This window comes from Chryseobacterium sp. RLHN22, assembly GCF_051011795.1.
In the GTDB taxonomy this organism is placed as follows: domain Bacteria; phylum Bacteroidota; class Bacteroidia; order Flavobacteriales; family Weeksellaceae; genus Chryseobacterium; species Chryseobacterium zhengzhouense.
Window position 1 is genome coordinate 1 of sequence record NZ_JBPCHW010000014.1, and the last position, 57,671, is coordinate 57,671.

Consider the following 57,671-nt stretch of genomic DNA (forward strand, 5'->3'; position numbering starts at 1 on the left):
ATGAGGTAAAATCCATTTTTCCAGTTTATCTTTGCTTATGAGTTCCAGATTTTAGTTCTTTTTTTTTGCAACTCTAAATTGCTAATTTTCTGGAAACTCTTTTTCTAAAAAAGTTTAAACAGGCTTTAGATAATAAAAATACCCAAAAGAATAAAAATCAAAGATTTTTAATTTATGTGTTCTTATCTGCAGTTTATCTAGCTGCTTAAATATTAATGGTTAAAATCTTTTGTGCCTTTTGTGGTTATATAAAAACTTTAATCAAGTTTATGATTTAAAATAGCCTTCAATCTCATATTTAAAACTTTATTTTTTATATTTTTGTGACCAAATTAGAAAAGCAATGAAAAAAGTATTAGCAATCGTATTCTTAGGAAGTTTAGTAGCAGTAAGCTGTTCAAAAAAAGAAGAAAAATCTTTACAGGATAGTAATATTATGTTGGAAGAACCTGCAACACCAACTGTAACGGATTCTACAGCTGCTAAAACAGATTCTACACCGGCTCCGGCTTCAACTCCTGCACCTGCAGCAACAGATTCTACAGCAACAAAATAATGAAAAGACTGTTTTTGACAGGATTTGTAAGCTTGCTTATTCTTTCCTGCTCTAAAAAAGAAAATTCAGAAGTACAGTCTACAGATTCAGGTGACGTTCCGACTCCTGTTGTTGCGAATGTTTCGGGACAGACTTTGATAGAGACGTCTGACTGTATGGCTTGTCATCATGCTGATGAAAGAATGATAGGACCTTCTTATAAAGAAATTGCCGAGAAATATTCTGAAAAAGATATTGAGATTTTGGCTTCGAAAATCATAGAAGGCGGAAGCGGCAATTGGGGAAGCGTGCCGATGCAGGCTCACCCTCAGTTTTCAAAAGAAGACGCCAAAAAAATGGTGGAATATATTCTAAAGCAGAAGAAATAAATGTCTTCTGAAAAATCAAATCTGCACCCAAGAAATCTGCATCGTAATCTCTATGATTTTGATTTGCTCATTTCTTGTGTGCCGGAATTGAAACATTATGTTTTTAAAAATTCTTACGGAAATTTAACCATTAATTTCAGTATTCCAAAAGCAGTAAAATTGTTGAATAAAGCTTTATTGCAGCATTTTTACAACATCAAAAACTGGGATATTCCGGATTCGAATCTTTGTCCGCCCATTCCCGGAAGAGCCGATTATGTTCATTGCCTCGCAGATTTATTAGCTGAAAGTCATCATGAAATTCCAAAGGGTTCTGTTGTTAAAGGCTTAGACATCGGAACAGGAGCCAATTTGGTTTATCCGTTGATTGCCAACAAATCTTATGGCTGGAAAATGGTCGGAACAGACATCAATAAAGATTCTTTTGAAAATGCACAACAGATTTTAAATCAAAATCCTGATTTGTCAGGTGAAATTGATCTAAGATTTCAGGAAACCTCAAATCATATTTTTAAAGATATTATTTCTTCGGAAGAGCATTTTCAGTTTTCAATGTGCAATCCGCCGTTCCATGATTTTGAAGAATCTGCAATGAAAGGGAATTTGCGTAAGACAAAAAATCTCAACAAATCCAAAATTAAGAAACCAAATCTGAATTTCAGCGGACAACAGTCTGAACTTTGGTGTGAAGGTGGGGAAATTGCTTTTGTGTCGAAGATGATTGAAGAAAGTGCAGAATTTTCATCACAAATCCTTTGGTTTACCTGTCTGATTTCCAAAAAAGAAAATCTTTTCAAGCTAAATTTACTTTTAAAGAAACTAAAAGCAGTAGAAATCAAAACTATTGAAATGTCTCAAGGTCACAAAGTAAGCAGAATTTTAGCATGGACTTTTATTCCGAAAGAATACATAAAAAATTGGTTTTAACATTTTATTTTGGGCAGCTTAATCCGCCTTCCGCTCCCGCTTTTTTGTTCCGCTTTGCTTCACAAAAAGAGCTCCGCTCAAGTCGGGCTGCAATTTGTTGATATATAAAAGTTTATCCAAAGTTTGTCTTTCCGTAGTAATCTCAACATCACTTTTAACATTCTACTTTAGATTCCTGCTGAATGACAAACGGAGTATTAAATTTTATCATAAAAAATTAACTTCCATAAAACCTTAAAATTCACTATTTTTGCATTTCGAAAAAATTGAATTACAATGCAATTATCAGAACAGGAAATTATTAGAAGAGAAAAGCTGAATAAGCTTGTTGAAATGGGAATTAACGCATTCCCGGCGGAAGAATACACAGTTACAGATACAACAGAATCTATAAAACAGGATTTCGCAGAAAGTAAACAGGTGAAGATTGCGGGAAGATTGATGTCTCGCCGTATTCAGGGGAAAGCTTCTTTTGCTGAATTGCAGGATTCCACAGGTAGAATTCAGGTGTATTTCAACAGAGACGAAATCTGCACCGGTGAAGACAAAACTTTATACAACGATGTTTACAAACATCTTTTAGATATTGGTGATATCATCGGTATTGAAGGAGAATTGTTCACTACTCAGGTGGGTGAAAAAACGGTTTTGGTAAAAAACTTTACGCTTTTAACGAAAGCTCTAAGACCTCTTCCTCAGGCAAAAACTGATGAAAACGGAGTTGTTCACGATGCTTTCAATGATCCTGAACTAAGATACAGACAACGTTACGTAGATTTAACGGTAAATCCAAATGTAAAAGAAATTTTCGTGAAAAGAACAAAATTGTTCAATGCGATGAGAACTTTCTTCAATGAAGCAGGATATTTTGAGGTTGAAACTCCGATCTTACAATCGATTCCTGGTGGAGCTGCTGCAAGGCCTTTCATTACGCATCACAATGCTTTAGATATTCCATTATATTTAAGAATTGCTAACGAATTGTATCTGAAAAGATTGATCGTTGGTGGATTTGATGGTGTTTATGAATTCTCCAAAAACTTCAGAAATGAAGGAATGGACAGAACGCATAATCCAGAATTTACGGCAATGGAAATCTACGTTGCCTACAAAGATTACAACTGGATGATGGATTTCACGGAGAAATTATTGGAATTCTGTGCAACTTCCGTAAATGGTTCTGCGGAATCTACTTTTGGAGAGCACAAAATCAGTTGGAAAGCGCCTTATCCGAGAGTTTCTATGACGGAAGCTATTTTGAAATATACAGGTTTTGACATCACCGGAAAATCTGAGCAGGAATTATTTGATTTTGCTAAATCTATCGGAATCGATGTGAACGAAACGATGGGTAAAGGAAAACTGATTGACGAAATTTTTGGTGAGAAATGTGAAGGTAACTTCATTCAGCCAACCTTTATTACCGATTATCCGATTGAAATGTCTCCTTTGACGAAAAAACACAGAAGCAAGGAAGGTTTGACGGAACGTTTTGAATTAATGGTTTGCGGAAAAGAAATTGCGAATGCTTATTCAGAATTAAATGATCCGATTGATCAAAGAGAACGTTTTGAAGAGCAATTGAAATTAGCAGAAAAAGGAGATGATGAAGCGGGACAGTTTATTGACGAAGATTTTCTTAGAGCTCTTGAATACGGAATGCCGCCAACTTCAGGTTTAGGAATCGGAATGGACAGATTGATTATGTTCTTAACCAATAACCCGTCAATCCAGGAAGTATTGTTCTTTCCTCAAATGAAACCGGAAAAAGCAACGCCTCAAATTGAATTGGGAGAAGATGAACATTTGATTCTTGATATTTTGAAATCAGGGGAGCAAATTGCTTTGGCTGAAGTAAAAACATTAAGCAAATTATCCGGTAAAAAATGGGATAAAGCTTCAAAAACTTTAACGAAAGGAGGTTTGGTAAAAGTTGAGAAAATTGATGAGAATGTTTGGATAAAGCTGGTTTAAAACGGCTTATAATAAAATAAATATAAAAAGCGAGCTATTAGTTCGCTTTTTTCATTACCGAATGAATAATTTTTATTAAATTTACTTTGATAAAAACATATATAATGAAAAAAATAATGACCGCAGTTCTTGCGCTGTATTTTGCGTATTTTTACACGCAAATTACTCTTACAAAAGATTTAACTTCGGAAATAATGGGGTGGTAGAAATTGGTACAAGAACCAATTCGATGTTACAATTATCCTATTATAACACGCCTACATTTCAAGGAGACAAATTGTTTTTAAATCAGACTACTTATAATGGCTCTAACAATTTTATCGGACGGAAATTTTATCGGCTTAACAATAACGGAACTTTAGACTCAACGTTTGGAAACAATGGAGAGGTAAGTGTAGTAACTTCAATTCATGAATCGGATAGTTTTTATTCCGATTCAAATAAATTTTATTTAAATTCTGGAGAAAAATATCTTTCTAGCGGACAAGTAGAGACTGGATTTGGAAATATCAATTCGTCATTGACTACATCTTATCATCATTATAAAATAGTTTTACCGGACGGAAAAATAATCTCAAGAAATCAACAAAGTATTAGCAAATATGATCCAACAGGTTTGCCAGATGCCGCTTTTGGAAATAACGGAGTTCAAACCCTTATTTCATCGTTAGAGAACACTAGTACAAGTTTCGGAGATCTTGTTTATTATGATAATGATTTTTTATATGAAGTCGTTATAAATCAAGGGGGACAGCCTCACATAAGAAAGATTAATTTTAGTTCAGGAAATTTAGATTCATCATATGGACAAAGTGGTTATTCACAATTTTCAAGCACATTAAGTAATCCCGTGCTTTATTGTGGAAGTTCGGTGATTTCTCAGAATAATACATCATTTATTCACAATTATAAAAACGGTACAGATGGACAGTTAACAAAGACTAATTCTTCAGGTAATGTAGATAATACTTTTGGAATTAACGGTAAAATCGATTATTCTGATTCATATGTATTTAATGGTGACAATTACAGCAGTGCTGAAAATAAACCACTTCTATATGGTAACTATATTTTCTTGATTTCAGCTTCATACGACCTAAATGGAGCTACTACTTTAACAAAAATAGGACTTAGAGGCTATGATCAATCTGGAAATCAAATTTTTATTAACGGAAATGTTCACGATGTCTTACAAGAAATAAATTTAACTGATACTTTTTACCCAATAATTAAAGATAATTATTTGTATATTTTCTATGATAATAAAATTTCGAGATATATTTTTAATCAGTCTATATTATCAATAAATACAGTTATGAAAAATAAAGATTCAATAAATTTTAGCAATCCCTTCAAAGATGTATTGAATCTAAATAACGATGAAAAAATAAAATCTGTTGAAATTTATGATGAAACAGGAAGATTGGCTTTAAAAACTAATAAAGCGAAAAATATTGATACTTCTTCTTTGAATAAAGGAATTTATTTTATAAAAATAACTACAGAATTAAATCAAATAATTTCAAAAAAAGGAATAAAAAATTAAAACAAAAAATCCTGAACATATTTTCAGGATTTTTTCTTTAGACAAACTATAAAATAATATTTCTTCGTTATAAGGCAAACTAAAATTATGAAACTTGCTTTTTTCTTAATATTCTTATTATTTTTTATTCTTGATGATGCACAAACATTAACCTCAATTTACTTCGCAAACAACAGTTCCGAACTGAGCAATGAATCCAAAATAAAACTCGACAGTTTAGCTCAATTAAAATCAAAATATACTTTCAGAATTTTCGGAAATGCAAATCCTTTAGGAAATGAAAGTTTAAATAAAAAACTATCAGAAAACCGAGCGAAAAGAGTTACAGAATATTTGAAAAATAATATTGAGGAAAATATTCATTTAGCAAGTTCGGTGGGATTGGGAATTTCAAAGCAGATTAATGATAACAGTTCGGAAGATTTATTAGCAAGAAACAGGCGTGTAGATATTTTCATTGAGCGTTTTTTCGACAAGGGAGAGAAGATTTCCAGAAGCGTTTATCCAAGTTTTTTCGATGTGAAAATTGCTTCCATGAAAGTGAAAGATACCTTTTCGTTACCGAATGTCAATTTTATCGGTGGTCGTCACGTCTGGCTTGCAAAAGGGACTTCAAAATTGTATTTGCTTTATGAAATTTTAAAGAAAAATCCGACTCTCGAGGTAGAACTTCAGGGGCATATTTGTTGCGATTATGAAAATTTTGACGGTGAAGATTTAGATTTAAAAACATTTAATCTTTCCTTTACCAGAGCCGATGCAATCCGAAGTTTTTTAATTAAAATGGGAATCGAGCCGCATCGTATTAAAGCTGAAGGTTTAGGACATCTCAATCCTGTTATTTATCCCGAAGAAACTGAAGAAGACCGGACTAAAAACCGACGGGTGGAATTGGTTTTAATAAAAAAGTAATTCTGAGAATTTTAACGCTATGAGCGCAAAGTTATTTTAATTTCACATTTATTTTTCCGCTCGAAAAGGCACTTCGTTCAGCAAATAGGAGCAGAAATTTTGCTTGAATGAAATATTTTTGCGAAAGAAATTTATAAAGAACTTAAATGAAAATCTTTGAGTTTTTATAATTTTAAAGTATTAGTTAGCTTCTTTATTCCTAACTTTTATTTTCTCTGCTTACTAAAAGAGATCATCAGGTAAAACAAAAATGGTAAGATAAATATTGAGCCTAAAATAAGTGCCCATCCTAATGCAGAAATTGTTTTTGCAGCTGCAGAATATTCCAGTAATGAAAGATGATCACCGTTTCCGAATAATATAATATTCGGGTTGTGCTGATAAGTTGCTGCAACCAGAATCATAATGATCTGAAATCCGGCCAAAGCTCTTACTGGGAGTAATTTCCGCGTGTGCATTGCTCTAAGAATTAAAATTAAGCAAACTGAAGCAAAAGAAACAGCCATTATACCTAAAGGTTTTGAAACAACCCAATAAAGGAGAGGAATGTCTGATAAATAAGCTGTTATAAATACTAGAATTCCTGTGATAATCACAAAAATCATGGTCTGATGTGATTTTCTGATCATTAAACCTAGTTCAAAGCGGTCGATCGTTTCCCTTAAAGCAAAAACAGAAGCGAGATAAGCACATAGTGAAACTGTGAAAAGTCCAACTGCAATACCGAACCAGTTTAACCAGCTGAAAATATACAGATCAAGGAAATTTTTCGCATCAGGATTGATGGAGCGTGAAACCGTAGATGCTGCAATTAACCCAAGAAAAAATGGAGTAAGCAAACTTGAAAAATAAAATATCTGTGTATAAACTTTTTGCCAATCGTCTTTTACCGCATCGTAATGCCTGAAAGTAAAGGCGGTTCCTCTTGCAATAATTCCCACAAGCATTAAAACCAAAGGAATGTGAAGATAAGTGGAAAGAGTCGTGTAAATTTGAGGAAAACCGACAAACAGAATGACAATTGCAATGATCAGCCACATATGATTAGCTTCCCAGACCGGTGCAATCGATTCATACATAATTGTTTTTGTCTTCAGGCGGTTTTTCTTTCTGGTAAAAAGCTCAACAATTCCGGCTCCGAAATCAGCACCTCCTAAAATCAGGTATGCACAAATAGAAAGCCATAAAAAACCAATAACTACGTAAATCATGATTTTTTGTTTTTAGAATTAAACTGTTCATCTGTAGGATCATATAGCTTCGGTACCATTTTGATCTGCCTGTTTAAGAGGAAAATAATAATCAATGATAGAGACACAAAAATTGCCGTGAAGAAATAAAAGGAATATTGAATTCCGGGCATCGGAGTTACAGCATCTGCAGTTCGCATGATTCCGTAAATAATCCAGGGTTGTCGCCCAACCTCAGTTACCGTCCAGCCTGCTTCCAGAGCAATATAGCCAAAAGGTGTGGCGTATAAAAATGTTTTTAGCAGCCAGCTTTTAGAAAGCCAATCTTTTTTGAAAAAATAAGCATACAGATAAATCATTCCAATGATGATCATTACGACTCCGAAGAAAATCATAATCTGAAAGGCATAATGAACAACAGCAACAGGAGGCCATTCATCTTTAGGGAAATCTTTCAAGCCTTTTACTTCAGAATTGAAATCATTACTCACGAGAAAACTCAAGACCTTCGGAATTTTCAAAGCATATTTAATTTCTTCTTTTTCCTCATCAGGAATACCGCCGATGACAAATGATGCACCTTTTTCGGTTTCAAAATGAGCTTCCATGGCTGCTAATTTTATCGGTTGTCTTTCAGCAACAGATTTTGCGGCAATATCTCCACTCAAAGGTGCTCCAAATGCTCCGATCAAGGCAAAACCTGCAGCAATTCTGAATGCTTTTGTGTGAAATTCAACATTCTTTTTTCTCATAATTAAATAAGCATGAACTCCTGCAACCGCAAATCCTGTCGCACAAAAAGCTGCAACGGTCATGTGTAAAGCTTGTGGAAACCAGGCTTCGTTAAACATGGCTTTAATAGGATCGATATTTAAATATTGTCCGTCAACATAATCAAATCCGGCGGGAGAATTCATCCATGCATTTGCTGCAACAACCAAAATTCCTGAAGCTAAGCCGCTTAAACCGACTAAAAATCCACAAAACCAATGAAACCATTTATTGAATCTATCCCATCCGTAAAGGAAAAATCCGATAGCAATCGCTTCAATAAAAAAAGCTGTTCCTTCCAAAGAAAATGGCATTCCGAAAATGGGACCTGCATGTTTCATAAATTCAGGCCAAAGAAGTCCAAGCTCAAAAGAAAGCATTGTTCCGGAAACTGCACCTGTTGCAAAAAGTATGGCTACACCTTTACTCCAAGCTTTGGTGAGTCCTTTATAGACTTCATTTTTTGTTTTTAAGTATTTCCAGTGGGCAAAAGCCATCAGAAAAGGCATGACCATACCTACACACGAAAAGATGATATGAAAACCGAGCGACATCGCCATCTGAGCGCGCGCAGCCAGAAAATCGTCCATAATATTTCATTTTTCACCTCTAAGGTACGCATTATATGATGTGCTTTTATATGATTTAAAACATTCTGGTTAATTCATTAATCTGCTGTAACTTTATTGTTTTTTTACCATTAAATATTGACTTTGTTTTAATTACAGTTTCAAAGATTTTACATGTAATTAAACTTTTATAAGTCGAAAAAAATCACGATATTTGTAGGTCTTTGCATTTAGCAGGATTTTTAATATTTTATATGAGTCAAAAACAATATACAGCTAGTAGTATTCAGGCATTGGAAGGAATGGAGCACGTACGTATGCGTCCTTCAATGTACATTGGTGATGTGGGAGTAAGAGGTCTCCATCATTTGGTTTATGAAGTAGTAGATAACTCTATTGATGAAGCTTTGGCAGGTTACTGCGACACCATTTTCGTCAGCATTAAAGAAGGAAACGGAATCGAGGTGAGCGATAACGGTAGAGGTATTCCGGTTGACTTCCACGAAAAAGAACAAAAATCTGCTCTTGAAGTTGTAATGACAAAAATCGGAGCTGGAGGTAAGTTTGATAAAGATTCTTATAAGGTTTCCGGTGGTCTTCACGGAGTTGGGGTGTCTTGTGTGAATGCGCTTTCTAACCAAATGGTGACAACGGTTTACAGAGACGGAAATATCTATCAGCAAATTTATTCTAAAGGTAAAGCTCAGACTGAAGTTGAAGAAATCGGTCACAGTGACCATAGAGGGACCAAGCAGTTTTTCCAACCGGATGATACAATTTTCACTGATTTAGTTTACAACTACGATACATTAGCAAGCCGTTTAAGAGAACTTTCTTACCTTAATAAAGGAATTACAATAACTCTTACTGATGAAAGAGAAAAGTTGGAAGATGACTCTTTCAGAACTGAAGTTTTTCATTCTGAAGGCGGTTTAAAAGAATTTGTTGCATTCATCGACGGAAACCGTGAATCTATCATGGAAAACGTAATCTTCATGGAAGGTGAAAGAGACGATATTCCTGTTGAGGTGGCAATGCGTTACAATACATCATTTAACGAAAACCTACATTCATACGTAAATAATATTAATACTCATGAAGGGGGAACTCACTTGGCTGGTTTCAGACGAGCTTTAACGAGAACTCTGAAGAAATATGCTGATGATTTAGGAATTCCGCAAAAAGAAAAAGTGGAAATTACCGGTGATGACTTCCGTGAAGGTCTTACAGCAGTTGTTTCTGTAAAAGTAATGGAGCCTCAGTTTGAAGGACAAACCAAAACCAAATTGGGTAACTCGGAAGTTTCCGGAGCGGTTGATAAAATCGTGGGCGAGATGCTGACGAATTTCCTTGAAGAAAATCCTAACGAAGCAAAATTAATCGTACAGAAAGTTGTTTTGGCTGCAAAGGCGAGACAGGCTGCGAAAAAAGCCCGTGAAATGGTTCAGAGAAAATCTCCGATGGGAGGTTCTGGTCTTCCGGGAAAATTATCTGACTGTTCATCAAAAAGTCCTGAAGAATCTGAACTGTTCTTAGTGGAGGGAGATTCTGCAGGTGGAACGGCTAAACAAGGTCGTGACCGTCATTTTCAGGCGATTTTACCATTAAGAGGTAAGATTTTGAACGTTGAAAAATCGATGCTTCATAAAGTTTACGAAAATGAAGAGATCAAGAATATTTACACAGCTCTTGGAGTTTCTGTAGGAACAGAAGAAGACAGTAAAGCTTTAAATATGACGAAACTGAGATATCATAAAATCGTTATCATGACCGATGCTGATATCGACGGTTCTCACATCTCAACATTGATTTTGACTTTCTTCTTCAGATACATGAAAGAACTGATTGAGAACGGATATATTTATATCGCCCAACCACCTTTATATCTATTGAAAAAAGGAAACAAGAAAATTTATGCTTACAATGAAAAAGAGCGTGAAGAGTTTACTTTAGAAATGTCTCCGGATGGAAAAGGAGTAGAAGTTCAGCGTTACAAAGGTCTTGGAGAGATGAACCCGGAACAGCTTTGGGAAACTACTCTAAATCCTGAACACAGAATTTTGAAACAAGTAACAATCGATAATGCGGTTGAAGCAGACGGAGTTTTCTCGATGTTGATGGGAGATGAGGTTCCGCCAAGAAGAGAATTTATCGAGAAGAATGCTAAATATGCTAAGATTGATGCTTAATTAGTTATTTTAAAAATATTATATAAAGACTTCATTATTGTAATGGAGTCTTTTTTTGTTAATAAATCTCATGATGATGAAAATATATTAACATTTTATTAAGATTTTTTATATTTTTGAAAAAATTAATAACGATGATGAAATTATGGTGCATTGGTGCTCTCTCATTAACCTCAGTATATTATGCACAAAGTTATCCTGTATCTGAAATCAGTGATGTTTTAAAGAAAAATGCAAGTGCAGTTATAAGAAACGAAAGTACAGTTTTGGAAATTAATAAAATTGATGAAATTGTTTACCGGAATTCTTCTGCAATCACTGTAATCAATAAAGATGCAGTAGGTTTTGCTATTCCCAGAATTTATTATGAAAAAGGAAATACGGCTTCCAATATCAAAGTAACGGTTTATGATGAGAAAGGCGTAAAAATTAAAAGCTATTCAAAAAGTGATTTCACAGATGTAGCTGCCAATTCCCAAGGTGCATTTTATTCGGATAACAGAGTGATGTATCTTTCTTATACTCCGACAACTTATCCTTATACCATAGAATTCAGTTATGATCAAAAAGATCCGAATACGGTTTTTATTCCTGATTTTATGCCTTACCAGGATTTTAATATTTCTCTGCAGAAAAGCAGTTTTAAAATTATCAATAAATCTGGGATCAACCTACGCTCAAAAACTTATGAATCACCATATGGTTTTGCTGCTGTAAAAGTTTCTGATGAAGATGGAGGAAAATTATACACCTACGAGAATATTCCTGCTATTGATCATGAAGATATGACACCAAATCCTCAGAAAATATTGCCAAAAGTAAGCTTCTCTCTCGATCAGTTTAGTCTTGTGGGGAAAAAGGGAAACATTACAACATGGAAAGACTTTGGTTTATGGTATTACAACAATCTTCTGACGCCTGTTTCGGTTTCAACACCTCAGATAAAATCGGAAATTGCCTCACTTAATCTTTCAGGTTCTACAGAAGAAAAAGTAAAGAAAATTTATCAGTACATGCAAAGTAAGACAAGATATGTTTTCGTGGCTTTAGGAATCGGAGGGTGGCAACCGATGTTACCAGATGAAGTTCAGAAGAAGGGGTATGGGGATTGTAAAGGACTTACGAATTATATGAAAACACTCCTTGATGAAGCAGGGATACCTTCTTATTATGCGATTATCAATTCCAATTCTTCGCCGATAAGTTTTGATACCGATTTTCCAAAAATGGGTGGAAATCATGCTATTCTGGTTGTTCCGACGGAGAAAGGTAATATCTGGTTAGAAAATACCTCTCAGGAGATTGCCTATAATCATTTGAGTTACAGCACGACAGATAGAAATGTTTTGGCGGTAAAGCCAACAGGAATCGAGATTATGCAGACTCCGGTCTATTCTTCTGAGCAGAATAAAGAAAAGCAGATTTTAAATATCCAATTGAATCCTGACAAAACAATAAATGGTAAAGGGAAATTTACCTATACAGGAAATCAATACGATTTTAATTTATCTTACTCAGGATTAGCGCAAACTGAAAGAAACAATGCTGTTAAAAACAGTTTTTCAACTTTAAATTTCGAAAAAGTGGAAATGTCCGGTTTTAAAAATAACAGAGACATTGCTGCAGTTGATTTTGATTTGGATTTTAAGGCAGTTAACTATTCCAAAATGGTGGGCTCAAGTTACATTTTCAGAGCTGTACCTATCTATTCAGATGCTACTTATCATCAGGATGAAAATAGAAAACTTCCTTTCGAAAATCGTTTCTCATTTGAAGATGAATACGAGATTATCTATAAACTTCCTGCGGGATATTTTATAGAAGAAATGCCGGAAAATGGCACTATAAATTCGGATTTCGGAACATATAATATTTCATTTGAGAAAAAAGATGATCAATTGATTGTAAAAAGATTTTTACAGATGAAAAAAGGCCTTCACCCGAAAGAAAAGTACAATGATTATATCGGTTTCAGAAAAAAAATCATGAATGCCGATAACTCTAAAATTTTAATTTCTAAAAAATCATAAATGAAGAAAATATTTTTTGCATTATCTTTTACAGTTTCTACTGTTGCTGTCTATGCACAAAAACATGAGTTTCTGAAAATGCCGAAATTCGATATTGAGGATTTGAAAAAAACAAAATCTGAGATCGATGAAAAAGCTCCGGCAGAAACTTTATATCGCTCAATACACTATCATATTGATAACTCTACAGGTAATTTCATTAAAAAAGTTAAATATAGAGTTAAAATTTATGACAAAGATAAATCAGAAGACTGGATGAATCTGGAGATTCCGCTTTACGATAATAACCAAGGGAGCAGAGAAACTCTTAATTCAATGAAAGCCTATGTTTATAATCTTGAAGATGGTAAAATAGCTGAAACAAAGGTAGATAAAAGCTCGAAATTCAGATCTAAAGAAAACAAATATATAACGACCAGCAAATTTGCTTTTCCTAACATCAAGAATGGCTCTGTCATTGAATTTCAATATGAAATCACTTCACCTTTCTCTTATGAAATTCCTCTAACCTATATTGAAACAGATACCCCTTCAGAATATACCGAATATGTTTTTGAATCACCGATAAATATGTCGTATAATATTGATTTCAGAGGCTCTCTGATTCCGAAATACAAAAAAGTAGCAGAAGAAAACAGTTATGGGGCTCAATATAAGACATACAGATTTGCTTATGAGAATTTAAAAAGTTTTAAAAAAGAAAAATTTGTAAAAAACAACGATAATTACAGAACCCAGATCAGGGCAGAATTACATTCTACATTTTTCAATAATGGTTTGAAAAACTACACATCAACCTGGGAAGATATCAGGAAAAAACTCTGGGAAGATGATGAGTTCGGGAATCAGTATAAAAAAGATCGATTGGTAAAAGAAATCATTCCCAAAAATATTTCAGAAGAAAAAGATCTGCATAAGAAGGCGAATCTTTTATTAGATTTCGTTAAAAACAATTACACATGGAATGAGCGTTACGGTTTTAGAACAGACAACGGAATCAAAGATTTGATTAAAAATAAAACAGGTAATGTTGCAGACCTAAACTTACTTTTGTTAAATACCTTGAGAAGCGAAGGCATCAAAGCATATCCTATCCTGATTTCTACAATAGGGCATGGCTTTGTAAATCTTACTTTCCCAAATTTGGGTAATTTCAATTATGTTATTGTATGTACAGAAATTGATAAGAAAATATACCTTTATGATGCAACATCCAAACAGGCAAAAGAAGATCTTCTTCCGGCAAGAGTCTGGAACAATAATGGGCTGCTTCTGAGAGATGATAAAGCCGAACTTATTTCTCTTACCAATATTAAGGAAAGTTATAACAGTCATACGGTTAAAGCAAAGATAAATCCTGATGGTACAGTTTCCGGTGTTTATCAGGATCAGGATGAAGGAATGGGAGCTCTTAATGCGAAAGAACGGTTTGATGAAAATCAGGATAAATATAAAAAAGAATACAAGGAAGTTTTCTCTGTTGATTTTGATAATATCAATTCAAGAGCTTTAGATGGAGGTGAATTCCGTTCTACGATGAGCTTTAGCTCAGGCAATATGATTGATAATTTAGGAAAAAGAAAAATCATCAATCCACTTTTATTTTTGTATCAGACCAAGAATGATTTTGATCAGGAAGAAGAAAGAAAATATATGATTGATTTTATTTCTCCAATGAGCAAAACTAAAGTTGTAGAAATAGAAATTCCAGAAGGTTATGAGGTCGCTGAGCTGCCAAAAAGTAAAAAAATTGTAACTGAAGATAAAGAAATCAGTTATTCTTATACCGTAGAGAAAAAAGATAACAGAATAGTAACAGTTTCGGAATATAAAATTGCCAGCGCAGATTATCCCAAAGAATACTATCCTGCCTTCAAGCAGATTTGGAAGGTAATTTCGGATTCTGAAAGTCAGGTAATGAGTTTAATTAAAAAATAAACAATTATTTTAACAAAATATCCAAAACCATTCATTTTGTGAATGGTTTTTGCATTCTAGTCGGAAATAAATAATTATGAAAAATACATTTGTTCTATTTGTGCTGCTTTCAGCTTTTCTTTTATCTGCCTGTAAAAAGACAGAGGCTAAAAATACAGAAACAAAAAACGAAACTAAAACACCAGAAAAATTTGTGGTAGATTCTATTAAACTGAATGATTCTGTAAAGATTGGAGAAATGCTTTCGGTAGATTATTCAGCAAAGATGCTGGTTTTCCCCACAATAAAAGATAAAGCGCTTCTGGATAGTATTTATTATGATAAAAAAGGGATTACAGATTATTCTAAGCAGGGATTGCAAAACTTTTTAAATAAAGATAAAGCAGAATTCTTTTCTCATGTAAAAGAAGAAAGTAAAGAATGGATTTCTGATATTGACCGAACGCAAACCTGGGAATCGGGATCATTCATGAAGCTGCTTTCACAAACTGATGATTTTTTACAGATTGAATATTTATATACTTCTTATGAAGGCGGTGCGCACGGAAATTATTCTTTTAATACAAGAGTTTTTGATCTTAAAAATAATAGAAAATTTGATTTAAAAGATATTACAACGATTTCAAAAGAAAAATTAGAAGCTCTTTTAATGAAAAATATCAACAAAATCCCAAGCGGAACAACCAATTCTGATGGTGTGGTAAATAATTCCGAAATGCTTTTGGTGGATGTAATACCTCCAAATAAGGACTTTTATTTTGATGACAAAAACCTTTATTTTCATTATAGTCCTTACGAAATTGCAGCTTTTGCAGCAGGAGATATTGTGATTCCCGTTTCGTGGAAAGAATTGGAAGGTACAATTAACCCTGAATTTAAAAAAAGACTCAAAATTAACTAATATTAATGCTTCCGGATCAGGAAGCATTTTTTATTTTTGTAGCAATGGAAAAAGTTGCTTTCATCATCAATCCTTTTTCGGCAAAAAAGAATTACCAGCCATTTCTGAATGAGCTTAAAGCCAAAGTGCAAAATCCTTTGTACTACATCTCTGAATCGATTGCCGGAACAGATGATTTCATTCAACAGCATATCAACAATGTTAGTATTTTTGTAGCAATCGGCGGTGACGGAACAATTTCAACCGTAGCAAAAAATTTAATACATACCAACAAGATTTTGGCCATTTTTCCGGCAGGATCTGGTAATGGATTTTCGAACGAAACACAATTCAGTAAAAATTTAGATGAACTTTTAGAAAAGCTGAAATCAGGAAAATCCCGTAAAATTGATACATTCACGGTTAACGAAAGGCTCTCGATCAACGTTTCTGGAACAGGTTTCGACGGAAAAGTGGTGAAAGAATTTGAAAAAACCAGTCGTGGGTTTAAAAATTACATCAAAGTTTCATTAAAAACCTTTTTTAAATACAAGCCCATTAAGCTGAAGTTTTTTGATGAAAATTATAAGCAGTATAATGGTAAATATTTAATGGTGAATATTGCAAACACGCGTCAATTCGGGAATAATGCTTACATTGCGCCGATGGCAAGTAAAAGTGACGGCTTGGTAGATATGGTTTTGGTAAAAAAGTTTCCACTGACGTATTCGCCGCTTTTTGCATTCAGGATGTTTACCAAAAAACTTAAAGAAGACGATTACATTACGTATCTGCCGGTTTCCGAGATCGAATTTAAAGTCAATACCAAAAATTGGCATCTTGATGGGGAATTCAATAAAATAAAATCTCCGATTCATGTAAAAGTTCATCCTTCAAGTCTGAATATTCTTATTTAAATCATTTAGAATAAAAAAGCCTCCCATAAAGGAAGGCCTAAAAAAACACAAATGATGAAAAAAATTATCATTACGATAATAAATCTGTTACAAAAATAAGTAATACTATCCTAAAACTTTTATGGCTGTAATCATAGAACAGCATTTTATTTAGAATTTTCACTTTTTATCTTTTCGTGAAGTGCAATGCGGTTGCCTTCAGTTTCTTCAAACTCAGCAACTGCAAAACCGTATTTTTCGTTTACCGTTTTCGGATAAAGAATTTTTCCTTTATTTTCCAAAACTTTTTTCAGAGTAGAATTTATATTTTCGGTTTTGAAATAAATAATAATACCGTCTTTAGCAGGTTTATATACATCACCTTTTGCCAAAGCTCCGGAAATCCCTGTGTGTTTCTTCGAAAGGAAAAAGCAACATTTCATAATGATCAATGATTTCTTTTTCAAATTTGAAACCGAAAACGTTTTTATAGAATATTTCTGCTCTGTCAATATCGGTAACAGGGATTTCAAAATAAACAGCAGGATTGTGTCCGCTCATCTTTTTATCTTTATTTTGCTGATCACAAGATATTAAAATTAAAATAATCCCTATTAATTTAAATTTTGTGAAGATCATCATGAGTATAAACTAAATTTCCAGTTTTTTTTCAATTTTATTAGGATTTGCCAAACAATATTTCAGCTGTTCTTTATCAAGTTGTTTTTCCCAATTCGCTACGACCACTGTTGCTACAGAATTCCCGATCACATTGGTTAAGGCACGACATTCACTCATAAATTTATCGATCCCTAAAATCAAAGTCATTCCTGCAATCGGAATTTCAGGAACAACAGCCAGAGTTGCTGCCAATGTCACAAAACCTGCTCCCGTAACTCCTGCTGCACCTTTTGAGCTTAACATCGCAACCAAAAGCAACATAATTTGTTTCTCAATAGAAAGATCAATATTCAGAGCCTGCGCAATGAACAAAGAAGCTAAGGTCATATAGATATTTGTACCGTCAAGATTAAAAGAATATCCTGTGGGAACTACTAAACCAACAATTGCCTTTGAGCAGCCTGCTTTTTCAAGTTTTTCCATAATTCCGGGAAGTGCAGATTCGGAAGAGCTTGTTCCCAAAACCAAAAGAAGTTCTTCTTTCAGATAGTACATCAGTTTAAAAATATTAAAACCATTATACCATGCAACAGCTCCTAAAACCAAAACGACAAATAGGATAGAAGTCATATAGAATGTTCCTACAAGAAAAATTAAGTTTAAAACGGATGCCAAACCATATTTTCCAATCGTAAAAGCCATCGCTCCAAAAGCACCAACCGGAGCTAATTTCATGAGTATATGAACGATTTTGAAAACAGGAGCAGCCAAAACCTGCAAAAATTCTGTGACCTTGCTGCTTTTTTCTTTGGTTAATACCAAAGCAACACCCATTAAAATGGCAACCAAAAGTACCTGAAGAATATTTTCGCCAACCAACGGACTGAACAACGTCTCAGGAATAATATTCATAATAAAACCCGTCAATGTAGTTTCATGAGCTTTTTGCTGATATTGTGAAACGTCACCTGATAAACTTGATGGATCTATATTTAAACCAGCTCCAGGCTGCAACATATTTCCTACAACTAATCCGATAATTAAAGCTAAAGTTGAAAATGTGAAGAAATAGAGCATTGCTTTTACTGCAATTCTTCCTACTTTTTTCAGATCGGTCATATGAGCGATTCCTAAAGTAAGCGTGATGAAAATTACAGGTGCAATGATCATTTTAACAAGTTTGATAAAGCCATCGCCTAAAGGTTTCATTTTTTCACCCAGCTCAGGATAAAAATACCCCAGAAGAATTCCTAAAGTGATTGCGATAATGACCTGAAAATATAATTGTTGGTGGATTTTTTTCTTTTTCAAAAAAATATAAAATTTAAGCAGCGAAAATAGTGAAATTTGCTATAAAAACATGATAAAAGTCATGATGGTTTTCGGCGAGGCTGAAAGCCTCGCCGAAAATGGTTTCTCTATGAATATTGAATTATTCTACAGCAACAGAATCATCGCCACGACCATCCGCAACCGCATGAATATTTCCGTTTTCTTCGATCAGAATTATTTCCGTTCTTCCGATTTGGTTCCATTTTTCGGTTTTGTAACCTAATTTCTCCAAGTCTTTAATAGTAGTTTCAGGAAAGTTTTTTTCAAAAGCAACTGTTTCAGGAAGCCACTGATGATGAAATTTCGGAGCATTTACTGAAATATTGGCATTTAATTTAAAATCAATAACGTTAACAATTGACTGAAAAACAGAAGTTGGAATGGTTGTTCCGCCTGGGGTTCCGACAACCATGTAAGGTTTTCCCTTTTTAAGGATAATCGTTGGGGTCATGGAAGAAAGCATTCTTTTGTTCGGCTGGATAGCATTGGCTTCTCCGCCTACCGCACCGAACATATTGGGAACACCGGGTTTTATGGAAAAATCATCCATTTCATTATTCAGGAAAAATCCTGCTCCCGAAACTACGACTTTGCTTCCGTATAAACCGTTCAAAGTAGTGGTAACAGCGGCTGTGTTTCCTTCTTTGTCAATAACGGAAATATGTGTGGTTTCCGTAGATTCTTTGGTTTGTTTTATGATTTTTCCTACTTCAGAGCTTGACGTTGCTTTATTAAAACTGAAATTTTTCCATCTGTTTTTTAGATATTCATCAGAAATTAAATAAGAGGTTTTATCCTGAATAAAATCAGGATCACCCATATACTCGGCTCTGTCGGCAAAAGCTCTTCTTTCTGCTTCTGTCATGATCTGTACTGTCTGTGTAGAATTTTGCTGATATTTTTCAAGATTTTCGTAACCTGACATTTTCAGCATTTGAGCCAGTAAAATTCCGCCGCTTGAAGGTAACGGCATAGATATGACGGTATTACCTTTATACTCAAACTCCAATGCTTTTCTTTCTGCAACTTTATAATTCTTCAGATCTTCGGCCGTAATTATTCCGTTACCCCTTTTCATTTCAGAAACGAGAAGTTCTGCTGTTTTTCCTTCATAAAATCCTTTTGCCCCGGATTTCTGAATTAGTTTTAAAGTTTCCGCCAATTCTTTTTGCACTAAAAGATCTCCTGCCTTCCAAGGAATATCTTTTACAAAAACTGTAGCTGTCTGATTGTGTTTTTGAAAATTGGCTTTATGAGCATTCAGTAAACTGGCTTCCTGTTCTGTGATGGCAAATCCTTTTTCTGCAAGATCAATGGCAGGCTGAATGATTTTTTCCATCGGAAGCTTTCCGTGCTTTAAAGTAGCAAAAAAACCGGCAACACTTCCGGGAATTCCTACTGCTAATCTCCCATTTTGTGACAGATCCGTATCCGCTTTACCGGTTTTGTCAAGATACATGTCTCTTGATGCCTTTTTAGGAGCTGTTTCCCGATAATCTATCGTGAATTTTTCGCCATTATTCTTTACACCGACCAGAAAACCGCCGCCTCCAATATTTCCGGCTTGGGGATAGACAACAGCTAAAGCATATTGAGTCGCAATGACAGCATCATACGCATTTCCTCCAATTCTAAGGACTTTTGCCCCGGCTTCACTGGCGAGAGGATGAGCAGAGACGACCACTCCTTTATTTTTTACTTTGACTTCTTTTATAATATTAATGTCCGTGTATTGTGCTGAAACAGAGAAAGAAAAAAGGATAAATATGATGGTGATCTTTTTCATTTACAAATTTTATATCCGAATTTACAATTTTGTTTTAAGATAGGGTTGAAAATATTTACTTTTGCTTTCAATCAACTAATAATAAATAAAAATGGAGTCCTATACGGAAAAAATATTGATTACAGGTGCTTTAGGGCAGATTGGAACTGAGCTTACAAACCGATTAGTAGAAATTCATGGAGCTGAAAATGTGGTTGCTTCGGGTCTTGACAGATATCAAAAAGGTCTTACTTCAGCAGGATATTATGAAAGAATGGATGTTACCAATACACAGTTGGTAAGACAAGTGATTAAAGATTACGAAATTACTACAGTATATCACTTAGCTTCACTTTTGTCAGGGACGTCTGAAAAACAGCCGATTTTCGCATGGAAGTTAAATCTTGAACCACTTCTTCATTTTTGTGAACTAGCAAAAGAAGGTCTACTTAAAAAGATTTTCTGGCCTAGTTCAATTGCTGTTTTCGGGAAAGGAATTCCAAAAGAAAATGTTGGTCAGGATGTAGTATTGAATCCTACGACGGTTTACGGAATTTCTAAAATGGCAGGAGAAAAATGGTGCGAATATTATTTTGATAAGCATGGAGTAGACGTAAGAAGTATCAGATATCCGGGACTGATTTCATGGAAAACTCCTGCCGGTGGAGGAACTACCGATTATGCCGTTGAAATTTTCTACGAAGCCATTGAAGAAGGAAAATATACCAGCTTTATTTCCGAAAATACAGGAATGCCTATGCTGTACATGGATGACGCTATCAACGCAACTTTGAAATTAATGGAAGCTCCGAAAGAAAATTTAACGGTTCGTTCATCTTATAATTTAGGTGGAATGTCTTTTACTCCGAAAGAATTATCTGAGGAAATTAAGAAAGAAATTCCTGAATTTACGATCGATTATAAACCGGATTTCAGACAGCAGATTGCAGATTCATGGCCGGCTTCGATTGATGATTCTGTAGCTAAAAAAGATTGGGGACTGACTTATGATTTCGGAATTTCTGAAATGACTAAAGATATGATCAAGAATCTTAGAGTGAAACTGAATAAGAACTAATTACAATTTATTTTAAGTATAAATTTTATCTAAATTATCCTGAATGATATTGCTGACATTTAACATTCTGAATATTGAAGCCGAAACTAAAAACGGTACAATTGTCTCTAATGAAGAGAGACTGAAAATTACAGAAAGCAATATCAAAGCAATTCTCAGAATTTTAGATATTCACGATATAAAAGCAAGTTTTTTTGTGGAAGTTTCTATTGCAGAAAAACTTCAGAATTTACTAAAAGCAATTTCTGCTCAAGGGCATGAAATTGCTTTTTTCAATAAAGATTTCAGCCTTGCAAATGTAGAAGACGTAAAGAGAGCTACTCAGGATTTTCTTGAAAAGCAAATTAAAGGAATCCGTCAAAAAGACCTGCAGTTTTCTTTGGAAGAATTAAAATCAATCGGTTTTAACTATATTTCAAATGTCGACAATGCAGATATTCTTTTTCCTTTTAAAAGATTAAAAAGGAGCTCAGAAATCGTAGAAGATAATGGGATGAGTATTGTTCCGGAAAGTATTTCTCCTTACAGTCAGCTTCCATACAATGATTTCGTTTTTCAGGTTTTGCCGATGGAGTATTATCAGAATATGGTTTTTGAAACTTTGAAGAAAGACGATTTTGTTTTGGTTTATCTTGATTCCTGGCAATTTACCGATATTCAAAAATATCAGTTTAAAATTCCCTTTTACAGAAAGTATAATTTAGGTAAAAAAATGGAAGATAAGCTGGAAGCCTTCCTTTCTTGGATTAATGAGAAAGAACTGGCTACATCAAGAATGAAAGATTATATATTTTGATTATGAAACCAACTTTAGAATTACCAAAAACGATAAGATTTTTATATGAAGACGAAATTCCCAGAAACTCTTCAGTCTTAAAAAGATGGGAAGAAAGCAAAACTGCAAATATTGTGGAAGGTTATACTTTTAGTTTGAATGAAAATAATAGTAAAAACGATTTAATAGGCTTTGATTTTTATTGTGAAATTAATATAAATAATTCCAAGCTTTGGAATTTAATTTTGGCACTATCGCAAACATTGCCTGATGTTGCTGCTGTTTTATTTGGTCATATTGATTTTGATCTTAATTACGGAAATTACGCTGAAAAAGATTCTATATTAGAATTTATTGATCAATACAAAAAAGAACTAACACAAGATTCTTTCATTAATTTTGGGTTGATTTTTAATGATGAAAAAAGCTTAGTTGAAATATTTATTGATGAAGCTAAGTATGTTAGATATTGGGGCGTTGATGAAGTTTTTTTCAGAGAAATAATGAATGAATTTGGGCTTAAAGAAATTAAAAATCTTGAATTTATAGATGAATATCCTAAAGTTCGTGAAGTTTTAACTAGATTTGATAATAATGCGATTGATTCAAAAACACTTATCGAAATATTTAGCGAAAAGTATCTTTAAATCAATGCATAAATATCTAATTTTACGAAAGTTCCAAAAGCGTAATTTCCGGTAAAACACCCACTCTTCCAGGATAACCTAAAACCCCGAAACCACGGTTTACATATAATAACTTCCCTTCGCTTTCATATAAATCTGCCCATTTCGGATATTTGTATTGTACAGGCGACCATTTCACATTTTTTAAATCCAAACCGAACTGCATTCCGTGAGTGTGTCCTGAAAGGGTTAAAGAAATATTGGCCGGATGTTTTTTTACTACATAATCAAAATGAGTAGGGTCGTGGCTCATTAAAATTTTAGCAGCATTCTGCGGAACGTTCTGCAAAGCTTTATCAATTTGTCCAAACTGTGGAAATGGCTTTAATCCCCAGTTTTCAACACCTAAAATGTATAATTTTTCACCATTTTTTTCGATAACTCGGTGCTCATTTCGCATCATATCAAAACCTGCCTGTTTTTGATAATCAATTAAGGTATCGAGATTTTGTTTCTTTTCATCAAGAGATTTCCAGGTTACATAATCGCCGTAATCGTGGTTTCCTAAAACTGAAAACTTACCGTCTTTCGCTGTTATTTTAGAAAATAAAGGAATAAAAGGTTTAAATTCATCAGCGACATTGTTTACCATATCTCCGGTAAATAAAACCAAATCGGGCTTCTGTTTGTTGATTAAATCAATGGCATGAGCCAATTTATTAGGATCATCAAAACTTCCGCTATGCACATCAGAAATCTGAATAATTTTGTAACCTTTAAAGCTCTTAGGAAGATTGGCAATTTTTACCTTTACTTTTCTTACTTTGTGTCTGTATTTTCCGAAAGTGATCCCGTCAATAAATAACCCTGACAGAACTCCGCCTAAACCTAATCCGACAAGACTTAAAAACTTACGCCTTTCCGGGAAAAAGTTTTCTGATGATCTTGTAAATCCTACAGCATAGCTTCCAAGTCTGAAAATATCATCAATTAAAAGAAACAGAACAATAAATATCTTAGGAAGAATAAATACCAGAAGTAAAATACTGATAAGATGAGGTTTGTGCGCATCTCTGTCACCTCTTTGGAAAGTGAGGATTTCGTAAGCGAATAATCCGTAAATACCAAGATAAAGGATGCAGTATCCAAACTTGATCCAAAAATTATCGGTGAGTGTTCTTATTGCCTGGTAAATATAGATTTCCATTAAAAGGAAAATTCCGGCAATAATTAAAAAATTTCTCTGCATAACTGAATTTTATAAAAAAGCACAAAAGAAAATTTCCCTTTGTGCTTCAATATCTTTGTTTAATGACTTAAATCCTAAGGAAATTTATAAACGATAGCATTAATGTTCATTCCGGCTCCAACCGAAGTCATTACAATGTTACCTTTATCTTTAAACGAATGACCACTCATATTTCCTTTAATTATTAAATCAAACATGGTAGGAATTGTTGCCACAGAAGAATTTCCGAAATCCTGAATCGTCATTGGTGAGATTGCATGATCGTAATCTTTGATGTCGTAAAGCTTGTGAAGTCTTTCGATCATGGCATAATCCATTTTAGCATTTGCCTGATGAATTAGAATTTTGTCGATATCTTCAATGGAAAGTCCTGCATCGTCAATCGTTTCCTTGATGGCAACAGGAACATTTTTAAGAGCGTATTCGTAGATTTTTCTTCCCTGCATTCTTACGAAAAGGCGAGTTTGGTCAGAATCTTTATTTATAGATGGTCCGTTTGCTAAATAATCAAGCTCTGGTCCGTTGTCACAAATTGTATTGTGAGCGATAATTCCTACATTTTCTTCGTCGGTTGATTTTACAACAACAGCGCCTGCTCCGTCTGCAAAAATCATTCTGTTTCTGTCGTGCGGATCGGTTACCCTGCTCAATGTTTCTGCACCGATGACCAAAATTGTCTTGGCAACTTTAGCTTTAATTAAATTATCAGCCAAAATCATTGCTTCAACCCATCCCGGACAACCGAAAAGCATATCGTAAGTAATACATTTTCTGTTTTTGATGCCCAGTTTATTTTTTACACGGGCCGCCATAGTAGGCATAAAATCAGCATAACCGTTTACGGTGACTTCACCGAAATTACTTGCATAGATAATATAATCAAGTTCTTCCTGATCTATATTTGCGTCTGCGATGGCAATTTTTGCAGCTTCATAACCGATTTGTGAGTTTGAAAGATCTTCATCTATAAACCTCCTGTTTTCTATTTCTGTGATTTCTACAAATTTCGCAATGGTTTCTTCAGCAGGTTTGTCAATCTTCACTCCGTCCTCTGAATAAAACTCTGAATCTAAGAAAAAATCTCTTCCAATTACTCTGTTCGGAAGGTAAGATCCGGAACCAATAATGATCGTATTCGGCATTCGTTTGTATAATTTTTTAAAGATGCAAAGTTAATAATTAATATTAATAAGAAAGAATTAAAAATATTATTAAATTTGCAAAAATTGTTTCTGTCAATCTATGAAAAACAATCCGTCATTAAAAGGCTTACTGGTTGCAGTTGTGGTATTTGTGGGGGCCTTTGCTGTTTACAACTTCTTGCTTGCCAAAAAAAATTATTACGTAGTAGATAACCCTACTCCCAATACATATTATTATAAAATAAATAATGGCGATGAGGGAATTGTTTCAGCAGGGCAGTTTGTATATGTTGATTTGAAAAAAGGCAAAAACTCAATAAAAGTTTTTGACCAGAATAAAAAAATGCTTTACGATTCTGCATTTGAAGTAAATAAAATCCGTGGTCTTATTAATATCGCACACAAAGATTATTATATCAATGATCAATATTATGGGTACAACCTAAAAAAAGATTCATTACTTTTGGCATTGGATAAAATAAAGATAGACGGAAAAGAATATTACGGAGGAGCAAAACACTTTAATAAACTCTATACAGAAGACTTTTATTATAATGTGGATGAAGATTACGATCAGCTGATTAAGAATATTCAGAAAGTAGAATCTAGATCAAAGATTTTCCGTAAGCAGGATTACCTAAATTATTATAAAGAATATTACAAGTTTTAAGTTTTGACAAAAGATATCAACCAAGTAACACCCTACAATACTGAATCTAGTAAAAAGAGTCAGGTAGAGGATATGTTCGACAATATTGCACCGAAATACGATTTATTAAACCATGTATTGTCTATGAAAATAGACGTTCTTTGGAGAAATAAGCTGGTAAAATGGATGAATAACGATCAGCCTAAAGAAACGCTGGATGTTGCTACAGGAACAGGTGATTTAGCCATTGCTGTTGAAAAAGGAACAGGTGCAAAAGTAGTAGGATTAGATTTATCGCAACAAATGTTAAATGTTGGCGTTATTAAAATAAAAAAACTTAATTTAGACGGCAAAATTTCCATGCAAAAGGGTGATGCAGAAAATTTACCTTTCGAGGACAATAGATTTGATGCAGTTTCCGTTGCTTTTGGAGTGAGAAATTTTGAAAACCTGAATAAAGGTTTATCAGAACTGAGAAGAGTAGTGAAAGAAAACAAGAGTGTTTATATTCTTGAATTTTCAAAAGTAGAAGGTTTTTTAGGGCCATTTTATATGTTTTATTTCAAAAACATTTTGCCGGCAATCGGCAGGCTGGTTTCTAAGGATAACAGGGCGTATACTTATCTTCCCGATTCTGTAAATGCTTTTCCGTTTGGAGAAAAAATGAAACAAATTCTTTTAGATACAGGATTTAAAAAAGTAGAATACAAAAAACTAAGTTTAGGTATAGCCACAATTTATAAAGCAACAAAATAACCTATGAATAAATTTCTATTAAAAGCTCTGGTTTTAGCCTCAGTAAGTATTGCAACAGTTGCAAATGCTCAATTTAGAACTCGTAACAGAATGGACAGGTTGGAAGACTTTGACCAGAAAAAAGTAAGTTGGGGTTTTTACTTGAATGGAAATAGGCTGGATTATAAAATTGTGCTTGACCCACGTTACGGGATGTATGAGAATCACAACCTTGTACATTCTAAAGAAAGCTATAGTTTCGGAGCTGGTCTTATTGCTAAATTCAGATTAAATGATTATTTGGACGTAAGAGTAGAGCCGGGGTTACAATTTGCGCAGAGACAATTGACTTTTAATACAGACACTAATTCAATGTATCAGGATGGCAGTTTAACAAATCCTCCTTTTGCTCCTCTTGTATTAACTGAGAAAGACAGAGTGAGAGATATTAAATCTACTTTAGTGGATGTACCTGTTCTATTGGAATTACATGGTGAAAGATGGTATAATTCAAGACCATATGTTGCTGCAGGGGTAAATTATATAGTTAATTTGCAGTCTAATTCAGATTCAGCGGATGATAACTTACAACAGACTTTCAGATCTACAACACACAACTTTGCATGGTCTGCAGAAATGGGTATTCAGTTTTACTTTAATAAATTTAAGCTGACTCCGGCAATCAGAGGAACTTTCTTTATGAATAATGAAATGGTTTCCGATAATGCTGCAACACCACCTTATTGGTCTGCCGCAGTTTCTACTTTACAGACAAGAGCGATCATGTTTGTACTGAAATTTGAATAATGTTAATATAAAATTAATATAACAGGGAGGTGCTTGGCATCTCCTTTTTCGTTTTTATCAAAATATAAAGATTTTTATTTTTGTTAGTACCAATATTTTCCTATTTTTGCTAATAGTTAGAATATCACAACCTGAAATGCTTCAAGAATTAGAAAATAATTTTTCAGAACTGGAAAAGAAGATTACAAGCTTATACAAAAGCTACCAGAATCTCTCTGAAAAATATTCGGAATTAAGCAAAGAGCATAGTGAGCTGAAGATGAAATATAATGAGGAGAGAAAAAAAAATCAGGTATTAGCAGAAGAACAGAAAAATATAAAACTTTATTCAGCAATATCAGGAAATCCTGAGCACAACAGACTTATGAAAAACCATATCAACAGATTGGTAAAAGAAGTAGACTTTTGTATTGCACAGCTTCAAAACAGTGGATTATAATGGAGGTAAGGAGAATAACCATCAACATTGCAGGAAGAATATATCCGCTGAACGTACCCGCAGCAGAAGAGGAAACTCTGCGTAAGGTGGGGAAGCAAATTGAAAATATGATTAAAGATTTTGAACAGAACTTTGATGTAAGAGACAAACAGGATGCTTTGGCAATGTGTGCCCTCAAGCTGGGAACCAATGCAGAAGTAGTTTCTCTTAATCATGAAAAGAATATAAAATCAGCCAACGAAAGATTAGTAAAAATCAATCAAACGCTGGATGGTATGGAAAAATAAGAATTTTTCCAGAAAATCTGCCCACAGTAATTCTAACACATTAAAGGTAAACTCAACGCTAAACAATTACCGAACAAATGTCTATTGAATGGCGCGCCGGATTTCCGGATTACAGACAGTAGAAATCAGTTCAAATCGTGTTGATTAGGAGTTTACTCTCAATCTCTGAATTACTGTGGGCTTTTTTATTTTATAACAAGACAATTAAAACTCAATATATATGACAACAACCGCTATTATTATAGGCGTTATTTGCTTAGTAATCGGTGCAGTAGCAGGGATGTTTTTCTCTAAAAGCTCTCTCAATACCAAGGCGAAATTTATTATAGATGATGCAAAGAAAAATGCAGATAATTTACTTGAAAAAGCCACAGTACAGGCAGAATCAATAAAAAAGGAAAAAAACCTTCAGGCAAAAGAAAAATTTCTTGAACTAAAATCCCAGCATGATGCAGATATTCAGTCAAGAGAGAAGAAAATGCAGGAGGCTGAAAAAAGAATCAAAGACAAAGAAAATAAGCTGAATGACGAGCTTAGCAAAACAGGAAAATTAGAGAAAGATTTAGACAAGCAAATCGCTGATTACGCCAAGAAAAACGAAATTTTAGAGAAAAAACAACAAGATTTAGACTCAGCAACTGCCAGAAAGGTAGAAATGCTTGAGAAAATCTCAAATTATACAGCAGAAGAAGCGAAAGCAGAGTTGGTAGAAACCATGAGAGCGGAAGCGAAAACAAGAGCTCAGGCACACGTTCAGAGTATCATGGAAGAAGCCCAGCTGAATGCTAAAAGCGAAGCCAGAAAAATTGTTATCCAAACGATCCAGAGAATCGGTACCGAGCAGGCGATCGAAAATTCAGTTTCTGTTTTCAACATTGAATCTGATGAGGTGAAAGGTAGAATTATCGGTAGAGAAGGTAGAAATATTCGTGCCTTAGAAGCGGTTACTGGTGTAGAAATTATCGTTGATGATACTCCTGAAGCTATTCTTCTTTCTTGTTTTGATCCTGTAAGAAGAGAAATCGCAAGACTATCACTTCACAGATTGGTTACCGACGGAAGAATTCACCCGGCAAGAATCGAAGAAGTTGTTGAAAAAACAAGAAAGCAGATCGAGGAAGAAATTATTGAAGTAGGTAAAAGGACCATTATCGATTTAGGAATCCACGGATTACACCCGGAACTGGTGAAGATTGTTGGTAGAATGAAATACCGTTCTTCTTACGGACAAAACCTTTTACAGCACTCAAGAGAAGTGGCAAACATCGCTGCGACAATGGCTGCCGAATTAGGCTTAAATGTGAAACTTGCAAAAAGAGCAGGTCTTCTACACGATATCGGTAAAGTTCCTGAGCAAGAATCTGAACTTCCACACGCTCTTTTAGGAATGCAGTGGGCTGAAAAATATGGTGAAAACGCAGAAGTGATCAATGCTATTGGAGCTCACCACGACGAAGTAGAAATGACGTCATTATTATCTCCAATCATTCAGGTTGCCGATGCGATTTCAGGAGCAAGACCGGGAGCAAGAAGACAGGTTTTGGAATCTTATATCCAGAGACTGAAAGATCTTGAATCTGCAGCATTAAGCTTCGAAGGTGTTTCTTCAGCTTATGCCATTCAGGCAGGAAGAGAATTGAGAGTAATGGTAGAAAGCGGAAAAGTAAATGATGAAGTAGCTTCCCAACTTTCTTATGATATCTCAGAAAAAATCCAAAATGAACTGACTTATCCAGGACAGGTAAAAGTTACCGTAATTAGAGAAACAAGAGCCGTAAATATCGCAAGATAATACGTTTTTAAATAAATATAAAAAAGCCTTTCAAACATTTTGAAAGGTTTTTTCGTTTAATTTAGAGTTGCAATAATTACTTTTTTATTTAAGGCTAAATGCAAATCCGATCAAATTAAATCATAGCATTATTTAAAGAAAAATCCATTCTCTTTAATATATTTTGTACTCATCGAAATACTCTCAAAAATATCTTTATCACTGGAATCCTGCTCCAAAAACCAATGCTTTAAACCTGCTTTTTCTTTGGCCTCAAAAATCTTTTTAAAATCTACAGTACCATTTCCTATTTCTGTGAAATCTTTTGTTTCTGCCTTCATATCTTTCACGTGCCATAAAGGAAATCGGTTAGGATACTTTTCAAAATAAACTAATGGATCCAGACCTGCTTTCGAAATCCAGTACAGATCCAATTCCATCTTTACTAAATCTGAAGACGTATTTTTAAGAATAAAATCATAAAAATTATTCTCATCATTCATTTTCAAAAATTCAAAATCATGATTGTGATAAGCCAATTGAATACCATTTTGTTTTGAAATTTTTCCCTTATTTTCTAATATTTCAGGGAGCTTTTGATAGGCTTCGATCGTTCTTTCTGCTTCCGGAAGATAGGAACAGACAGCATATGTTGCTCCGATAAAATTTAAATCTTCTAAAGTTTGTTCCCAGTTTTGAAGCAGAGTTCCGTCGTGAAGGTCGGTTCTTCCGGTAGTATGATGAGAACTGATCACCTGCAAACCGTTGTTTTTTAAAATTGTCTGAAATTCTGACTTTGTTTTGCCGAAAAATCTTCCGTTGTAACCATAGATTTCGAGATTTTTGAAACCTAAATAAGCAAGTTTCTCTAATGTCTTTTCTAAATCTTTTGAAATTGAATCCCGAACGGTATATAATTGGATAGCCATATTTTTTTGATAAGAATGCCTTCCTGAAATTCCACAGGAAATTCCAAGAAATCCCAATGAAGAAAGTGCTAAAAATTCTTTACGTCTCATAAACTTTAAAGAAAAGGTTTCATTTCGTCTTCAATCTGTGTTCTCAGTTGCATCAGACGTTTTGCATATTGTTCCTGCTGTTTTTCCTCTTCAGTTTCGGGAATCCATTTGGGAACGGGAAGCTTTTTTCCGTTTTCATCAACGGCTACAAAGACAATAATACAATGTGTTTTCTTATCAAATTGAGGCTGTTTTAAATTTCTTGAGAACACATTGATAGAAATATGCATACTCGAAGAACCGGTGTAAATAACCTGTGCTTCAACCTTCACAATCTCACCAATTTTTATTGGTTCATAAAAACGGATTCCGCCTACATAAACCGTTACAGAATAATTTCCGCTCCATGTTGTTGCACATGCATACCCTGCCTGATCGATCCACTTCATTACACTTCCGCCGTGTACATTTCCTCCATAATTAACGTCTGAAGGCTCAGAAATAAACTGAAAAGTAATAGGTTTGTTTTCCATTTTCAAATTTTTACTAAAGGTATTTAATAATTTTTAAAATCCTTCTCCTAAAAGTCATTTTACTCATTTATTAGAAATAGACTTTTATTATTTTATAAATGAAACGTCTTTGCCTAAAGTATAAATTTAAATTTATTGGAATCGGCGAAACTTCGTTTTGCGAACTTAAAAACAGGTAGTAGTTAAAAGAATCTTTACGGACTTTGCGTTAAAAGAAAAATATCATTAAATGATATTTTAAATTTTGCCTTATTTTTGGGATAAATTTAATTTATGAAGAAAGTTTTTCATCTTAATACCTGCGATACCTGCAGAAAAATCTTAGCACAGTTTGATTTAACCGATTGGGAAAAAAGAGAAATCAGAAAAGAACCGATTACCAAAGAGGAGCTTGAAGAAATGCATAAGCATACCAATTCTTATGAAGCTTTGTTCAGTAAAAAATCGACTCAGATTAAATTGAGAGGACTGGATGTAAAATTATTGAAAGAAGAAGATTTTAAAGAGCTTATTCTGGATCATTATACGTTTTTAAAGCGTCCGGTTTTTATCACGGATAAAGAAATTTTTGTTGGAAATGATAAAAAGAATGTAGAAGCTTTGAAATCATTTTTTGGAGGGGTATAGTTTCCACAGATTTCAGATTCTCGAACAGGATCAAACCTCATAGGTTTTTAAAACCTATGAGGTTTTTTGTGTGATTAATAGAAAATTTTTTTGCAGAATTTTGAAGCAATTTGCTTTAAAAGTAAAAGTTGTTTTGTTCCAAACAAATTGCGGGAAACAAAACAACATTGACGGAAGTTTCAAACAAGTTGTGGGGAACAAAATGCAATCTCAGGAAGTCTCAAACAGATTGTGGGGAACAAATTGCAATCGCAGAAAGTTTCAAACAAATTGCAGGAAACAAAAAGCAATTGCAGGAAGTTTCAAACAAGTTGCAAGAAACAAAATACAATCGAAGAAAGTCTCAAACAGTTTGCATGAAATAAAATGCGTTGTGTCCCTTGTTAAAAGCATTGTGAACTTAGTGGTAAAATTCATACTTTTTTTAACACAAAGGTCACCAAGAAATGCACGAAATACACAATTAAAAACCGCTTCATCAAAAATGATAAAGCGGTTTTTGTATAATTAAAAATTTTTTGCTTAAACAAATGGCATTTTCACCACTTTTGCAGGAATATTTTTGTTTCTTACCTGAATAAAGATCTCAGAACCTAATTTGAAGTGAGGTTTGTCTACATAAGCAAGGCCCAATCCAACTTTTTTCATCGGAGACTGAGTTCCTGAAGTTACCTTTCCGATTACGTTTCCTTCTGCATCCACAACAGGATAATCATGTCTTGGAACACCTTTGTCCGTTAATTCAAAACCAACTAATTTTCTTGTAACACCTTCTTCTTTCTGCTTTGCAAAAGTTTCTTTAGAAACAAAATCTTTATCAAATTTTGTAATCCATCCTAAACCAGCTTCAATTGGTGAAGTAGTATCGTCGATGTCATTTCCGTAAAGGCAGAATCCTTTTTCCAGTCTTAAAGTGTCTCTTGCAGCCAATCCGCAAGGAATAATTCCTTCTTCAGCTCCGGCTTCGATAATCGCATCCCAAAGTTTTTCGGCTGCGTCATTTTTAAAATAAATTTCAAAACCACCGCTTCCTGTATATCCTGTGTTTGAAATAATTACATCATTTACTCCTGCAACGGAACCAACTGTGAAATTGTAATAAGGGATTTCAGAAAGATTGGTTTCTGTAAGTTTCTGAAGAATTTCAGTAGCTTTCGGTCCCTGAACCGCCAATAAAGACATATCGTCTGAAGCGTTCGTCATTTTCGCACCGAAAGTGTTGTATTTTGAGATGTGATCCCAGTCTTTATCGATGTTTGAAGCATTTACGACCACAAAGTATTTTTCGTCATCCATTTTGTAAACGATCAAATCATCCACAATTCCTCCGTTTTCGTTTGGAAGGCAAGAATACTGCGCTTTTCCGTTTTCTAAAACATCTACATTGTTTGTCGTTACAAACTGCAAAAGATCTTTTGCACCTGCTCCTTCAATGAAAAACTGTCCCATATGAGAAACATCAAATAAACCTGCTTTTTCTCTTACTGCAAAGTGTTCTTCCGTTACTCCGGAATATTGTACAGGCATTTCAAATCCTGCAAAAGGTACTATTTTCGCTCCCAAAGAAACGTGTTTGTCGTACAATGCTGTTTTTTTCATTTCTAAATTTTATTTCTATTTTTTTATTTTAAAACTGTCAAATGTTTCATTGAACACTTTCATGTAATTGCCGTTCCAGTGCTTTTCCTGACAATTGATGCTTATAATGAACATGTCTTTATTTTTCTGATACAGCTTGGTGATCCAGAAAAGTTTTTCTTTTTCATCAAAATATTCGTACAGATATTCAGAATAACCTTTTTTGCTGCCTGTATTTTTTACTTTTTTCTCGTCGTCTGTAGAGTTGTACAATGCCAGAATAAATTTCTTAACTTCAGATTTGGGTAAATCCAGATCATGATATTCCGAAATGGTAATGGCTCCGATCTCATTGGTCGGAAAAATGTTTACAATTCCTTCATCATTGGTTGCTTTCCAGGTATCGGGCATTACAATCGAGTAATTTTCACTTTCATAAAGCTCAGTTCCCAACTGTTGCGAAAAAAGACAGCTTGTTGCAAAGATAAAAGCGGCGAATAAAATTTTTTTCATCTGTGTTATTATAAATTGTGTTTATATTCTTCCAAAATAATTTTGAACCATTCGGTAAACTGTTCAGGATGTTGTGCAATTTCAGCTTCTAAATCTTCCAACGAAATGAAACGTATTTCTTCCACTTCATCTGCATTAAGATTAAAATCCAAATTATAAACTCCTGTAAAAACATGATCGAGCTCATGCTCCCAAAGACTGTCTCCTACATTTGCTTTGTATATAAAATGAAACTTTTCTAAAAGCTCGGCCTTAATTCCTAATTCTTCATATAGTCTTCTGTTTGCCCCTTCAAGATAGGTTTCTCCGTTTCTTGGATGTGAGCAGACTGCATTGGTCCATTTTCCTGGAGAATGATATTTTTTTTTCGCACGTTTTTGTAAGAGCATTTCTCCTTTTTCATTAAATATAAAAACTGAGAAAGCACGGTGCAGCAAACCGTTGATGTGAGCCTGCTGTTTTTCCATCAGACCTAAAACCTGATCTTCGTGGTTGACTAAAACTACCAATTCTTCCATTCCTACAAATTTAAGTTTAATAAATGTATTTTGGAAATTTTTGGTAAAACATCATGATGAAAAGTAAAACTTAGACATTATTGTTTGTTTAAAGCCTTACCAACCCGGATGAAAATTACCGATAACAGAATGAAAAAGATCAAAATAAAAAAAGAATTTGTCAACACTTTAGAATAACTTAATGTAATAGCATCTATAAAAGGATAAGGATAAAAGCCGGCAAAGTTCCCTCGTATAAGAATAAAAGCCAGATAAAGTAATGGGTAAATTGTCCATCGAGGAATCAGTTTGTATGATAAATTTTTTTTATTTGCAATGAAAATCCAGAACAATAAAGCAAGAAACGGGATAATCGTATGCAAAAGTTCGTCGACAATTTTCTGCATTCCTACAGGACTCCATGTTGATCGTAAAATCCCCTGATAAATTAAGCCCACTACCAAAATATAAATAGTAATTGCAGTTATGATTCCTGAATTTTCTGTCTTTTGAGAATTTCCGAATAATTGCAATGTAAAGTATGTTGCAACAATAATATTGGTAAGAATGGTAAAATAACTGAAAAAACGCATCGTCATTTCTGCTAAAGTAAGTTCTGAATTATTGTACATCAAAATATATTGCATGATGACAGCAAACCACCCCAAAACAACAAAAACCAAAGAAAAAAATCTTTTCATAATCTCTTTTTTAAGTCGTATTTAAATATAACTAAAAATTGAGTATTTGCTTTCAAAAAAAAAATAATAAACGGATAATTTTTACTCCTACATTAGCTTTTATGTTAAATGATTTTTAAATTTTGTAGAATTTATGACGTAATTTGATTGTTTTAAAAAGAAAAATTTTAATTAAATATACAGAAATTGTAAATTAAATGTTAAAAATATTCTCTTATTCGTAACGTTTTTGATTGATTTTTCAGATAAATAAATATTAATGCTCCTATATGAATGATATTGTGTAACTTTGCACTTTAAAATTTTTGAACGATGGAACTAGATTATATTGAGCATATCAGTCCGATTCTAAAAGACGGAATTAAAAATTATCTGATCGATATCGACGGAACAATTACTGATGATGTTCCTAATGAAGAGCCGGAAAGAATGGTAACTTGCGAACCTTTTCCGGATGCACTGGAAACCATCAACAAATGGTATGATGAAGGTCACCAGATCTGTTTTTTTACTTCAAGAACAGAAAATCTGAAGCAGATTACCATCGATTGGTTAGACAAACACGGATTCAAATATCACAGTGTATTGTGCGGAAAACCAAGAGGCGGAAACTACCACTGGATCGACAATCACCTTGTAAGAGCGACCAGATATAAAGGTAAATTTACCGACCTTATCGAAAAACAGGTAACCATCGAAGTTTTTAAAGAAGATTAAATCATAGAAAAGGTTTAAAGATTAAATAGAAAAAGCATCAGCCTACATCTTTTAGTTTTTAAATCTTTTTGCATTTTAAATATTATTAAGCAGTATGAAAGTTTTAGCAAACGACGGTTTAGACCAGTCAGGAATCGATGCATTAACAGACAAAGGATTTGAAGTGATTACTACCAAAGTCCCTCAGGAATTTTTATTAGATTACATCAACGAAAACCAGATCAAAACTCTTTTGGTAAGAAGCGCAACACAGGTAAGAAAAGATATTATCGATAATTGTCCTTCTTTGGAAATCATCGGAAGAGGTGGAGTAGGAATGGATAATATCGATGTAGATTATGCCAGAGAAAAAGGAATTCATGTCATCAATACACCGGCTGCGTCGTCAGAATCTGTTGCTGAACTTGTTTTTGCCCATTTGTTTTCCGGTGCAAGATTTTTGCAGGATTCCAACAGAAAAATGCCTTTGGTAGGAGATACTGAGTTTGCTTCGCTTAAGAAAGCTTATGCAGCAGGAATTGAGCTGAAAGGAAAAACCATTGGAATCATAGGGATGGGAAGAATCGGGCAGGAAGTTGCAAAAATTGCTTTAGGATTAGGAATGCGTGTAATTGCTGCCGATAACATGGTGGGAAGAGCAAGCATTAAAGTAACGTTCTACAACAACCAGTTTATTAATGTTGACATTGAAACTGAACCATTGCATGATGTTTTAAAGCATGCAGATTTTATCACCCTTCACGTTCCGGCTCAGAAAGACGGTTACATGATCGGAAAAGCAGAATTTGAAATGATGAAAGACGGTGTAGCTGTTGTTAACTGTTCAAGAGGTGGTGTAATCGACGAAACAGCTTTAGTGGAAGCATTAAATTCCGGAAAAGTACGATTTGCAGGTCTTGATGTATTCATTAATGAACCAACTCCTTCAAAAGAAGTAATCACCCATTCGAAAATTTCGGTTACTCCGCATACAGGAGCTTCAACTTTGGAGGCGCAGGACAGAATCGGATTGTCTTTGGCTGAACAAATTTCGAGTATTTTACAAATTCAGTAATCTACCTGGGTTTATAGATAAAAACGCCGCAAAGTTTGCGGCGTTTCTGTTATATATTGTTTTTTGCTTTCAATAAATCTCTGATTTCCATTAATAATTTCTGGTCTTCAGTTGGTCCTGCAGGAGCAGCCGGAGCTTCCTCTTTCTTTTTACCAAGGCTGTTGATTCCTTTAATCATCATAAACAAAACGAATGCAACAATCAGGAAGCTGATGACGGAAGACAAAAAATTACCATACTTTACACCTTCCCAGGAAAGTTCTGCAATATTCTTCACATTTGCTTTTTCTAATGCTGGATTCAAAATCAAAGGAGTGATAATATCATCCACCAAAGATTTTACAATAGCACTGAAAGCAGCACCGATGATTACACCGACAGCAAGGTCTACTACGTTGCCTTTAAACGCAAATTCTTTAAATTCTTTAGCAAATCCCATAATTTATATTTTTAATTGTTTTAGACAAAAGTATCATTTAATAATAGTAATCTTAAAAATTTTCGGCATTTTTTTGAATTAAATTATTATTATTTTTAAATAATTATGGTTAAATTTAATAAAAATCGCCATCAATGAAAATATTTACAGCAGAAAATATCCGTAAAGCAGACGCTTATACCATTCAAAATGAGCCGATTTCTTCAATACAGTTGATGGAAAGAGCTGCTTCAGCCTGTGTAGAATGGATTTCGACAAATTGTAAACAGCACACGAAATTTATCATTTTCTGCGGTAACGGAAACAACGGCGGTGATGGTTTTGCGATAGCAAGAATGCTTTATCTGAAAGGCTTTGATGTAGATGTGTTTATTAATAAAGATAAATCATATTTTTCTGATGATGCTTTAATTAATTATAAATGGCTAAGAGATATTTCGGGAATTGCTCTTAAAGATTTTGGTGAAATCGAGAAATACAATTTTGAGAAAGCAATTATTGTTGATGCGATCTTCGGAACAGGTTTATCAAGAAGTTTAGAAGGAAATTATAAAGATTTGGTTGAAAATTTAAATTTGAAAAACAATCCGAAAATTTCGATTGATGTGCCTACAGGAATGTTCACCGATCAATTGAATGAAAAAAAAGATGTGATTTTTAAGACGGATTACACATTAACCTTTCAGTTTTGGAAAAAAGCATTTCTTCATCCCGAAACCGGAAAATTTGCCGGAAAAGTTTTTGTTTTAGATATAAAATTAAATCAGGAATTCATAGATAACACCGAATCTGATGATTTTGTAATTGATGATGAGTTAATTTTAAAAATTTTTAAGCCACGTGAAGATTTTACCCACAAAGGAATTTACGGAAAATCAATTATCGTTGGGGGAAGCTATGGAAAAATCGGAGCAGCTGTCTTGGCAATAAAATCTGCGCTGAAGACAGGATCTGGATTAACATTTGTTCTGGCTCCGAAATGCGGATATGAAATTCTGCAAACCTCTTCTCCTGAAGCGATGTTTATAGAAGGGGGTGAAAAAAATATCAACCAAATTGATGAAGTAGAAAATGCAGTTTACGGAATTGGTCCGGGTTTGGGAACTGAAGAAAAAACAGAAAAAGAATTGTTGAAATTTCTAAGAAATCATGATTCTCCCGTAATTTTAGATGCAGATGCACTTAATATCATTTCTAAAAATGAAGATCATTTGAAATCAATTCCCAAAAATTCGGTTATTACTCCGCATCCGAAAGAATTTGAAAGACTTTTCGGAAATACAGAAAACTCTTTTGGAAGGTTAGATTTAGCCAAAACTATAGCAAAACAGCTCGGTATTTTTATTGTTTTGAAAGATCATCACACACAGATTATTATTCCTGACGGAAAAGTATTTTACAACATTACAGGAAATTCTGGCTTGGCAAAAGGTGGAAGTGGCGATATTCTTACCGGAATAATTACTTCACTTTTAGCTCAAAACTATTCTTCTCAGGAAGCTGCCATTTTGGGAGTCTGGCTTCACGGGAAAGCTGCTGATTTTGCTGCTGAAAAAAACTCAAAGGAATCAATGCAACCTACGAATGTGATTGATGAAATTGGAAATGTCTTTCTTGACTTAAATAAAAAAGCCACAACTTTGTTGTGACTTTCTGATTTTATAGCTCCGAAATTATTCTGGTTTTGCGTTTTCAGCTTCTGTGATTTTAAACTTTTTAGAGTAAATCATAATAATGACTCCTGCAATCATAAACGGAATGGAAAGAATCTGACCTGTATTTAATCCTGCAAAGGAAATAAATTCGTCACCTTGAGGCTCTTTCAGGAATTCTACAAAGAATCGGATTGCCCAAAGAATGATGAAAAATAGACCGAATAACCATCCTTGCTGATATTTTTTATTGGTTTTTCTATACAAAATCCAAAGCAAAATAAATAGAAGAACGTAGCCAACTGCCTCAAACAATTGTGAAGGGAAACGTGGAATTGTTACACCATATTCTCTGCTTTGCTGTGGGAAAAGTAATGCAAACGGAGAATTCGGATCTGCAGGCTTACCAATGATTTCAGAATTGAAAAAATTACCCATTCTTACAAAAGCACCGCCTAAAGCAACCACAATTCCTAATCTGTCATACACCCAGAACGGATTTTTCTTGATGATTTTGAATGAATAATAAAGCGTTGTGAAAATCAAAGCGATCGTAGCTCCATGACTTGCCAATCCTGAAAATCCAGTAAATTTTAAGCCATTTTTCGTACTTATCGGTAAGAAAACGCTCCAGAAATCTTCCTTGAATAATTCAGGCTGATAAAAAATAACATGTCCCATTCTTGCTCCCAAAATTGTTCCAATCAAAGTCCATGTAAAAAGTGGTTCAAGATATTTTTGGTTAACGTTATCAGTTTTGAATATTTTGGTCATCAGAATATAGCCAAAACCAAATGCAAAGATGAACATCAAGCTATAAAAATGCAATGTTACCGGACCTAACTGAATTCCTGAAGTGGGATCCCAGATTTTAAAAGGTGTTTCTAATGATAAAGTATCTGTAGGATTGATTGGCTTTTTTGCTTTTAGAGCATATTTCAGCGTTTCGATTTTATCGTCAGGAATATTTGATGCATCTACAACTTTAAAATCTTTATCAAAAAATTGATAACCGGCATTTTTGTAGCTGTTGACAAGAATTGAATTCGAATGATAAGGATCAGCTTCTACATTGCTTTTATTAAAAATAACCAAAGTATTTTCCGTTGTATTTACTGAAGCAAATTTGTTTAAGTAACTAAATTCTGTGCTTGCATAAATTTTTACAGGAAATTCTGATGAATTGATTTTTAATGTTCCGTCAGATAAACTGTCTTGGTAATTCTGTGCAAAAAAACATTGGGTAACCAATGCAAATATCACAAGATAAATTCGAAAGAAAATATTGCTCATTTCTATATTTTTAATTGAATATTTTTTATTTTTTTGGAGGAACAGGATCGTAGCCGCTTCCGCCCCATGGATGACATTTTGAAATTCTTTTTACACCCAGCCAAAAACCTTTGAAAATGCCGTGAACCTGCAAAGATTCTACCATATAATGCGAACAAGTTGGCTCATAACGGCAGTTTTTAGGAAGCAATGGCGAGATGAACCACTGGTAAAATCTGATGAGAATTACCAACGGTGATGTAACGATTTTATTGAAGGTGAGTTTCAAAACAATGCAAAAATAGAGTAAAAAAATGAAAATTAGTTTAAATTTGTTAGAAGTTTCAAGCGATAAACAGATCATCTACCAGACGTGTCATAAGGTTTTGATCTACTCTTTACTGAAGATCTGATTTGATAATCTTATCGTTTGCGATTTTATATAAACCTCAAATTAGAAATCTTGAATCAAAATATTCCATTAGCTGAACGATTAAGACCTAAAACATTAGATGACGTTTTGGGGCAGGAGCATCTTACCGGAGAAAAAGGTACTATCAGAAAAATGCTGCAGAATGACACGCTTAATTCTCTCATTCTTTGGGGACCACCCGGAACAGGAAAAACAACGCTGGCTGAGATTATTTCAGAAAAATCAGGAAGAAAGTTTTTTAAGCTTTCTGCAGTTTCCTCGGGTGTGAAAGATGTACGTGATGTGATTGAAGATGCCAAAAAGCAAAATCTTTTTTCGGGAAAATCGCCGATTCTTTTTATTGATGAAATTCACCGCTTTAACAAGTCTCAACAGGATTCTTTGCTCCATGCCGTTGAAAAAGGCTGGGTGGTTCTGATTGGGGCAACAACGGAAAACCCAAGTTTTGAAGTTGTTTCGGCATTGCTTTCAAGAAGTCAGGTGTATATTTTGAAAGCTTTAAGTTATGAAAAACTGGAAGAACTGATTGATATTGCCTCTGAAAGATTTAATAACGATGAGAAAACAGATTTTATCATTAAAGAAAAAGAAGCATTCATCCAATATTCAGGAGGTGACGGCAGGAAGCTGATCAATTCAGTTGAATTGGTTTTAAATCAGTTTAAAAATTCTTCAACCAAAGAAGTTACTAACGATGATGTCATGTCGGTTCTTCAGGAAACGATGGCGCTTTATGATAAAAACGGGGAACAGCATTATGATATTATTTCAGCCTTCATCAAATCTATGCGTGGAAGTGATCCGAACGGTGCGGTGTATTGGTTGGCAAGAATGATTGCAGGTGGAGAAGATATTAAGTTTATAGCAAGAAGAATGTTAATTCTTGCTTCTGAAGATATTGGTTTGGCAAACCCGAATGCTTTGGTGATTGCGAACAACTGTTTTCAGGCAATTAATGTCATTGGAAATCCTGAAGCGAGAATTTTACTGAGTGAAACAGCTATTTATCTTGCAGTTTCTCCTAAAAGCAATTCAGCGTATGCTGCTATTAATGAGGCTTTGGCTTTTGTAAAGAAAACCGGCAATCTTCCCGTTCCGCTTCATTTAAGAAATGCGCCAACAAAATTCATGAAAGATCTTGATTACGGAAAAGAATATAAATATGCCCATTCGTATGAAGGAAACTTCGTTGATCAGGATTTTTTACCGGAAGAAATTAAAGAAATTAAATTTTATGAGCCCGGCAATAATGCTACGGAAAAAAAGATTCATGAAGAGCTCAAAAAGAAATGGGGTAACAAGTATTAATAAAAAACGGATGTCTAAAAAGTCATCCGTTTTTTAATGTAGAATTATTTAAATCATTGTTTTCTTGTAGTTGTAATAAATAATGTTTTTACACCATTATAATCTTTTACTTCCAAATCTTGCGCAATTTCAGAGTAGACTCTCATATTGGTGTCTTTAAATTCATATCCTTCAATAAAAACAGGAGTATCTTTTGGAAGATTACTTTGTTCATTAAAAGAAGCTAAGCTGATATTATCGAAAGGACTATTGTTGTTTTTGAATTTAACTTCAGTAAGACCTTGATCAGCTATAAAGCTGAATTTTTTTAGCTTTTGAGGTAAGCTGGCTGCAGTTTTATAAACTTGTGTGCTTTGAATAAAATCTTTTTGACTTTCAAACATGGCAACCGTACCTATCATATCTCCCGATACCGCAAATTTTACATTAGTATTTTTCTGAGCAAACAATGTTGCAGAAGCAAAAATTAATAGAGAATATAGAATTTTTTTCATAATTAATAATATGAGCGTTAAAAACGTGATAAATATACTTATATTTTATGAATCGTCAATGAAATTTTTAAATAAATTGTAAAATATTGATGAATAATAGTCTTTAAATTATGTAACTTTCCAGTATTCATATATTTTCAAAGAGATTGATAAATTTGAAGTATTATATAATATATCTTTTAAACAATTTATAGAACAGTGATTATCTTTAAAAATTTAAACATAATAATTTTAAAGAGCTTTTTCCTCCCAGTTTTCATCAATAAGCTTCATTAAAAAGTCAGGACATTTGATGACCTTATTTGTTTCTGCGTTCAAAAAGAAAAGGGTAGTAGAAGCTTCTGTAATTTTAATTCCTTCTTCATTATAAATTTCATATTCAAATTCAATTCTCACTCCCGGAATTTTTCTCATATAGGTGTGAATTTCTAATTTTTGATCGTATAGTGCTGGTTTTAAATACTTAATTTTATAATCGGAAACCGGAAGCCAGATTCCCTGTTTTTCGATCTCATCATAAGAGATTCCGATACTGCGAAAAAGTTCCACGCGCCCAAGTTCGAAATACGTTGCGTAATTTCCGTAATAAACATATTTCATGGGGTCTGTTTCTGCGTAACGTACTCGTAATGAGTGTTTTGAATGTATCATTTTAAGCTTTGAATTATACATACAAATATATTTTTAAATAATCAATATGAGAAATATTTTTTTTTGAAAATAAAAAATTGGACCTTTGTCTTCCTTCTAAAAACAACTAACCAAAGAATTAATCGGGGCATAAAAATGAACGAAAATTTAATGATGATATGGCAGAAGTGCCTTCAGTTTATGCGTGATAATCTTAACGCAGCTGAAGATAATTCTGATCTTAAAAAACTTGAAAAATCTTTTGATTTACTATTCGACAAAGTACAGCCGGTTTCATTGGTTGACAATAATCTTACGTTGATGGTTCCAAGTGATTTTTATAAAGAATATATTGAAGATAACTATCTGTCATTGCTTTCTGCTGCCCTGAAGAAAAACATTGGTAAAGGTGTTAAACTTTGGTATTCGGTGATGGAAAATAAGCCGAGCGGTTTGGAAAAGCCGGTTACCATGAATATGAAGGGGAAATCTGTTCCTACACCAAAAATTCAGGAGACTATGCCGCAAGGCTTTTCGGGCAATATTGTTAATCCTTTCGTCGTACCGGGAATCAAAAAAGTAAATATCGATTCAAATCTTAAAGCAGATTTCTCTTTTGATAATTATGTTGAAGGAGAAAGCAATAAATTTGCATCAACTGTTGCAAGATCAATTGCTAAAAGACCAGGAGCAACTGCATTCAATCCCTTATTTTTATACGGTGGTTATGGAGTTGGTAAAACGCACTTAGGGCAGGCTGTAGGATTGGAAGTGAAAAATCAATTTCCTGATAAGGTCGTTCTTTATTTGTCATCTGAAAAATTTATTCAGCAGTTCATCTCTGCGGCTAAAGCTCATAAACAGACTGAATTTGCCAATTTTTATCAGATGGTAGATGTACTGATTATTGATGATATTCAGTTCCTTTCAGGCAAATCTGCAACACAGGACAGCTTCTTCCATATTTTTGATTATCTGCATCAAAATGGGAAGCAGATTATTCTTACTTCAGATAAAGCTCCTGTTGATATTATGGATATTCAGGACAGGATTGTTTCCCGTTTCAAATGGGGACTTTCTGCAGAGATCAAATCTCCGGATCTTGAAACCAGAAAAAAAATCATTGAAGATAAATTAAGCAGAGACGGTATTGTTCTTACTGATGATATGCTGGATTTCCTTGCTGCGGAAGCAAAAACCAATGTAAGAGAATTGATCGGTGTAATCAACTCGGTAATTGCCTATTCTACAATTTATAAATCTGATTTGAGTCTTGAATTATTAAAAGAAACCATCAATAAGATTGCGGCCAATCAGAAAAAGATCATCAATATTCCTTATATTCAGGAAGTGGTTTGCGATTATTTCGGAATTAAAAGAGAACAGCTTTTATCGAAAACAAGAAAAAGAGAAATTGCTCTTCCCAGACAATTGGCAATGTATTTTGCAAAAGAGTTTACCAACGCTACTTTTACCAAAATTGGCGAGGAAATGGGCGGTAAAGACCATTCTACAGTAATGTATGCTTGTGAAACGATAAAAGATGTTTCTAAAATTGATAAAGAAGTCAAAAAATATGTAAAAGAGCTTACAGAGAAAATCAAAAGTTAATTCTGTATAGAAGATATTTATAGAAGGAGAATAAATGTATTCTCCTTTTTTTATTTAGTTTTAATATTCAATAAGAACCTTTTAAATTATATTAGATGAAAATCTTAATGGTTTGCCTCGGTAATATCTGCAGAAGTCCGTTGGCAGAAGGAATAATGAAGTCTAAACTTCCTGAAAATTTTCATATAGATTCAGCAGGAACAATTAATATGCATGAAGGCAGTCGTCCTGATAAAAGATCCGTAGAAGTGGCCTTAAAATATGGGATTGATATCACAGAACAATGCTCAAGACCCATTCAGTCGTCAGATTTAGATGATTATGATAAAATTTTCTGTATGGATAAGAATAATCTTCGTGATGTACTTTCATTGGCGAAAACTGATGAGCAGAAAAACAAAATTTCTTTATTGATGCAGGATTTAGATTTAAAACATTTTCCTCTTGAAGTTCCTGATCCCTATTGGAGCGGTTCAGAAGGATTTGATGAGGTTTTCAGACAAATCGATGAAGCCTGCGAAATTATCTCAAAAGACTTACTGAAATATCAAACTCAATCAAAACCTTAGTCTAAATCATGCTTTTCCTACTTCCAGCTTATCTTTCAGAAAACACTTCGATCAGTCATTTTTCTCCTGTGATTAAAGAATACATCATGCAGACTGATTATTTCTTCGTTGAAAACGAAAAAACGGCAAGAAAAGTCGTAAAGTTTTTTGCACCTGAAAAAAAACAGTCAGATTTAAAGCTTTTTCTTTTAGATAAATACACAGAAAATGCAGATATTAAAGAAGCACAGGAGATGATGTTGAAAGGCCAAGATTTTGGATTACTTTCAGAAGCGGGACTTCCGTGTATTGCAGACCCTGGAAATCTAATGGTAAAATGGTGTCATGAAAAAAATATCAGAGTCATTCCGATTTCAGGACCATCTTCTATTATTCTCGCATTGATTTCAAGTGGTTTTAACGGACAGGAATTTACGTTTAACGGATATTTGCCGATTGATAAAAGCGAAAAGAAAAAGCAGATACTGCATTTGGAATCAATGGTTCAGAAAACAGGATATTCTCAGATCTTCATGGAAACACCTTACAGGAATAATGTGCTTTTCGAAGATTTAATGAAATTTCTATCACCGAATACGAAGCTCTGTATTGCAGCAAATATCAATGATCCGGAACATGAGTTTATTAAAACTAAAACGATCAAAGACTGGCAAAAAAATAAACCGGAACTACATAAAGTTCCGGCTGTATTTGTTTTAGGAAAGTGATTTTTTTCTTTCACTGATTTTTCAAATTTTAAATTAAATTCTTGCAACAGATATGCTTGGAATTTAAAATCTGCGTAATCTACAAAATCAGCGAGAGAAAAAAATTAGTTATTTTCTATTGTTTTTTTCTTTCTGTTTTTCCATTTTCTCCAAATTAAAATAACAATCGGAACGAGTAAAAAGAATGGCCAAAGAGAAATAATTCCAAGGAAAAAAACGACAAAACTATTCCAACCTTCTGTAAAAGAATCTCCGAAACGACTTCCAAAACCTATTTTTGAAGTTGTCGAGCTTCTTACTTTTTCTTTATATAAAACTAAATTCAAAGTGCTGTAATTTACACGGTCATCTATAAAACGCAATCTCCCTTCAGCAATATCAATTTCATCTTCAAGTTCACGAATGTTTTCTTGAATTTCGAGCATATCTTTCGTAGTTTTTGCACTTCGAAGCATATCCCGATACTTTTCAAGATAGATTTTTTTATTTCCTAATTTTATTGAGACATCAGTGTATTCTTCAGTCACATCATCCGAAGAAATGCTTTTAGATAAAACCGAACCAATTCCATTTGAGAATGAATTAATTAAACCATCAAAATTTTTATGAGGAACACGAATTGTTAAAAGTAATTTTTCATCAACATCAGTATTATTAAAACGTTCAGTTTGAATATAAGCATTATTCTTTTTTACAATTTCACTGGTTTGATTTTGAGCTTTTTTAATATCTCCAACCTGAATTTCTATTTCGCCATTTTTAATGATTTTCTTTGCAATAATATTGTTCTCCGGCGCTGAAACTTTAGGTTCGCTATTTTCTTCTTTAGAAGAAACCATTGCACTTATGGGAACTTCTTGCTTTGGTGGAGGTGGAGGAGGAATGTTATAATTAACTACTTTGTCTTCATCAACTACATCTACTAATTGAGCACTTACTTCATGCTGATTCTCAGATTTGCTGCAATTAAATAATATTAATAAGAATAAAGAGATAAATATTTTTTTCATAATTAGATTTTTGTGAGTTTCATCAAAAACTATGCTTAAATTTTAAAATTACTTTTCTATTTTTATTGAATGAAAAAAAGTCTTTTAGCAATTCTATCTTTACCGTATTTCATTTTCGCTCAGGAAACTCCAAAACTCACGGATGAAATGGCGGTAAAATTATCCGAAAAACCCCTTCACTGTATCAATCAGGAATATCCGAATAAGACAGCACATATTATTAATAATGCAAATGAAGTTTCTTTAAGTCCGAAAGATTTACATCCAAGCTTTTATGGTTGCTTCGACTGGCATAGCTCTGTTCATGGTCATTGGATGTTAGTTCGATTGTTAAAAACAAAACCTAATTTATCCGTTGCTAAGGACATAGAAAATATTCTCGACAACTCATTTAAAAAAGAAAATCTACAAACAGAAGCTGATTATTTTACGAAATATCAGTTAACGACAACGTTTGAAAGAACTTACGGCTGGGCCTGGTTGCTGAAGCTTGATGAAGAATTAATAACCTGGAATCATCCTAAAGCCAAAATCTGGCATCAGAATCTAAGACCTTTAACGGATAAAATTCTGAGTTCCTGGAAAACATATTTGCCTAAACAGACTTATCCGAACAGAACAGGAGTTCATCCAAATACTGCTTTTGCTATGGCCTTTGCGATTGATTGGGCAAGAGCAAATAAAGACAAAGATTTTGAAAATCAATTAATAGAAAAGGCAAAATATTTTTATTTAAAAGACGAAAAAACACCGGCTTATCTTGAACCGGATGGTTCGGATTTTTTTTCTCCGAGCTTAGAAATTGCAGATTTGATGAGAAGGGTTCTTCCTCAACAAGAATTTGTACAGTGGATCAATAAATTCTACGAAAAAAGAAGTTTGGAGAATATCGAGAAGATCCCGGTTGTAAGTGACCTTAGTGATTATCAAACGGTGCATCTGGTCGGATTATCTTTTTCAAAAGCATGGTGTATGAAAGGAATTTCGAAATCTCTTCCTGAAAATCATCCTCTTAAAATAGATTTCCAGAAAACCGCAACCGTATTTCTGAATAATGGTCTCCCTTTGCTTTTTAAAGGGAATTACGGTGGAGATCATTGGCTGGCAAGTTTTGCAGTTTATGCTTTGGAAGATTAAAAGGCTGTAAGTGAAGTTATACAGTCTGAAAAAGTTTTCAGCTCCATCTTTTAACCATTTAATATCTGATTCCAAGTTTTTTTAGAATAAAACTTAAAAGCCATATCGGTCCTATTAAAAGGAATTGCAAGTCTTTTAAGAAAGAGGGCTTTTTACCTTCAATCTTGTGCCCTAAAAATTGTAAAATCCATGTTATTACAAAAACGGACAGATAAAAAATCCATGATTTTGTTCCGAAAGTGACATTTGCTAATGATACAAAGTGCTCCATCAAGAGCATTATGAAAATCATAATCACTGCAATTCGCCAGGATAATCTGAAATAAAAAATAGTTACCAAAACCAATGCAATGAAGCTTGCAACACTCAAAAATCCATAGTATTTCAGGTATATATTCGGCGTTGGAATGTATGAAATAAATCCTAAAATCGTCCAGAAAATGAGCGGTACGCAAATCCAGTGAATCAGTTTATTGGTTGCATTTCTGTGGCTCTCGCCGTATTCTGCAAGTAACAAATAAATCTTTCTCATATCAAAATTTGGTAAATGCTAAAATAATAAAATTTTGCAATCACTCAAGAGATTACTTACATTTGTTTTATGACAGCTTTAGAAAAATTCGGGGTTGAGATTTTTACTCAGGAAACGATTCATCAGAGAATTACGGTGGACAAACCTTTTCGTCCTGAGAATCCTGCGTTTTTGTTTATAAAAAGCGGAACGATAAAACTCAGGCAACATCTCAGTGATCTGGAGCTTTCGGCCAATACTTTTATTGTCACAGATCCGCAAAGCGTCTATGAGCTGATTTCTTTCAGCGATGATTTTCAGTCGAGGATGGTTTCTTATAAGCGCGAATTTATTTCTACATTGTCGTTGAAATTTAACAGGTTAATTACCTACCGGTATTTCCGTCAGCAGATGAATGTCGGTGTTCCGTTTTCTCCGGATGACCTGGAAGTGGTTTGGAAAAGCGTCAATTTTTTAAAATATATTCTCGATTCTGACACTGAAATGATCTATAAGAAAGAGATTGTGGAACATCTTTTCTCGGTTTTCTGTTATCAGATGGCAGGAATTATTGCCAATGAAGACAACAGCTCTATGAATCAGATGTCGAGACAGGAAGAGATTGTTTTTTTATTCCTTAATGATTTGTCAAATCATCATTTGAATAACCGCAATGTTGAGTTCTATGCGGAGCGGCAATCCATTACAACCAGACATCTTTCGTCGGTGGTGAAGTCGATTACGGGAAGATCGGCAAGCCAGATTATTGCTTCTATTGTAATTAATGAAGCAAAAGTATATTTAAACTCTTCTAATATGCCTGTTTCAGAGATTTCCACCGTTCTTGGCTTTAGCGACCAATACTCGTTTTCTCACTTTTTTAAGAAGCATTTGGGGGTGAGTCCTAGTCAGTACAGACAGCAATTTCAATAATCGAATCCTACATTTGAACATCCTTTTCCAAAAATCAAACATTTGTTTGAATCTTTAACCAACCTAACTTTGCATCTGTAAAACAAGGTAAAATGGTTAAGAACATAAAAACAGCAGTCTCAGTTTTGATAGGTCTCTTTCCTGCGCTGTTTTTTTCACAAGAAATAAAACAGATGACCGCAGATGAAGTTGCCGCACTGGCAATTCAGAACCATCAGCAACTAAAAGTTTCTGCTCAGAATATCGACATCGCAAAACAGCAGACCGATATTACAAAACTTCAGAAACTTCCAACAATCACCGCTTCTACAAGTCAGTTTTACTTGGGAAACGTGATAGCTATCGACAAAGATTTTTCTAATTCAACAACGATTCCGATGCCGCATTATGGGAGTTCGTATGCGGTTCAGGCGACTCAACTCATCTTCAAAGGTGGATTGGTGAATAAGTCTATTGAATTGGCCGGACTTCGTGAACAACTCTCTGAATTGGATTTAGAAAAAAATAAACAAGACGTTAAGTTTTTGGTGATTTCAAATTACTTAGATATTTATAAAATCATCAATCAGGAAAAGGTTTTTCAAAACAACAAAAAACTGGCTCAGGAAAGATTAAAAAACATCAACGATTTCTATAAACAAGGAATGATTACAAGGAATGAAGTCATTCGTGGAGAATTGAATATCAAAAATCTCGACCAGGGAATTTTAACTTTAGTCAATAACAGAAAAATTCTTAATTATAATCTGAATATTGCTTTAGGTTTAAATTCTGAAACGCAGATTGTTCCTGTAGAAGATTTGGGTAACAAAGAAACCGGAATCGGAATGGATTATTATCTGAATATCGCTCACGACAGCAATCCTCAGATGAAATCGGCAAAAACCAATATCGAAGTTGCCGATAAAAACATCGAAATCATTAAAACTGATAAAATGCCGACGCTTGCAGGTTTTGGAGGTTACACTTTACAAAGACCGATTACGACGAGAAATCCTGTTTTGGATATGTACTCCGGCGGTTGGCAGGGCGGAATTTCTTTGAGCTATAATATTGATAATTTATACAAAACCAAAGAAAGAGTAAAGCTTGGGGAAATCCAGAAAAATCAGGCGAATGATGCGATGACTTTGGTACAGCAAAATCTGGATATGGCTGTGAATGCGGCTTATACAAAATATCAGGAAGCCATTCAACAAGCAGAAATTCTGAATGATGCTAAAAATTTAGCCGATGAAAACTACAAGATTACAGAAGCTAAATATCTGAACCAATTGGCTGTACAGGCAGAAATGCTGGATGCACAAAACCAAAAACTGCAGTCGGAATTAGATTTTGCCAATGCAGAAATCAATGTGCTGTATCAATATTACAATCTGTTGAAATCTACCGGAACACTTTAATTTTAAAACTGAAAATCAAGATAATGGAAAACAAGGAACAAAATACTCAAGATACAAAACCGGCGGCTAATTCTGCCGTAGCGAAGAAGAAAGAAAACAAGAAAAATAAAATCAGAACCATCATTTCAAATATCATCGTTTTTGCGGTGATTGGTTTTGGATTGTATTGGCTGGTTCGTCAGTACTTTCACATCGGCGACAAAACTTATACAGAGGCCGCTCAGGTAGAGGAATTTATTAATCCGATTAACACTAGAGTTTCGGCTTACATCAAGGAAATTAAATTTATAGAACATCAGCAGGTGAAAAAAGGCGATACTTTGGTCATTCTGGATGACCGAGAAATTCTTACACAGCTCGGTCAGGCAGAAGCGGCGTATCAAAATGCATTGGCCCAAAAATCAGCAACAAGTTCTTCTGTAAATACGGTTTCCAACAACGTAAGCGTGATGGAATCTAATATTGCCGGAGCAAAAGCGAGACTTTGGAATGCCGAACAGAATTTAAATCGATACAAAAACTTATTGGCTTCGGAAGCGGTAACAAGACAGCAGTACGACCAGATGAAAACCGAATATGACGCCCAAAAAGCAGCGTATGAAACATTGGTTAATCAAAAGCAATCGGCAAATCTTTCAACCACTGAAGTGAAATCTAAATTAGGAATCAACGATGCAGAAATCAAAAGAACAAAATCGGCTTTGGATATGGCGAAAATCAATCTTTCTTACACCGTAATTACGGCACCTTACGATGGTGTAATGGGACGAAGGCTGATTTCTGAAGGTCAGCTGATTCAGCCGGGACAGCAGGTTGGAACCATCGTTTTGAATAATCAGAAATGGGTAACCGCCAACTTCTTGGAAAGTCAAATGCCGAATATCAAAATCGGACAAAAGATAATGATGACTGCCGATGCATTGGGCGGAAAACATTTTGAAGGAGTGGTGACTGCCGTTTCAGCAGCAACAGGTTCAAGATATTCTAGCGTTCCAACAGACAATTCAACTGGTAATTTCATTAAAGTTCAGCAAAGGATTCCCGTAAGAATCGAGTTTACAGCTTCCAATAAAAAAGAAGATGTTGCGAAACTGAGTGCGGGAATGAATATGAATGTCAACATTGCAAAATAAATAGGTTAGAAGCGGGAAGCGGGAGGATGGAGGTACAGGATTCGTCACTTCCAAAGATGTCATAAAAAAATAAACGCAATACTGGAAAACTTCCAGCACCCATCTTCCAACTTCCAGCCTTAAAAACAAAATTATGTACAACCAAGGTCTTTTCAGCAATTGGGTTCCGAAACCGCTTCAGCTATTTATGCTGTTCCTGATCACGCTTATCGCAATGCCGGTGAGTGGAGTGTATACGGGAAGTTTAAGCTATATGGTGGGCGATACGGGAGCACTGAGCGAATATTATATGTGGGCAAATTATGCCACAACAGTAGGGATGGGCGCTGCAATGCCTATCGTTTTGAGGGCTAAAATGCGTTTCAAAGTGCGAGATAAAGTCGTGGCTTTACTCGTATTGATGGGTGTTTTAAGTTTCATCAATGCTACAACTTCCAATCCGATGGTAATTGTTTTTGTATCATTGATTTTAGGGTTCTTCAAAACATTTATTACAATTGAAGTATTTCTCCCATTGATGATGCTGATGGGCGGAAGGGGAATATTTTATGGTGTTTTTTACACTTTTATTCTCGTGATAACTCAGGTTGCCAATTATTACGCCGTAGAATTTTCTATCATTCACAATTGGCGACAGTTCCTCATTTTTGTAGCGATTCTCTGTTTCATTGTAGCACTGATTTGCTGGGTATTGATGCACGATAAATATTTTGCGCTTAAAATGCCTTTGCATTATATCGACTGGCTGAGTATTCTTCTGTTTATTTCCACATTTATGTTTTCGGCGTATGTTTTTTCATTTGGGAAGCAACAGGATTGGCTCAATTCTCAGAATATTATCAATGCAAGTATTGCTGCATTTGTGAGTTTTGCTCTGATGGTCATTCGTCAGGCGACGTTAAAACGACCGTATTTATCATTTAAAATATTCACACGAAACAATGTGCAGGTCGGGTTATTTCTTTTGCTGTGTCTTGGGATGTTTCTCGCAACCACTTCACTTCAGAACATCTTTTCAGTCGGAGTTTTAGGGTACGACCAGTTGACAAATGCGAAACTGAATATGATGATGATTCCGGGAATGTTACTAGCGGGAATTTTAGCCGTGTATTGGTTTAAAAAAGAAAAAAAGCTCAAGTTTTTCATTTTCGCAGGCTTTTCGTCGATGGTAGCGTACTGCATCATAATGTATTTTTCGATGGTACTCGAGTTCAGTTATGAAAGCTGGTATCTGCCGATGTTTTTAAAAGGATTCGGGATGTGTTCGCTCTACATATCCGTTTGGTATTACGCTTTAGATAAGCTCGAAATCAACGATATGCTACCCGCAATCGGATTATTTTTGCTTTGGCGTTCTTTCGTTACAGTCGGACTTTTCTCCGCCCTATTTTCGTGGACTCAATACCAATTTCAGATTGAAAGTCTTGCAGATTTAGCCGTTTATATGGACGGAATGACACTGAACGCCCAGCCCAATCTCAGCCTGAAAACTATTCAGCTCAACGCAATGATTGTAGCCAACAAAAAACTATTCGGATATATTGTACTTGCCGGTTTCGGGATTTTAATTTTCGTAATGACCCATCATTTCGGATATCCTAAATTCACTTTAAATAAGCTCGTAAGACTCTTCGGCGGTAAATCAGTCGTTGCCCGAAGACGCTTAAGAGAAAGAAAAAAATTAGCAGAAAGCCTGAAAGACGGCGTAGGTTCTGCGATATAGAAAATACCTTGTTTTCACTGCGAAGCCCTTTTTTATTGTGAAAATTGGGCTTTGCTTTTTATTGCTCATTGCCCATTACAGATTTCTTATTTTTTTTGAAGCTAATCCAGCTCTCCGCTCATACTCCTCGCTCCTTCGCTTTCCAACGCTAAATCCTTGAATTCTCCTACGTTTGCTGTGGGGTAACCGCTACGATCTGGGCTAGGTGTTTTGGTGTCAATCGAATTGAAATCTTAATTATGAAATTGGGAGTTCTTACAATCACCACCCGTTTTCTCCCTTCCAAAGGATGGAAATCAAACATATTGAGTTAGTATATATTTTAAATTACAGGAAAAATTATTTCTATATAGAAAGATAAAAATTTTCTTTCCGGAAAGTTTCCAACAGTCTAGTAAGAGCATTTCCCTATTACCGGAAAGTTTCCTGCACCCTAGTAAGAACGCTTCCCTGTTACCGGAAAGTTTGCTGCACCTCTGCGACAAGCTTTCCGGAAATGTAGAAAGTCTGTTGCACGACTTATAAAGTATTCTTAAAAAGATTACCGGAAAGTATTCAATCTCTTTACTATTTGCCACATTCAGGATATTCTCTACATTTGTTCCCTAATCTTTCACAAAGACATGAAAAACATATTTTTATTTTTATTTCTTATATTTTCGATTTTAGGGTATTCACAGGGTAATTATATACATTCTGTTACAAAAAAACAGCAGTTTCTTAATCTTGCCGGAAAACCATTGACCGACAAATTCACCAACATGAAATCTGTAAAAGTCGTGTATGATTACAACAGCAAAAAAATGTACTTCTTCAACAGTACAAAATATACCTATCATTACGAATTTTGTGTGGAAGTTTTAGGATATACTCAGGATAATGGTGAATTCAACAAACGATCCTATAACCCGACCAATAACAGAGATTATCTGCTTGCTAATATCAATTATCTTCAGGATTCAGATGACTGGGTGATGGAACTTGCTGCATCTGATGAGATGAATGCAGGGCTGATTAATTTCTTTTTTAAAGAAGTCAGCAAAAATGTTTTTTTTAAGGATAAGCTTAAATTTTATCTGAATTCTCCGCATGTAATCAGTCTGAATACTAAAAATCAGCTGAAAATTCCAACCGTTTTTTCTGATTTTATCTTTAAAAGAATTACAGAACAATCAATTGAAAATGCTTCCAATGTTGGGATTCTGAAAAAATATGATTTACAGAAAAAAGAAGATTTTAATCCTAAATCAGATGAAATTATCATCATCAATACGACTCCCGAATTTATTCCGACCGTAAAAGGAATCATTATTACTGAACTTCAGACGCCTTTAAGCCATTTGGTTTTGCTGGCAAAAAACAGAAATATTCCGGTGTATGTCGATACGAAAGTTTGGGATAAACAATCTGTGAATGCACTTTTAGATCAAAAAGTAGAACTCATTACAAAAGAAAATTCATATTCATTAAAAGCTTCCCAAAAACCGATTACTACAAAAAAAGCAGTAAAAGAAATTGTTTTGAAAAGAGATTTATCGGTAACCGATTTGGTAGATCTGGAGAAAGTCACTCCGCTGAATATTGTCGATGCAATTGGTTCAAAAGCGACGAATCTCGGACTTTTAAAACAGATTCAGAAAGAAATGAAATCATTTAAAACGCCTGAATATGCTTTTGCGATTCCGTTTTATTATTTTGATCAGCATATCAAAGAAAACAATTTTCAGGATAAAATAAATGCATTGTATGCGATTCCTAAAGATTCTGTAAAACTTTTGGATAAAGAGCTGAAAGCTTTTAGAAAAACAGTTAAAAATTCTAAAGTGAATCCTGAACTTTTGAAAAAAATAGAAGAAAAGCTGAATGCTCAAACTGATTTTAAAAATTTCAGATTCCGTTCATCAACCAATGCTGAAGATATGGAAGGTTTCAACGGAGCCGGATTGTATGATTCTAAAACTGCCATCATCGGCGATGCCGATAAAACCATAGAAAAAGCAATATTGGATGTATGGTCAAGCTTTTGGAATTTCCGTGCTTTTCAGGAAAGAGATTTGTTCGGAATCAATCATGAAAGCTGTGCAATGGGGGTGTTAGTACATCGTTCTTTTCCTGACGAAAAAGCAAACGGCGTTTTGGTGACGAGGAATTTATACCGTGATAAATACGCAGGAATTACTGTAAATGTTCAGTTGGGTGAAGAATCCGTAGTAAAACCTGAACCGGGTGTAACCTGCGATGAATTTTATTGCCACAATTTCAATTATCTGGGTTCGTTTGTTGTAGATTACCGCTCTACATCAAGCTTAAATAAAGGAAAACCAATCCTTACTGAGACTGAAATTAAAAAACTGTTTGATATTTCTCCGGTTTTAGAACGTAAAATGTATCTGCTTTGGCAGAAAAGAAAAATGGCAAAGAAAAGTTATCCTTTGGATATTGAGTTTAAATATTTAGGAGACCAAAAGCAATTGTATATTAAGCAGGCAAGAGCTTATATGGATTAATTTTTTTATAGGTATCTCTCGCAGATTAAGCTGATGTCGCAGATAATTATTTGAAAATCTGCGTAATCTCCTAAATCTGCGAGAAAGCTTTTTATATAAATCTCTGATAGGATGAATGAAAATATTAATGCGAAACTTTTAAAATCACAATATTATCATTCAGGTTGATGCTTTTAATCTGATAGCTGAAATTTTTAAGTTTTGTCTTTTCGGTAAGCACTCTTCTTCGTTCTGCATCTTCCAATTGCAGAAAATCTAAAGAAGAAATAACCTCAATTGAACTTTTCTCCGAAACGATCGGCGATTTTTTCTCGAAATAATTTAAAACCAGATAAATGGCAACAATTGAAATATTAATTCCTAAAAGAATTTCAAGATTTTTAATGGGTAAAAGTCCGTCTAAAAGAGAAAGTGTAATTGAAACAAACAAAAAAACGATTGTCTGAATTGTAAAAGTTTCCGTTCTGAAACGTAGAATAGAAAAAATGGCAAAAAGTCCGAAGCCAACTCCAAGACTGTATTCTGCTTTCGTAAAAACCAGACACATAAAAAACGTACAAATACTGATTAATCCTAAAAGCGGGTGCAATCGGATGTTGCGGTTCCTGTTTGAAAAATAATAAAGAGTAAAGATTGATAGGCAAAGTATCGCTAAACGTTCAAAAAGTTCCTGTAGTTCCAAAATTGTGCTTTAATTTCTGGCAAATATACAATTTAGAATGAATGCTGTGCAGAAATATTTTTTGTCGTGAATGAACTAAGAAGATAGCGCTCCGTAGGAGCGCTACTTTTTATAACTTAATTTTGTTATACAGTTATTTTTGATGGGTATAATTAAAAATTAATTTCTGAACAACTGTCGCACATCTGCAGAATCAAAAGTGAAATTTGCTTGGTTTTCAGATTTATCTAATTTTTTACTAATTGTCAGAGCCCAAAGTACCAATTCTTTACAGAAATTTTTGTCTTCCTCGCCAAATTCTGAAGCGTTTTCTTCC

General features: G+C 34.2%; 57 protein-coding genes (1 of these 57 running past the window's edge). 34 read left to right on the plus strand and 23 right to left on the minus strand.

The annotated features are described in order from the left end of the window. Positions 1 to 343 precede the first annotated feature (343 nt). The 6 genes from ACR1PN_RS13920 (at position 344) to ACR1PN_RS13945 (ending at position 6,283) form a co-directional block, all read left to right on the plus strand. Entirely contained in the window at positions 344 to 556 is a 213-nt protein-coding gene (locus ACR1PN_RS13920) for a hypothetical protein (protein ID WP_433980528.1), read from the plus strand. Then, positions 556 to 924: a c-type cytochrome gene (locus tag ACR1PN_RS13925; protein WP_433980529.1), complete on the plus strand. Its 369-nt coding sequence runs from the start codon at positions 556 to 558 to the stop codon at positions 922 to 924. The genes ACR1PN_RS13920 and ACR1PN_RS13925 overlap by 1 nt, the downstream gene beginning before the upstream one ends. Then, a complete protein-coding gene (gene rlmF / locus ACR1PN_RS13930) occupies positions 925 to 1,851 on the plus strand; it encodes a 23S rRNA (adenine(1618)-N(6))-methyltransferase RlmF (protein ID WP_433980530.1) in 927 nt (308 codons plus the stop codon). It begins immediately after the preceding gene. Positions 1,852 to 2,127: 276 nt separating this feature from the next. After that, positions 2,128 to 3,825 carry a lysine--tRNA ligase gene (gene lysS / locus ACR1PN_RS13935; RefSeq protein WP_433980531.1) on the plus strand — a complete coding sequence of 566 codons (1,698 nt, stop codon included), beginning with the start codon at positions 2,128 to 2,130 and terminating at the stop codon, positions 3,823 to 3,825. Positions 3,826 to 4,054: 229 nt separating this feature from the next. Next, the gene (locus tag ACR1PN_RS13940) at positions 4,055 to 5,371 is read left to right on the plus strand and encodes a T9SS type A sorting domain-containing protein (RefSeq protein ID WP_433980532.1); all 1,317 of its coding nucleotides are present in this window, start codon (positions 4,055 to 4,057) and stop codon (positions 5,369 to 5,371) included. Positions 5,372 to 5,458: 87 nt separating this feature from the next. After that, positions 5,459 to 6,283, plus strand: a complete 825-nt coding sequence (locus ACR1PN_RS13945) for an OmpA family protein (RefSeq protein ID WP_433980533.1) — start codon at positions 5,459 to 5,461, stop codon at positions 6,281 to 6,283. Positions 6,284 to 6,489: 206 nt separating this feature from the next. On the opposite strand, the gene ACR1PN_RS13950 is transcribed toward ACR1PN_RS13945, so the two are convergent. Together ACR1PN_RS13950 and ACR1PN_RS13955 are read right to left on the minus strand one after the other, a co-directional pair. After that, entirely contained in the window at positions 6,490 to 7,494 is a 1,005-nt protein-coding gene (locus ACR1PN_RS13950; protein WP_433980534.1) for a cytochrome d ubiquinol oxidase subunit II, read from the minus strand. Continuing rightward, complete coding sequence (locus ACR1PN_RS13955) at positions 7,491 to 8,834, minus strand: cytochrome ubiquinol oxidase subunit I (RefSeq protein ID WP_433980535.1); 1,344 nt, start codon at positions 8,832 to 8,834, stop codon at positions 7,491 to 7,493. The genes ACR1PN_RS13950 and ACR1PN_RS13955 overlap by 4 nt, the downstream gene beginning before the upstream one ends. Before the next feature lie 233 nt (positions 8,835 to 9,067). Here ACR1PN_RS13955 and gyrB point away from each other — a divergent pair, with 233 nt between their 5' ends. From gyrB to ACR1PN_RS13980, 5 genes are all read left to right on the plus strand, one after another. Continuing rightward, the gene (gene gyrB, locus ACR1PN_RS13960) at positions 9,068 to 11,002 is read left to right on the plus strand and encodes a DNA topoisomerase (ATP-hydrolyzing) subunit B (protein ID WP_433980536.1); all 1,935 of its coding nucleotides are present in this window, start codon (positions 9,068 to 9,070) and stop codon (positions 11,000 to 11,002) included. Between the two features lie 134 nt (positions 11,003 to 11,136). After that, the gene (locus ACR1PN_RS13965) at positions 11,137 to 13,032 is read left to right on the plus strand and encodes a DUF3857 domain-containing protein (protein WP_433980537.1); all 1,896 of its coding nucleotides are present in this window, start codon (positions 11,137 to 11,139) and stop codon (positions 13,030 to 13,032) included. Then, a complete protein-coding gene (locus ACR1PN_RS13970; protein WP_433980538.1) occupies positions 13,033 to 14,970 on the plus strand; it encodes a DUF3857 domain-containing protein in 1,938 nt (645 codons plus the stop codon). Positions 14,971 to 15,046: 76 nt separating this feature from the next. Then, entirely contained in the window at positions 15,047 to 15,871 is an 825-nt protein-coding gene (locus ACR1PN_RS13975; RefSeq protein WP_433980539.1) for a DUF3298 domain-containing protein, read from the plus strand. Between the two features lie 5 nt (positions 15,872 to 15,876). Beyond that, a complete protein-coding gene (locus tag ACR1PN_RS13980; RefSeq protein WP_433980540.1) occupies positions 15,877 to 16,767 on the plus strand; it encodes a diacylglycerol/lipid kinase family protein in 891 nt (296 codons plus the stop codon). Between the two features lie 146 nt (positions 16,768 to 16,913). Here the strand turns inward: ACR1PN_RS13980 and ACR1PN_RS13985 are convergent, their stop codons facing one another. From ACR1PN_RS13985 to ggt, 4 genes are all read right to left on the minus strand, one after another. Beyond that, a complete protein-coding gene (locus tag ACR1PN_RS13985) occupies positions 16,914 to 17,213 on the minus strand; it encodes a VOC family protein (protein ID WP_433980609.1) in 300 nt (99 codons plus the stop codon). Continuing rightward, on the minus strand, positions 17,125 to 17,388 hold the full coding sequence (locus ACR1PN_RS13990) for a VOC family protein (protein WP_433980541.1): 264 nt from the start codon (positions 17,386 to 17,388) through the stop codon (positions 17,125 to 17,127). The genes ACR1PN_RS13985 and ACR1PN_RS13990 overlap by 89 nt, the downstream gene beginning before the upstream one ends. Before the next feature lie 9 nt (positions 17,389 to 17,397). Further along, complete coding sequence (locus tag ACR1PN_RS13995) at positions 17,398 to 18,678, minus strand: dicarboxylate/amino acid:cation symporter (protein ID WP_433980542.1); 1,281 nt, start codon at positions 18,676 to 18,678, stop codon at positions 17,398 to 17,400. 121 nt (positions 18,679 to 18,799) lie between these two features. Beyond that, positions 18,800 to 20,485: a gamma-glutamyltransferase gene (gene ggt / locus ACR1PN_RS14000; protein WP_433980543.1), complete on the minus strand. Its 1,686-nt coding sequence runs from the start codon at positions 20,483 to 20,485 to the stop codon at positions 18,800 to 18,802. A gap of 91 nt (positions 20,486 to 20,576) precedes the next feature. Between ggt and ACR1PN_RS14005 the strand changes: the two genes are divergently transcribed. The 3 genes from ACR1PN_RS14005 to ACR1PN_RS14015 are packed head-to-tail and all read left to right on the plus strand — an operon-like array spanning position 20,577 to position 22,964. Further along, positions 20,577 to 21,542: an NAD-dependent epimerase/dehydratase family protein gene (locus ACR1PN_RS14005; protein WP_433980544.1), complete on the plus strand. Its 966-nt coding sequence runs from the start codon at positions 20,577 to 20,579 to the stop codon at positions 21,540 to 21,542. Positions 21,543 to 21,585: 43 nt separating this feature from the next. Next, complete coding sequence (locus ACR1PN_RS14010) at positions 21,586 to 22,338, plus strand: polysaccharide deacetylase (RefSeq protein ID WP_433980545.1); 753 nt, start codon at positions 21,586 to 21,588, stop codon at positions 22,336 to 22,338. 2 nt (positions 22,339 to 22,340) lie between these two features. Further along, positions 22,341 to 22,964 carry a hypothetical protein gene (locus ACR1PN_RS14015; RefSeq protein WP_433980546.1) on the plus strand — a complete coding sequence of 208 codons (624 nt, stop codon included), beginning with the start codon at positions 22,341 to 22,343 and terminating at the stop codon, positions 22,962 to 22,964. A 22-nt stretch (positions 22,965 to 22,986) separates the two neighbouring features. Here the strand turns inward: ACR1PN_RS14015 and ACR1PN_RS14020 are convergent, their stop codons facing one another. Both ACR1PN_RS14020 and ACR1PN_RS14025 read right to left on the minus strand, forming a co-directional pair. Continuing rightward, a complete protein-coding gene (locus ACR1PN_RS14020; RefSeq protein ID WP_433980547.1) occupies positions 22,987 to 24,192 on the minus strand; it encodes a metallophosphoesterase in 1,206 nt (401 codons plus the stop codon). A gap of 74 nt (positions 24,193 to 24,266) precedes the next feature. Further along, a complete protein-coding gene (locus ACR1PN_RS14025) occupies positions 24,267 to 25,334 on the minus strand; it encodes a 3-oxoacyl-ACP synthase III family protein (protein ID WP_433980548.1) in 1,068 nt (355 codons plus the stop codon). A gap of 100 nt (positions 25,335 to 25,434) precedes the next feature. Between ACR1PN_RS14025 and ACR1PN_RS14030 the strand changes: the two genes are divergently transcribed. The 6 genes from ACR1PN_RS14030 to rny all read left to right on the plus strand — a co-directional run bounded on the left by ACR1PN_RS14030 (position 25,435) and on the right by rny (position 30,043). Further along, complete coding sequence (locus tag ACR1PN_RS14030) at positions 25,435 to 26,004, plus strand: hypothetical protein (RefSeq protein ID WP_433980549.1); 570 nt, start codon at positions 25,435 to 25,437, stop codon at positions 26,002 to 26,004. A gap of 3 nt (positions 26,005 to 26,007) precedes the next feature. Beyond that, positions 26,008 to 26,739, plus strand: coding sequence for a bifunctional demethylmenaquinone methyltransferase/2-methoxy-6-polyprenyl-1,4-benzoquinol methylase UbiE (gene ubiE / locus ACR1PN_RS14035; RefSeq protein ID WP_378178817.1), 732 nt, complete (start codon positions 26,008 to 26,010; stop codon positions 26,737 to 26,739). A 3-nt stretch (positions 26,740 to 26,742) separates the two neighbouring features. Then, on the plus strand, positions 26,743 to 27,525 hold the full coding sequence (locus ACR1PN_RS14040) for a porin family protein (protein WP_378178814.1): 783 nt from the start codon (positions 26,743 to 26,745) through the stop codon (positions 27,523 to 27,525). A gap of 136 nt (positions 27,526 to 27,661) precedes the next feature. Then, entirely contained in the window at positions 27,662 to 27,964 is a 303-nt protein-coding gene (locus ACR1PN_RS14045) for a hypothetical protein (RefSeq protein ID WP_433980550.1), read from the plus strand. After that, positions 27,964 to 28,251, plus strand: coding sequence for a cell division protein ZapA (locus ACR1PN_RS14050; RefSeq protein WP_378178808.1), 288 nt, complete (start codon positions 27,964 to 27,966; stop codon positions 28,249 to 28,251). Before ACR1PN_RS14045 ends, ACR1PN_RS14050 begins: the two co-directional genes overlap by 1 nt. 220 nt (positions 28,252 to 28,471) lie before the next feature. After that, positions 28,472 to 30,043 carry a ribonuclease Y gene (gene rny / locus ACR1PN_RS14055; protein WP_378178805.1) on the plus strand — a complete coding sequence of 524 codons (1,572 nt, stop codon included), beginning with the start codon at positions 28,472 to 28,474 and terminating at the stop codon, positions 30,041 to 30,043. Between the two features lie 128 nt (positions 30,044 to 30,171). On the opposite strand, the gene ACR1PN_RS14060 is transcribed toward rny, so the two are convergent. Both ACR1PN_RS14060 and ACR1PN_RS14065 read right to left on the minus strand, forming a co-directional pair. After that, a complete protein-coding gene (locus ACR1PN_RS14060) occupies positions 30,172 to 31,041 on the minus strand; it encodes a sugar phosphate isomerase/epimerase family protein (RefSeq protein WP_433980551.1) in 870 nt (289 codons plus the stop codon). A 5-nt stretch (positions 31,042 to 31,046) separates the two neighbouring features. Beyond that, positions 31,047 to 31,514: an acyl-CoA thioesterase gene (locus ACR1PN_RS14065; protein WP_433980552.1), complete on the minus strand. Its 468-nt coding sequence runs from the start codon at positions 31,512 to 31,514 to the stop codon at positions 31,047 to 31,049. Positions 31,515 to 31,787: 273 nt separating this feature from the next. Here ACR1PN_RS14065 and ACR1PN_RS14070 point away from each other — a divergent pair, with 273 nt between their 5' ends. Continuing rightward, entirely contained in the window at positions 31,788 to 32,141 is a 354-nt protein-coding gene (locus ACR1PN_RS14070; RefSeq protein WP_378178796.1) for an arsenate reductase family protein, read from the plus strand. 522 nt (positions 32,142 to 32,663) lie between these two features. Here ACR1PN_RS14070 and gcvT read toward each other — a convergent pair. The 4 genes from gcvT to ACR1PN_RS14090 form a co-directional block, all read right to left on the minus strand. Continuing rightward, the gene (gcvT, locus tag ACR1PN_RS14075; RefSeq protein WP_433980553.1) at positions 32,664 to 33,740 is read right to left on the minus strand and encodes a glycine cleavage system aminomethyltransferase GcvT; all 1,077 of its coding nucleotides are present in this window, start codon (positions 33,738 to 33,740) and stop codon (positions 32,664 to 32,666) included. Positions 33,741 to 33,755: 15 nt separating this feature from the next. Further along, a complete protein-coding gene (locus ACR1PN_RS14080; RefSeq protein WP_378178790.1) occupies positions 33,756 to 34,232 on the minus strand; it encodes a hypothetical protein in 477 nt (158 codons plus the stop codon). An 8-nt stretch (positions 34,233 to 34,240) separates the two neighbouring features. Next, positions 34,241 to 34,750, minus strand: coding sequence for an isopentenyl-diphosphate Delta-isomerase (gene idi, locus ACR1PN_RS14085; RefSeq protein WP_433980554.1), 510 nt, complete (start codon positions 34,748 to 34,750; stop codon positions 34,241 to 34,243). 77 nt (positions 34,751 to 34,827) lie between these two features. Beyond that, positions 34,828 to 35,430: a Pr6Pr family membrane protein gene (locus ACR1PN_RS14090; RefSeq protein ID WP_433980555.1), complete on the minus strand. Its 603-nt coding sequence runs from the start codon at positions 35,428 to 35,430 to the stop codon at positions 34,828 to 34,830. 312 nt (positions 35,431 to 35,742) lie between these two features. Here ACR1PN_RS14090 and ACR1PN_RS14095 point away from each other — a divergent pair, with 312 nt between their 5' ends. Together ACR1PN_RS14095 and ACR1PN_RS14100 are read left to right on the plus strand one after the other, a co-directional pair. Then, positions 35,743 to 36,147: an LNS2 domain-containing protein gene (locus ACR1PN_RS14095; protein ID WP_265429282.1), complete on the plus strand. Its 405-nt coding sequence runs from the start codon at positions 35,743 to 35,745 to the stop codon at positions 36,145 to 36,147. A 94-nt stretch (positions 36,148 to 36,241) separates the two neighbouring features. Beyond that, entirely contained in the window at positions 36,242 to 37,201 is a 960-nt protein-coding gene (locus ACR1PN_RS14100) for a D-2-hydroxyacid dehydrogenase (RefSeq protein ID WP_433980556.1), read from the plus strand. Positions 37,202 to 37,250: 49 nt separating this feature from the next. Here ACR1PN_RS14100 and mscL read toward each other — a convergent pair whose 3' ends face one another. After that, positions 37,251 to 37,640: a large conductance mechanosensitive channel protein MscL gene (mscL, locus tag ACR1PN_RS14105; RefSeq protein ID WP_378178776.1), complete on the minus strand. Its 390-nt coding sequence runs from the start codon at positions 37,638 to 37,640 to the stop codon at positions 37,251 to 37,253. A 134-nt stretch (positions 37,641 to 37,774) separates the two neighbouring features. Here mscL and ACR1PN_RS14110 point away from each other — a divergent pair, with 134 nt between their 5' ends. Further along, positions 37,775 to 39,289: an NAD(P)H-hydrate dehydratase gene (locus ACR1PN_RS14110; RefSeq protein ID WP_433980557.1), complete on the plus strand. Its 1,515-nt coding sequence runs from the start codon at positions 37,775 to 37,777 to the stop codon at positions 39,287 to 39,289. Between the two features lie 24 nt (positions 39,290 to 39,313). Here the strand turns inward: ACR1PN_RS14110 and lgt are convergent, their stop codons facing one another. Then, positions 39,314 to 40,162 carry a prolipoprotein diacylglyceryl transferase gene (lgt, locus tag ACR1PN_RS14115; RefSeq protein WP_433980608.1) on the minus strand — a complete coding sequence of 283 codons (849 nt, stop codon included), beginning with the start codon at positions 40,160 to 40,162 and terminating at the stop codon, positions 39,314 to 39,316. 448 nt (positions 40,163 to 40,610) lie between these two features. Then, a complete protein-coding gene (yidD, locus tag ACR1PN_RS14120; RefSeq protein ID WP_378178770.1) occupies positions 40,611 to 40,853 on the minus strand; it encodes a membrane protein insertion efficiency factor YidD in 243 nt (80 codons plus the stop codon). Between the two features lie 174 nt (positions 40,854 to 41,027). Here yidD and ACR1PN_RS14125 point away from each other — a divergent pair, with 174 nt between their 5' ends. Beyond that, the gene (locus ACR1PN_RS14125; protein ID WP_433980558.1) at positions 41,028 to 42,305 is read left to right on the plus strand and encodes a replication-associated recombination protein A; all 1,278 of its coding nucleotides are present in this window, start codon (positions 41,028 to 41,030) and stop codon (positions 42,303 to 42,305) included. Between the two features lie 53 nt (positions 42,306 to 42,358). Here the strand turns inward: ACR1PN_RS14125 and ACR1PN_RS14130 are convergent, their stop codons facing one another. Continuing rightward, complete coding sequence (locus tag ACR1PN_RS14130; protein ID WP_378178764.1) at positions 42,359 to 42,799, minus strand: hypothetical protein; 441 nt, start codon at positions 42,797 to 42,799, stop codon at positions 42,359 to 42,361. A gap of 231 nt (positions 42,800 to 43,030) precedes the next feature. Then, entirely contained in the window at positions 43,031 to 43,450 is a 420-nt protein-coding gene (locus ACR1PN_RS14135) for an acyl-CoA thioesterase (RefSeq protein WP_433980559.1), read from the minus strand. A 135-nt stretch (positions 43,451 to 43,585) separates the two neighbouring features. Here ACR1PN_RS14135 and dnaA point away from each other — a divergent pair, with 135 nt between their 5' ends. From dnaA to ACR1PN_RS14150, 3 genes are all read left to right on the plus strand, one after another. Continuing rightward, a complete protein-coding gene (dnaA, locus tag ACR1PN_RS14140) occupies positions 43,586 to 45,040 on the plus strand; it encodes a chromosomal replication initiator protein DnaA (protein ID WP_378178758.1) in 1,455 nt (484 codons plus the stop codon). A 95-nt stretch (positions 45,041 to 45,135) separates the two neighbouring features. After that, positions 45,136 to 45,609, plus strand: a complete 474-nt coding sequence (locus ACR1PN_RS14145; protein ID WP_433980560.1) for a low molecular weight protein-tyrosine-phosphatase — start codon at positions 45,136 to 45,138, stop codon at positions 45,607 to 45,609. 8 nt (positions 45,610 to 45,617) lie between these two features. Then, entirely contained in the window at positions 45,618 to 46,316 is a 699-nt protein-coding gene (locus tag ACR1PN_RS14150) for an SAM-dependent methyltransferase (RefSeq protein WP_433980561.1), read from the plus strand. Positions 46,317 to 46,420: 104 nt separating this feature from the next. Here ACR1PN_RS14150 and ACR1PN_RS14155 read toward each other — a convergent pair whose 3' ends face one another. After that, positions 46,421 to 47,326 (minus strand): DUF4349 domain-containing protein, encoded by a 906-nt coding sequence (locus tag ACR1PN_RS14155; RefSeq protein WP_433980562.1) that lies wholly within the window; start codon positions 47,324 to 47,326, stop codon positions 46,421 to 46,423. A gap of 69 nt (positions 47,327 to 47,395) precedes the next feature. Here ACR1PN_RS14155 and ACR1PN_RS14160 point away from each other — a divergent pair, with 69 nt between their 5' ends. Beyond that, positions 47,396 to 48,463, plus strand: coding sequence for a DUF2891 domain-containing protein (locus tag ACR1PN_RS14160; protein WP_433980563.1), 1,068 nt, complete (start codon positions 47,396 to 47,398; stop codon positions 48,461 to 48,463). Positions 48,464 to 48,521: 58 nt separating this feature from the next. Here ACR1PN_RS14160 and ACR1PN_RS14165 read toward each other — a convergent pair whose 3' ends face one another. Beyond that, positions 48,522 to 48,995 (minus strand): DUF962 domain-containing protein, encoded by a 474-nt coding sequence (locus ACR1PN_RS14165; protein ID WP_433980564.1) that lies wholly within the window; start codon positions 48,993 to 48,995, stop codon positions 48,522 to 48,524. 69 nt (positions 48,996 to 49,064) lie between these two features. Between ACR1PN_RS14165 and ACR1PN_RS14170 the strand changes: the two genes are divergently transcribed. The 5 genes from ACR1PN_RS14170 to ACR1PN_RS14190 all read left to right on the plus strand — a co-directional run bounded on the left by ACR1PN_RS14170 (position 49,065) and on the right by ACR1PN_RS14190 (position 56,673). Continuing rightward, the gene (locus tag ACR1PN_RS14170; protein ID WP_433980565.1) at positions 49,065 to 49,907 is read left to right on the plus strand and encodes a helix-turn-helix domain-containing protein; all 843 of its coding nucleotides are present in this window, start codon (positions 49,065 to 49,067) and stop codon (positions 49,905 to 49,907) included. Positions 49,908 to 49,999: 92 nt separating this feature from the next. Then, positions 50,000 to 51,310: a TolC family protein gene (locus tag ACR1PN_RS14175; RefSeq protein WP_433980566.1), complete on the plus strand. Its 1,311-nt coding sequence runs from the start codon at positions 50,000 to 50,002 to the stop codon at positions 51,308 to 51,310. A gap of 23 nt (positions 51,311 to 51,333) precedes the next feature. Continuing rightward, positions 51,334 to 52,443, plus strand: a complete 1,110-nt coding sequence (locus tag ACR1PN_RS14180; RefSeq protein ID WP_433980567.1) for an HlyD family secretion protein — start codon at positions 51,334 to 51,336, stop codon at positions 52,441 to 52,443. Between the two features lie 133 nt (positions 52,444 to 52,576). Next, positions 52,577 to 54,166 (plus strand): MFS transporter, encoded by a 1,590-nt coding sequence (locus tag ACR1PN_RS14185; protein WP_433980568.1) that lies wholly within the window; start codon positions 52,577 to 52,579, stop codon positions 54,164 to 54,166. Between the two features lie 623 nt (positions 54,167 to 54,789). Then, positions 54,790 to 56,673, plus strand: coding sequence for a PEP/pyruvate-binding domain-containing protein (locus tag ACR1PN_RS14190; protein ID WP_433980569.1), 1,884 nt, complete (start codon positions 54,790 to 54,792; stop codon positions 56,671 to 56,673). Between the two features lie 124 nt (positions 56,674 to 56,797). On the opposite strand, the gene ACR1PN_RS14195 is transcribed toward ACR1PN_RS14190, so the two are convergent. Together ACR1PN_RS14195 and ACR1PN_RS14200 are read right to left on the minus strand one after the other, a co-directional pair. After that, positions 56,798 to 57,355: a DUF4956 domain-containing protein gene (locus ACR1PN_RS14195; protein ID WP_378178714.1), complete on the minus strand. Its 558-nt coding sequence runs from the start codon at positions 57,353 to 57,355 to the stop codon at positions 56,798 to 56,800. Between the two features lie 159 nt (positions 57,356 to 57,514). Continuing rightward, positions 57,515 to 57,671, minus strand: the end of a protein-coding gene (locus ACR1PN_RS14200; protein ID WP_433980570.1) for a sigma 54-interacting transcriptional regulator. It continues 1,298 nt past the right edge of the window; the window shows 157 of its 1,455 coding nt (coding positions 1,299–1,455); its start codon lies off the right edge, out of view; its stop codon occupies positions 57,515 to 57,517.

Excerpts from the sequence above, each read along its gene's own strand:
- gyrB (WP_433980536.1), top strand. The coding sequence starts at position 9,068 with ATGAGTCAAAAACAATATACAGCTAGTAGTATTCAGGCATTGGAAGGA.
- ACR1PN_RS14110 (WP_433980557.1), top strand. The coding sequence starts at position 37,775 with ATGAAAATATTTACAGCAGAAAATATCCGTAAAGCAGACGCTTATACC.
- ACR1PN_RS14180 (WP_433980567.1), top strand. The coding sequence starts at position 51,334 with ATGGAAAACAAGGAACAAAATACTCAAGATACAAAACCGGCGGCTAAT.
- ACR1PN_RS14020 (WP_433980547.1), bottom strand. The coding sequence starts at position 24,192 with ATGCAGAGAAATTTTTTAATTATTGCCGGAATTTTCCTTTTAATGGAA.
- ACR1PN_RS14155 (WP_433980562.1), bottom strand. The coding sequence starts at position 47,326 with ATGAAAAAAATATTTATCTCTTTATTCTTATTAATATTATTTAATTGC.
- ACR1PN_RS14185 (WP_433980568.1), top strand. The coding sequence starts at position 52,577 with ATGTACAACCAAGGTCTTTTCAGCAATTGGGTTCCGAAACCGCTTCAG.
- ACR1PN_RS13965 (WP_433980537.1), top strand. The coding sequence starts at position 11,137 with ATGATGAAATTATGGTGCATTGGTGCTCTCTCATTAACCTCAGTATAT.
- idi (WP_433980554.1), bottom strand. The coding sequence starts at position 34,750 with ATGGAAGAATTGGTAGTTTTAGTCAACCACGAAGATCAGGTTTTAGGT.
- ACR1PN_RS14010 (WP_433980545.1), top strand. The coding sequence starts at position 21,586 with ATGATATTGCTGACATTTAACATTCTGAATATTGAAGCCGAAACTAAA.
- ACR1PN_RS14165 (WP_433980564.1), bottom strand. The coding sequence starts at position 48,995 with ATGAGAAAGATTTATTTGTTACTTGCAGAATACGGCGAGAGCCACAGA.
- ACR1PN_RS13920 (WP_433980528.1), top strand. The coding sequence starts at position 344 with ATGAAAAAAGTATTAGCAATCGTATTCTTAGGAAGTTTAGTAGCAGTA.
- ACR1PN_RS14145 (WP_433980560.1), top strand. The coding sequence starts at position 45,136 with ATGAAAATCTTAATGGTTTGCCTCGGTAATATCTGCAGAAGTCCGTTG.
- ACR1PN_RS14030 (WP_433980549.1), top strand. The coding sequence starts at position 25,435 with ATGAAAAACAATCCGTCATTAAAAGGCTTACTGGTTGCAGTTGTGGTA.
- ACR1PN_RS14190 (WP_433980569.1), top strand. The coding sequence starts at position 54,790 with ATGAAAAACATATTTTTATTTTTATTTCTTATATTTTCGATTTTAGGG.
- ACR1PN_RS13990 (WP_433980541.1), bottom strand. The coding sequence starts at position 17,388 with ATGATGATCTTCACAAAATTTAAATTAATAGGGATTATTTTAATTTTA.
- mscL (WP_378178776.1), bottom strand. The coding sequence starts at position 37,640 with ATGGGATTTGCTAAAGAATTTAAAGAATTTGCGTTTAAAGGCAACGTA.
- ACR1PN_RS14070 (WP_378178796.1), top strand. The coding sequence starts at position 31,788 with ATGAAGAAAGTTTTTCATCTTAATACCTGCGATACCTGCAGAAAAATC.
- ACR1PN_RS13945 (WP_433980533.1), top strand. The coding sequence starts at position 5,459 with ATGAAACTTGCTTTTTTCTTAATATTCTTATTATTTTTTATTCTTGAT.
- ACR1PN_RS13980 (WP_433980540.1), top strand. The coding sequence starts at position 15,877 with ATGCTTCCGGATCAGGAAGCATTTTTTATTTTTGTAGCAATGGAAAAA.
- ACR1PN_RS13925 (WP_433980529.1), top strand. The coding sequence starts at position 556 with ATGAAAAGACTGTTTTTGACAGGATTTGTAAGCTTGCTTATTCTTTCC.
- ACR1PN_RS13975 (WP_433980539.1), top strand. The coding sequence starts at position 15,047 with ATGAAAAATACATTTGTTCTATTTGTGCTGCTTTCAGCTTTTCTTTTA.
- ACR1PN_RS14045 (WP_433980550.1), top strand. The coding sequence starts at position 27,662 with ATGCTTCAAGAATTAGAAAATAATTTTTCAGAACTGGAAAAGAAGATT.
- ACR1PN_RS14080 (WP_378178790.1), bottom strand. The coding sequence starts at position 34,232 with ATGAAAAAAATTTTATTCGCCGCTTTTATCTTTGCAACAAGCTGTCTT.
- ACR1PN_RS13970 (WP_433980538.1), top strand. The coding sequence starts at position 13,033 with ATGAAGAAAATATTTTTTGCATTATCTTTTACAGTTTCTACTGTTGCT.
- ACR1PN_RS13950 (WP_433980534.1), bottom strand. The coding sequence starts at position 7,494 with ATGATTTACGTAGTTATTGGTTTTTTATGGCTTTCTATTTGTGCATAC.
- ACR1PN_RS14135 (WP_433980559.1), bottom strand. The coding sequence starts at position 43,450 with ATGATACATTCAAAACACTCATTACGAGTACGTTACGCAGAAACAGAC.
- ACR1PN_RS14090 (WP_433980555.1), bottom strand. The coding sequence starts at position 35,430 with ATGAAAAGATTTTTTTCTTTGGTTTTTGTTGTTTTGGGGTGGTTTGCT.
- ACR1PN_RS14100 (WP_433980556.1), top strand. The coding sequence starts at position 36,242 with ATGAAAGTTTTAGCAAACGACGGTTTAGACCAGTCAGGAATCGATGCA.
- rny (WP_378178805.1), top strand. The coding sequence starts at position 28,472 with ATGACAACAACCGCTATTATTATAGGCGTTATTTGCTTAGTAATCGGT.
- ACR1PN_RS14005 (WP_433980544.1), top strand. The coding sequence starts at position 20,577 with ATGGAGTCCTATACGGAAAAAATATTGATTACAGGTGCTTTAGGGCAG.
- ACR1PN_RS14095 (WP_265429282.1), top strand. The coding sequence starts at position 35,743 with ATGGAACTAGATTATATTGAGCATATCAGTCCGATTCTAAAAGACGGA.
- ACR1PN_RS14160 (WP_433980563.1), top strand. The coding sequence starts at position 47,396 with ATGAAAAAAAGTCTTTTAGCAATTCTATCTTTACCGTATTTCATTTTC.
- ACR1PN_RS14150 (WP_433980561.1), top strand. The coding sequence starts at position 45,618 with ATGCTTTTCCTACTTCCAGCTTATCTTTCAGAAAACACTTCGATCAGT.
- gcvT (WP_433980553.1), bottom strand. The coding sequence starts at position 33,740 with ATGAAAAAAACAGCATTGTACGACAAACACGTTTCTTTGGGAGCGAAA.
- ACR1PN_RS14065 (WP_433980552.1), bottom strand. The coding sequence starts at position 31,514 with ATGGAAAACAAACCTATTACTTTTCAGTTTATTTCTGAGCCTTCAGAC.
- ACR1PN_RS14175 (WP_433980566.1), top strand. The coding sequence starts at position 50,000 with ATGGTTAAGAACATAAAAACAGCAGTCTCAGTTTTGATAGGTCTCTTT.
- ACR1PN_RS14025 (WP_433980548.1), bottom strand. The coding sequence starts at position 25,334 with ATGCCGAATACGATCATTATTGGTTCCGGATCTTACCTTCCGAACAGA.
- rlmF (WP_433980530.1), top strand. The coding sequence starts at position 925 with ATGTCTTCTGAAAAATCAAATCTGCACCCAAGAAATCTGCATCGTAAT.
- ACR1PN_RS14040 (WP_378178814.1), top strand. The coding sequence starts at position 26,743 with ATGAATAAATTTCTATTAAAAGCTCTGGTTTTAGCCTCAGTAAGTATT.
- ACR1PN_RS13940 (WP_433980532.1), top strand. The coding sequence starts at position 4,055 with ATGTTACAATTATCCTATTATAACACGCCTACATTTCAAGGAGACAAA.
- ACR1PN_RS14015 (WP_433980546.1), top strand. The coding sequence starts at position 22,341 with ATGAAACCAACTTTAGAATTACCAAAAACGATAAGATTTTTATATGAA.
- dnaA (WP_378178758.1), top strand. The coding sequence starts at position 43,586 with ATGAACGAAAATTTAATGATGATATGGCAGAAGTGCCTTCAGTTTATG.
- ACR1PN_RS14060 (WP_433980551.1), bottom strand. The coding sequence starts at position 31,041 with ATGAGACGTAAAGAATTTTTAGCACTTTCTTCATTGGGATTTCTTGGA.
- ACR1PN_RS13955 (WP_433980535.1), bottom strand. The coding sequence starts at position 8,834 with ATGGACGATTTTCTGGCTGCGCGCGCTCAGATGGCGATGTCGCTCGGT.
- lysS (WP_433980531.1), top strand. The coding sequence starts at position 2,128 with ATGCAATTATCAGAACAGGAAATTATTAGAAGAGAAAAGCTGAATAAG.
- ACR1PN_RS14170 (WP_433980565.1), top strand. The coding sequence starts at position 49,065 with ATGACAGCTTTAGAAAAATTCGGGGTTGAGATTTTTACTCAGGAAACG.
- ACR1PN_RS14050 (WP_378178808.1), top strand. The coding sequence starts at position 27,964 with ATGGAGGTAAGGAGAATAACCATCAACATTGCAGGAAGAATATATCCG.
- ACR1PN_RS14130 (WP_378178764.1), bottom strand. The coding sequence starts at position 42,799 with ATGAAAAAAATTCTATATTCTCTATTAATTTTTGCTTCTGCAACATTG.
- ggt (WP_433980543.1), bottom strand. The coding sequence starts at position 20,485 with ATGAAAAAGATCACCATCATATTTATCCTTTTTTCTTTCTCTGTTTCA.